Consider the following 57,117-nt stretch of genomic DNA (forward strand, 5'->3'; position numbering starts at 1 on the left):
CTCGTCGGGGAGGGAGGGAAGGGGAGGGGGTGGGGGGGGAGGCACTTCACCGGGCCCGGACGGAGACCGTGGCTGGGCCCTCGTTCGCCGCGTTTCATATAGCGCAACTATCTTCGCTATGAGCAACGACGACCAAACTGTCTCCTCGGGGACACCCACTGTCAAGAGGTTGGTCGCGGCGACTTGCCCGCCCCCCCTCGCCGCCTCCCCCTTCCCTGACCGGGACGGTCCGTGCGAGCATGCGGGCGACTGGTTCCAGCCAAGGTCACGGCACTCGTCCCACCCCTCGGAACCGCCGGGGCGACTGCGTATAGTTGCACCATGAGCAACTACGCGGCAGAGGGCGCAACAACGGCTCCCGCGGTGAACGGCGTGCAGTCCGTCGACCGTGCCGTCAGCGTCCTGGAGATCCTCGCCCAGCGCGGCGAGGCCGGGGTCAGCGAGGTCGCCGCCGAGATCGACGTCCACAAGTCGACCGCGTTCCGTCTCCTCGGGGCGCTGGAGGCACGCGGACTGGTCGAGCAGACGGCCGAGCGGGGCAAGTACCGGCTCGGCTTCGGCATCGTGCGGCTCGCCGGCGCCGTCACGGGCCGGCTCGACATCACCCAGCAGGGAAGGCAGGTCTGCGAGCGGCTCAGCGAGGAGATCGGCGAGACCGTCAACATCGCCGTGCTCCAGGAGCACTACGCGGTCAACCTCCACCAGGTACGCGGCCCCGGGGCGGTCGGCACCCACAACTGGGTCGGCCAGCTCACCCCCGTGCACGCCACGTCCAGCGGCAAGATCCTGCTGGCCCACCTCCCGGAGCGGGAGCGGTCCGAGGTGCTGGAGGCGTCCGGACTGCGCAAGCTGACCCCGCACACGCTGACGGCCAGGGCGAAGCTGGAGAAGGCGCTCAGCGAGGCGCGCGAGCGCGGGTACGCGGTGACGCTGGAGGAACTGGAGATCGGGCTGCACGCCATGGCGGCCCCGATCCGCTCCCGCGAGGGCGAGGTCGTCGCCGCGCTCAGCGCCTCCGGCCCCGCCTACCGCTTCACCGAGGAACGCATACGGGAACTCGTGCCCGTCCTGACCCGGGGCGCGGCGGAGATCAGCCGCAGGATGGGCTATCTGGGCTGACCGCCCACGAGGGACGGCGCCCCCAGCGGAGCACGCGCCGTCTCGGCGCCCCAACGGGCCGTCACCCGTACCGCGTCCAGCGTCGAGGCGACGTCGTGCACCCGCAGGCACCAGGCGCCCTGCGCGGCGGCGAGCACGGACACGGCGGTGGTCGCCGCGTCACGCCCCCGTGCCGGGCGCGGTTCCCCCGTCGCCCGGTCCGCCAGCAGCCGCCCCAGGAACGCCTTGCGGGACGCCCCGACCAGAACGGGACGGCCCAGGGCGCGCACCTCCCCGAACCGCCCCAGCAACTCCCAGTTGTGCTCGGCCTGCTTGGCGAAGCCCAGCCCGGGGTCGACGATCAGCGAACCGGCCGGCACGCCCGCCTCCAGAGCCGCGTCGATCCTCAGCCGCAGTTCGTGGAGCACCTCCTCGACCACATCGCCGTAGACGGCGTTCGCCTGCATCCCGGCGGAGTGTCCCCGCCAGTGCATCAGCACGTACGGCACACCCGCCTGGGCCATCAGGGGCAGCATCGCGGGATCGGCGAGACCCCCCGACACGTCGTTGACCAGCCGTGCGCCCGCGTCCAGCGCGCGGGCGGCGACCTCGGCCCGCATGGTGTCGACACTGACGACGGCGCCCGCCGCCGCGAGACCCCGGACGACGGGCAGCACCCGTCGCAACTCCTCCTCGACCGGTGGACGCACCGCACCGGGCCGGGTCGACTCCCCTCCCACGTCCACGATGTCCGCGCCCTGCTCCAGCAGGGCGCGGCCGTGGGCCAGGGCCGCCTCGGCGGTGAAAGCGAGCCCGCCGTCGGAGAACGAGTCGGGCGTGACGTTCACGACGCCCATGACCAGCGTCCGTCCGGGCCTCGGCAGCCCGTACGGGTGCAGGTCGGGCGTGCCCGGGTGCGCGGGCGGGCCCGGGGCGCGGGCCGCGACGGTCACCGGCCGCCGGCCTTCGACGGTCCGGCTCTCGACGCGCTGACAGGGACTCGCATGGCTCAGACGTACTCCGTCGCCGCGTCGAGCAGCCAGTCCACCAGATAGCCGGCGAACGACGAACGGACCAGGACCCAGAAACCGTCGCCGGGCTCCTCCCGCGCGACCAGGACGACCTGGGCGCGGGCCAGGGTGGTCTGGGCGCAGCGGCCGGGCCCGAAGGCCCTCGGGTGCAGGTCCAGCGCGCAGCCGTGGGCCAGCAGGTCGCGGGCGGCGGCGCCCGCGACGAGGACCGTGGTGCGCTGCGCGGAGACGTCGGTGACGGAGACCGGTTCCTCTCCGGCGGCCTCCCGGATCCGGCTCTCCAGCTCGCGCGCGCCGCCCGGCGGCCCCACGAGCAGCCACTCGTCGGGGCCGAGCCACAGCGCGGTCAGCTCCCCCGCGCGGGCGACGGTGTCGGGCTCCAGCGGCAGCGGGAGGCCCAGCGCGAGGCCGACGGCGTCCGCCGCGGCCCCCTTGGCGTCGAGACGTACGTCGAGCTGGGTCAGGAAGGGCAGTTCGGCGAGCCTGAGCCTGCCCCCCGAGGTGCGGGTGGCGGCGGCCAGCCTGTCGGCGGCCCCCGACAGGGGGCTGCGGGGCCGGGGGGTCGGGGCGGTGTCAGCCATCGCGGCGGGCTCCCTCGGGGTCGTAGAGGACGGGGCTGGCGACGGTCACGGGGACCAGCCGGTCGCCCACGGGGGCGTACAGCCGCTCGCCGATGCGGTCCCGGCCGCCCTTGACCAGGGCGAGTGCGAAGGTCCGGCCGAGGGCGGCGCTGCGGTAGCTGGAGGTGACGTGGCCGAGCATCGGGACGGGCGGGGCCGGCAGCACGCTGTCGGCGACCAGGTGGGTGCCCTCGGGCAGGAAGTCGCCCGGGTCCTCGGGGAGGAGGCCGACCAGGTGCTTGCGGTCGGGCCGGACGGTGTCGGGGCGGGCGTAGGACCGCTTGCCGATGAAGTCCGACTTCTTCTTCGAGACCACCCAGCTCATCCCGAGGTCCTGCGGGGTGACGGTGCCGTCGGTGTCCTGGCCGATGATGGGGTAGCCCTTCTCGGCCCGCAGGACGTGCATGGTCTCGGTGCCGTACGGGGTGATGCCGTACGGGGCGCCCGCCTCGTACAGCGCCTCCCAGAGGGTGAGTGCCTCCCACGGCGAGACGTTGATCTCGTAGGCGAGTTCACCGGAGAAGCTGATCCGGCAGACCCGGGCCTCGATGCCGGCGACGGTGGTCTCGCGCCAGGCCATGAAGGGGAAGTCCTCGTTGGCGACGGCGAGTCCGGGTGCGAGGGAGCCGATCACCTCGCGGGACTTCGGGCCGACGAGGGCGACCGTGGCCCACTGCTCGGTCACGGAGGTGCAGTGGACCTTCAGTTCGGGCCACTCCGTCTGGAGCCACTCCTCCATCCAGTCGAGGACGGTGGCGGCGTTGCCGGTGGTCGTGGTGACCAGGAAGCGGTCCTGGGCCACGCGGATGACCGTGCCGTCGTCGAAGACCATGCCGTCCGGGCGGCACATGACGCCGTAGCGGATCATGCCGACCTTCAGGGTGCTCATCATGTTGGTGTAGAGCAGGTCGAGGAAGACACCGGCGTCCGGTCCCTGCACATCGATCTTGCCGAGGGTGGAGGCGTCCATGAAGCCCACGCCCTCACGGGTCGCGGCGCACTCGCGGAGCACGGCGGTCTCCATGTCCTCGCCGTCCTGCGGGTAGTACCAGGGGCGCTTCCACTGGCCGACGTTCTCGAACAGCGCGCCGTGCCCGACGTGCCATTCGTGAATGGCGGTTGTGCGGACCGGGTCGCTGAGCACACCCCGGTCGCGGCCCGCGAGGGCGGCGAAGGAGACCGGTGTGTACGGCGGGCGGAAGGTGGTGGTGCCCAGAGCCGAGACGTCCACGCCGAGGAGTTGGGCGACGGCACCGCTCGCCAGCACGCCGGAGGTCTTGCCCTGGTCGTTGGCGGTGCCGGCCGTGGTGTACCGCTTGGTGTGCTCCACCGAGCGCAGGCCTGCGCCGGTCGCGCGGGCCAGGTCGGCCACCGTGACGTCGCGCTGGAGGTCGACGAACTTGGGGGCGTCCGAATCGCCCGGGACGACGTACACGTGCATCGACGGCGTCGGGGCGGGCCGCGCGGCCACCGACGGGAGGCGGGGCGCCTCGGCCGTGTACCCCTCGGCCTCGATCGCACGGGCACCGGCGGCGGCGCCCTGGGCGAGGACATCGGCCGGGTCGAGGAGACCGCTCGCGCTGCCGACGACCTCGACCGCCTGACGGCCGGTGTCGGGCACGAAGGAGCCCAGCACCTCGTCGTGGCGCAGTTTGCCGCCGGACTGGCTGAACAGGTGCGCCACCGGGTTCCAGCCGCCGGAGACCAGCAGCAGGTCTGCGGCGAACTCCCGCTGCCCGGCGGACTCGCCGTACGGGGCGACGGTCACGGAGGTGAGGCGGGGCTCGCCCTCGGTGGCGGTGACGGCGTGCCCGGCCAGGACCTCGATGCCGGCGGCCGTGGCGCGCTCGGCCCACTCCCCCGGTTCGGGGCGGGTGTCGACGATCGCCGTGACGGCCAGACCTGCCGAGGCGAGGTCCAGGGCCGCCTCGTAGGCGCTGTCGTTGGTGGTGAGGACGACCGCGTGACGGCCGGGCAGGGCGCCGTGGCGGTTGACGTGGGTGCGGGCCGAGGAGGCCAGCATCACGCCGGGGCGGTCGTTGTCCGCGAAGGCCAGGGAGCGTTCGTGGGCGCCGGTCGCGAGGACGACGCGGCGGGCGCGGATGCGCCAGACGCGTTCCCGGGAGACGTCCGCGGGCGCCGCGCCGCCGAGGTGGTTGGTGCGGCGTTCGACGGCGAGGAGGTGGTTGTCGTCGTAGTAGCCGAAGACGGTGGTGCGGCGCAGGACGCGGACCTCGGGGGCGGCGTCGAGCAGTGCGGCGGTCTCGCCCACCCAGTCGAGGTGTTCGGCGGTGCCGAGGAGGCTGCCGCCGAGTTCGGGCTGGTCGTCGGCGAGGATGACGCGGGCGCCGCTGTTCGCCGCCGCGGCGGCCGCCGCGAGACCGGCCGGGCCCGCGCCGACGACCAGCAGGTCGCAGTGCGCGTGGACGGCGTCGTAGCGGGCCGGGTCGGGTTCGGTGGCGAGACGGCCCTGGCCGGGGAGACTGGTGGCGACCAGGCCGTCGTAGAGCTCGACGGTGGTCGCGGGCAGCATCGGCTCGGGGAAGGGTTCCTCGATCTGGATGACCGCGTTGGGCTCTTCGACACCGGCGGAGAAGATGCCGCGGGGACGGCCGAGCTTGATGCTGGTGCCCGCCTGGATGACGCCGTTGGCGAGGAGGGCGGAGGCGAGGGTGTCGCCCCGGTGGCCCCGGTACTCGACGCCGTCGAAGGTGAAGCTGAGGGTCGTGTCGCGGTCGACGCGGCCTCGGGTGGGGTGGCGGAACGGTTGAGTTGTCTCGCCCCCGCCGCCCCTACCCGTCCCGTCCCCGGGGGCTGCGCCCCCGGACCCCGCGTCGGCCTGAACGGCCTCGTTCTCAGACGCCGGACGGGCTGGGGGTACCGAGCCGGGCCGGGATGTGAGCCCCTCGGGAGTCGCCGGGCGTTCCTCGCCCGAGCGGTACACCGACAGGATCTCGTTCGACGAGGTGTCGCGGACCGCGTTGAACCAGCGGCGGCAGCCCGCCGCGTGGCTCCAGCGCTCGGCGAACGGACCCTTGGTGTTGTCGCGGAAGAAGAGGTAGCGGGCCCACTCCTCGTCGGTGAGGGCCGAGGGGGTCTCGGGGTAGGCCACGTGGGCCTGACCGCCGTAGTGGAACTCGGCCTCGTCGCGGGGCCCGCACCACGGGCAGGTGATGAGCAGCATGGTTGGGCTCCCTAGTGGGCCACCGCGGCCGCGCCGTGCTCGTCGACGAGCGCGCCGGTGGTGAAACGGTCGAGCGAGAAGGGGGCGTTGAGGGCATGCGGGGTGTCGTGGGCGATGGTGTGGGCGTAGACCCAGCCGACGCCCGGGGTGGCCTTGAAACCACCCGTTCCCCAGCCGCAGTTGAGATAGAGGTTGTCGACGGGGCTCAGCCCGATGATCGGCGAGGCGTCGGGGCTGACGTCGACGATGCCGCCCCAGGTGCGCAGCACGTGGGCGCGGGCGAAGACCGGGAAGAGCTCCAGGGCCGCGGCCATCTGCTCCTCGATGATGTGGAACGCGCCGCGCTGGGTGTACGAGTTGTACGCGTCGATGCCGGCGCCCATCACCAGCTCGCCCTTGTGCGCCTGGCTGACGTACACATGGACGGCGTTGGACATCACGACCGTGGGGTGCACCGGCTCCAGCAGCTCGGAGACCAGGGCCTGCAACGGGTGGCTCTGGACCGGGAGTTGGATGCCGGCCATGGCGGCGAGGACCGAGGTGTGGCCCGCCGAGCAGAGCGCGACCTTGCCGGCCGCGATACGGCCCCGGGTCGTCTGCACGCCGACGACGCGGTTGTCGACCACGTCCAGGCCGGTGACCTCGCAGTTCTGGATGATGTCGATACCGGCCGCGTCGGCGGAGCGGGCCAGCCCCCAGGCCACGTGGTCGTGCTTGGCGATGCCCGCGCGCGGCTGGTAGGTGGCGCCGAGAACCGGGTAGCGCACGTCCTGCGAGATGTTGACGATCGGGCAGACGTCCTTGACGCCGTCGGCGTCGAGCCACTCCGCGTCGACGCCGTTGAGGCGGTTGGCCTCCACGCGGCGCACGCTGTCGCGGACGTCCTGGAGGCTGTGCGCGAGGTTCAGCACACCGCGCTGGGAGAAGAGGATCGGGTAGTCCAGCTCCTCCTCCAGTCCCTCCCAGAGCTTGAGGGCGTGCTCGTAGATGCCGGCGCTCTCGTCCCACAGGTAGTTGGAGCGGATGATCGTGGTGTTGCGGGCCATGTTGCCGCCGCCGAGCCAGCCCTTCTCCAGCACCGCGACATCGGTGATGCCGTGGTTCTTCGCCAGATAGTGGGCGGTGGCCAGGCCGTGGCCGCCGCCGCCGACGATCACCACGTCGTACGACTTCTTCGGCTCGGGGTCACGCCACAGCCAGTCGGGGTGCTCCGGGAGGTCTGCGCCTGGGGTACGGGGGCTCATCGGACGTCTCCGTCTTCCGAAAGGTGCGGATGCTGCGGGTACGGGGGGACGTGGGCGTTCATACGGCGGTGGCGTTCCTCTCGGCGGCCTCGACGACGTTGGCCAGCAACATCGCGCGGGTCATGGGGCCCACTCCGCCGGGCATCGGCGCGATCCAGCCGGCGACCTGGGCGGCGTCCGGGTGGATGTCGCCGACCAGGCCCTGGTCGGTGCGGGTGATGCCGACGTCCAGGACGGCCGCGCCGGGGCGCAGCATGTCCTTGGTGATCAGCCCGGGTGAACCGGCCGCCGCGATGACGATGTCGGCCTCGCGGGTGTGCCAGGCGAGGCCCTTGGTGCCGGTGTGGCACAGGGTGACGGTGGCGTTCTCGGAGCGGCGGGTGAGCAGCAGGCCGATGGGGCGGCCGACCGTGATGCCCCGGCCGACCACACAGACCCGGGCGCCGGCGAGCGGCACCTCGTGGCGGCGCAGGAGTTCGACGATGCCGCGCGGGGTGCAGGGCAGCGGGGCGTCGACGCCGAGGGTGAGCCGGCCGAGGTTGACCGGGTGCAGTCCGTCGGCGTCCTTGGCCGGGTCCATGCGTTCCAGCACGGCGTTGGCGTCGAGGTGGCGCGGCAGCGGGAGCTGCACGATGTAGCCGGTGCAGGCCGGGTCGGCGTTCAGCTCGTCGATGACGTCCTCGACCTGTTGCTGGGAGGCGTCGGCGGGCAGGTCGCGGCGGATGGAGGCGATGCCGACCCGGGCGCAGTCGCGGTGCTTGCCGGCGACGTAGGCGTGGCTGCCGGGGTCCTCGCCGACCAGGACGGTGCCGAGGCCCGGCGGGCGGCCGCCGCCGGCGGTCAACTTGGCCACGCGCTCCGTGAGTTCGCGGCGGATGTCGGCGGCGGTCGCCTTGCCGTCCAGCAGCTGTGCGTTCACCGGCGGTGTTCCTTCCCTCTGCGGTCGTGGCCGGGTGTCAGCCACGGAGGCGGGACATGGTGGGGTCGAACAGGGGCTCCTCGGTGACGACGGCCTCGACGCGCTGGTCGAAGTAGCCGATGTGCAGCACGGTCCCGGGTTCGTCGAGTTCCGTGGGGAGCCAGGCGTAGGCGATGCCCTTGCCGATGGTGTAGCCGTAGGCGGCGCTGGTGACGTAGCCGACGGGGCGGTCACCGTCGAAGACGGGTTCCTTGCCGAGGACGACCGACCGGGGGTCGTCGATGACGAGGCAGGTCAGCTTGCGCCGGACGTTCTCCTTGCGGCGCAGCAGCGCGTCCTTGCCGATGAAGTCGTCCTTGTCGAGCTTGACGGCGAAGCCGACGCCGGCCTCGTAGGGGTCGTGCTCGTAGGTCATGTCGGTGCCGAAGGAGCGGTAGCCCTTCTCCAGGCGGAGGCTGTTGAAGGCGCCGCGCCCGGCGATGACGCCACCGAGCGGCCTGGCCGCCTCCCAGAGGGTGTCCCAGAGCTTCTGGCCCTGGTCGGCGGTGGTGTAGATCTCCCAGCCGAGTTCGCCGACGTAGCTCAGGCGCATCGCGGTGACGGGCACCGAGCCGATGTACGCCTGCTTGGCGCGGAAGTACTTCAGGCCGTCGTTGCTGAAGTCGGCGTCGGTGAGGGGCTGGAGGACCTTGCGGGCCAGCGGGCCCCACAGGCCGACGCAGCAGGTGCCGGGGGTGATGTCACGGACCTGGACCGTGCCGTCGGCGGGGAGGTGGCGGGTGATCCAGTCCAGGTCGAGGTTGCCGTTGGCGCCGATCTGGAAGGTGTCGCGGGCGAGCCGGGCGACGGTGACGTCGCTGCGGATGCCGCCGTCGTGGTCGAGGAAGAGGGTGTAGGTGACCGAGCCGACGGACTTGGCGACCTTGCCGGTGCACAGGCGCTCCAGGAGGTCGGCGGCGCCGGGACCGCTCACCTCCAGGCGCTTGAGGGCCGTCATGTCGTACATCGCGACGGTCTCGCGGGTGGCCTGGGCCTCGGCGCCGACGATCGGGGACCAGTACTGCGCGGCCCAGTCGCCCGGGGTGGGGATGGAACGGCCCTCGACGAGGGCGGCGTTGGCCTCGTACCAGTGCGGGCGCTCCCAGCCGCCCGCCTCCAGGAAGAAGGCGCCGTGCTCCTTCTGCCGGGCGTGGAAGGGGCTGGTGCGGATCGGGCGCGGATCCCCGGAGGGCTGGAGGGGGTGGAGGATGTCGTAGACCTCGACGAAGTTCTGGCAGTCGCGGGCGAGGACGTACTCCGGGGAGAGCTGGTGCGGCTCGAACCGGTTGACGTCGCACTCGTGCAGGTCGAAGGAGGAGCAGTAGCCGTCGACCAGCCATTCGGCCATGGCCCGGCCGACTCCGGCGGAGTGGGTGACCCAGACCGCCTCGGCGACCCAGAAGCCCTTGACGTCCTGGGACTCGCCGAGCAGCGGGAAGTTGTCGGTGGTGAAGGAGAACAGGCCGTTGATGCCCTCCTCGATGTCCGCCTCCTTGGTGGAGGGGAGCAGCGACTGGGTCTCGGTCCAGGCGTCGGCGAAGTCGTCCTCGGTGAACTTCAGGACCGACGGCATGCCGGCGGCCTCGTCCACGGAGAGGATGTCGTCGGCGGTGATGGGCATCGGGCGGTGGCCGTAGTAGCCGATGCCGATGCCGTCGAAGCGGTCGCGGTAGTAGAGGTCGGCGTCCTGGTGGCGCAGGATCGGCCGGATCGCCTCCTCGGTCTGACCGGCGAGGGCCGGGATCGGGCCGGTCCAGGCGAGCTGGTGGGCCAGCGGGGTCAGCGGGAGGTTCATCCCGACCATGCGGGCGATCTTCGGGCCCCAGATGCCGGCGCAGCACACGACGATGTCGGCGGGGATCTCGCCCTGGTCGGTGAGGACCCCGGTGACCTCGCCGTCGGCCTTCAGGACGTCGAGGACCTCGTGGCGGGCCAGGAAGGTCACGCCGCGCTCGGTGGCCCGGCGGATCTGCGCCTCGACGGCGAGGACCGCCTTGGCGAGGCCGTCGGTGGGGACCAGGAGGCCGCCGAGGACCTTGTCGCGGTCGACCAGCGGGTGGCGCTCGACGCACTCGTCCGCGGTGAGCAGACGGGACTCGATGCCCCAGGCGGTGATCCAGCCGTGGCGGCGCCGCAGTTCGGTCAGGCGCTCGGGGGTGGTGGCCACTTCGAGGCCGCCGACCTGGAGGAAGCAGGGCTTGCCGTCCACGTCGAGGGAGCAGAACTTCTCGACGGTGTACCGGGCGAGCTCGGTCATCGTCTTGGAGGAGTTGGTCTGGAAGACCAGGCCCGGGGCGTGTGAGGTGGAGCCCCCGGTGGCGGGCAGCGGGCCCTGGTCGACCACGGTCACCTCGGTCCAGCCTCGCGCGGAGATCTCGTCCGCGAGAGCCGCTCCCACGACCCCCGCTCCGATGATGACCACTCGGGGTCCCGCCATCGCCGCACCTCCGCCTTGTTGACCGGTCGAGCCGATCGAGTTGCTGTTTACGCAACGCGATTCAGGTTGCGCAACTCAATGTGCCTTCCGCGCAGGTGGGTGTCAAGGGTCCCGGGACCTCGGAAAACGGGCCGGAGAAGAAGCCGTGGAAGAGGCCGGCGAAGAGGCCGGAACACGACGATGCCCGGTGGGCGGCGCGCAACCCGCGCGCACCGCCCACCGGGCATTTCTCCGACCGGATTCCCGCGTCCGGCCCCGGCCGCTACTTGAGCCAGGCGTCCACCTTGACGCGGTTGTCCTCGACCCACTTCTTCGCCGCGGCCTCGGGGGTCATCTTGTCCACCGCGATGTACTTGGCCACGATGTTCTGGTCGTCGTTGGTCCAGCTGAAGTTCTTCACCAGGTCATAGGCCGGGCTGCCGGACTCGGCGAACTTCTTGCTGACGATCTTGTCCAGCGTGTAGACGGGGTAGTCGCAGTCGACCTTCTCCGCGTCGGCGTCGCAACCCGCCTTGTAGTCGGGCAGCTTGACCTTCACCAGCGGCACCTCGGACATGAACCACTGGGGCTCGTAGAAGTAGCCGATCACCCATTCCTTGTTCTTCTCCGCCTTGCGGAAGGTCTGGATGAGGGCGGTCTCGCTGCCCGCGTACACCACCTTGTAGTCCAGGTTCAGGTTCTTGACCAGGGCCTCGTCGTTGGTGACGAACGACGGGTCGCCGTCGAGGAGCTGGCCCTTGCCGCCGGACTCGGACGTCTTGAACTTCGCCGCGTACTTGTTCAGGTTCTTCCAGTCGGTGATGTCCGGGTGCGCCTTGGCCAGCCACGGCGGCACGTACCAGCCGATCAGGCCTTCGTTGCCGGTCGCGCCGGCGTCCACGGCGGTCTTCTGGTCGGTGATGTACTTCTTCTTCAGGTCGTCGTGGCCCCAGTTCTCGACGACCGCGTCCACCTCACCGGTCCCGAAGCCCTGCCAGGCGATCTCCTCCTTCAGGTCCTTCTTGGTGACCTTGCAGCCGAGGTCGGTCTCCGCCACGTAGCCGATGACCGCCGCGTTGGCCTCGTAGCCCACCCACGGGTTGACCGCGAGGTTGAAGGTGCCGCACTTGGCGGAGCCGCCGGAGTCGCCCGCCTGCGCGGAGTCGTCACCGACCTTCGCACCGCCGCACGCGGTGAGGGTGAGACCGAGGACCGCGATACCGGCCGCGCCGGCTCTCCATCGTCTTGCTTGCCTTGCCATGGTCTGTGCTCCTTATGCGCTGGTTCGCCGCGCCGCGGCCTGAGTGATGCGGTCGAACATGACTCCGAGAAGGACGATGGCCAGCCCTGCGGCGAGCCCCTTCCCGAACAGTTGGCCCTGCGAGAAACCGGCCACGACGTCGTAGCCGAGGGCGCCGGCACCTACCAGGCCGCCCACCACAACCATCGACAGCACGTAGATCAGACCCTGGTTCGTGGCGAGAGTCAGGGCGCCGCGTGCCATCGGCAGCTGGACCTTGGTGATGATCTGCCAGGTGTTGCACCCGGCGGAGGTGGCCGCCTCCACGGTCGTCGCCGGCACGTTCCGCACCCCGTCCGCGATGATCTTCATCGCGACGGGGGCCGCGTAGACGATCGCGGCGACGATGGCCGTGAAACGGGTCGCGCCGAAGAGCGCGAGGAACGGCACCAGATAGACGAACGGCGGCATGACCTGTGCCGCGTCCAGGCTCGGCCGCAGCATGCGGTCCACCAGCCGGCTGCGGCCCATCCACACGCCGAAGCCGACACCGAGCAGCATCACGAGGACGGTGGCGACCACGGTCGACGCCAGCGTCGTCATGCTGTCGGACCACACCCCGGTGGCGACCAGCAGCCCCACGCACACGGCCGTGGTGACACCGGCCCGCACGCCGCCGAGGACGACACCGAGCGCGATCAGCACGGCGCCGACGAGCCACCACGGGGAGTCGGTGAGCAGCGACTGGAACGGGTTGAGCAACCCGTTGGTGATGAGGTCGCGGACGGTGTTGGTGACGCCCGAGAGGTTGTCCTGCACCCAGGTCGTCGCGGTGTCGGCCGCGCTCGCGATGGAGCTGCCGACACCGCCCTCGCCGGGGAACTCCGCCGCCCACACATAGGTGTGCGACATGAAGACCAGGACGGCCGTGACCGCCGCGCCCGCGCCGAGCAGCGGCCGCCGCCAGGCGAGGAACCGGTTCTTCGAACGCCGGGCCTCCTCCTCGCGGGTGCTGGCCGCGGTCGTGACCCGGTCGAGGACGATCGCCATGACGACGATGGACAGGCCCGCGTTGAAGGCCGTGCCCACGTCGAGCGACTGCAGCGCCTGGACGACGGTCTTGCCGAGGCCGGGAGCGTCGATCAGGGCCGCGATGGTCACCATGGCCAGGGCGGCCATGATGGTCTGGTTGACGCCCATCACCACGGTCCGCTTGGACATGGGCAGCAGCACCTTCAGCAGGGCCTGCCCGCGCGTCGCCCCGAGGGAGTCGGCGGCCTCCACGGTCGTCTCCGGCACGGTCCGGATGGCGTGCGCGGTGATGCGGATCGCGGGCGGCGCCGCGTAGATCACGGTCGCGATCGTCGCGGAGGCTCCGCCGATGAGGAAGAACAGGGTCAGCGGGGCCAGGTAGACGAAGGTCGGCATCGTCTGCATGAAGTCCAGCAGGGGCGTGATGATCCGGTTGACCCGGTCCGACAGCCCCGCCCACACGCCCAGCGGGATCGCGAACAGCAGCGCGACGAACACCGCGGAGACGGTGAGCGCCAGGGTGTCCATGCTCTCCTGCCACAGCCCCTGGAGGCCGAGGAAGGTGAAGCCGGCCACCGCCAGCAGCGCGACCCGCCAGTTGCCGAACGCCCAGGAGACGTAGCCCGCGATGCCGACGACGCCGAGCCAGCCGATCTGCGGCAGGGGGCGGTCGGCGGAGGGCTGGGAGATCAGCTCCTGCACGAAGGTCACCAGGGTGTCGATGACCAGGCGGATCTCGTTGAAGAAGTACAGGAACAGGGGGTTGGAGTTGCGGTTCGCGCCGATGGAGTCGTTGACGTCGTTGAACCACCGGTGCAGATCGGTCAGGTCCGCAGCTCCGAGGGCGAGGGTCTGCTTGCCGCGCAGGACGACGAAGAGCACCAGCCAGCCGAGCAGGATCGCACCGATCACCATGGACCGGCTGACGCGGCGGGGTTCCGGGGCCGGGGCGGGCTCCTCGGCGGGCCGGATCTTCTCCGGTCTGCCGGGCGGCTCGGTCTTCTCCACGACGACGGTCATCGCGCGCCGCCTTCCTGTCCGGCGACCACGGCGAGGATCTCCTCGTCGCCGACGATGCCGAGCAGCTTGCCGTTCTCGACGACCTTGACCGGCTTGTCGGCGGCGAGCACCGCCCGGGTGGCCTCCTTGACCACGACGTCCGGTCCGAGCTCGGGGCCGTCCAGGGCGTCGCCGTCCTCCAGCGGCCGCATGATCCAGCGCAGGGTGAGCACGTCGCCGCGCGGTACGTCCTTGACGAACTCGCGCACGTAGTCGTCGGCCGGGGCGCCGACCAGCTCGTCGCCGGTGCCGCACTGGACCATCTTGCCGTCGCGCATGATCAGGATGCGGTCGCCCAGCTTGAGGGCCTCGGAGAGGTCGTGGGTGATGAAGACCATCGTCTTGCCGACCTCGTGGTGCAGCCGGATGACCTCGTTCTGCATGTCGCGGCGGATCAGCGGGTCGAGCGCCGAGAACGGCTCGTCGAAGAAGAGCACGTCCGGGTCGCCGGCCAGCGCGCGGGCCAGTCCGACCCGCTGCTGCATACCGCCGGAGAGCTGGTCGGGGTAGGACTTCTCGTAGCCGGCGAGGCCGACCAGTTCGACGACCTCCTGGGCCCGCTTGACGCGCTCGGACCTGCCCATGCCGCGGATCTCCAGCCCGAAGGCCACGTTGTCGACGACCCGGCGGTGGGGCAGCAGCCCGAAGTGCTGGAAGACCATGGAGAACTTGCGGCGGCGCAGCTCACGCAGGCGCCTGTCGTCGGCCTGGCGGATGTCCTCGCCCTCGAAGACGACCTCGCCCGCGGTGGGTTCGATCAGCCGGGTCAGACAGCGCACCAGGGTGGACTTGCCGGAGCCGGACAGGCCCATGACGACGAAGACCTCGCCGGGCGAGACGTCGAAGTTCACGTCGCGCACGGCGGCGGTGCAGCCGGTGCGGTCCATCAGTTCGCGGCGGGAGAGCCCGCACAGTTCCTCGGACTCCGGCACCCGGTCGGCCTTCGGCCCGAACACCTTCCACAGCCTGCGCACGGAGATGACCGGGGTGGGACCCGAGTCCTGGGGCGTGCCGCGCCGCTGCGGCACCTCGGTCTGGGTGGTCATGTTCGACCTTCTTTCGGCGTTCAGCCGCTGAACCAGCGCTGCGGCCGGGGTTGGATGTTCTGCCAGATGTGCTTGGGCTCTCGGTACTCGTTCAGGCCGGTCGGTCCCAGCTCCCGGCCCACACCCGAATGCCCGAAACCGCCCCATTCCGCTTGCGGCACATAGGGGTGGTAGTCGTTGATCCACACCGTGCCGTGGCGCAGCCGCCGGGCCACCCGCTGGGCCTTGCCCGCGTCCTGCGTCCAGACGGCCCCGGCCAACCCGTACTCGGTGTCGTTGGCGATGCGTACGGCGTCGTCCTCGTCGGTGAAGCGTTCCACGGTGAGCACGGGTCCGAAAGACTCCTCGTGCACCACGCGCATGTCCTGTCGGCACTCGTCGAGGACGGTGGGCAGGTAGTAGTGGCCGTCCGCCAGCGCGGGGTCCTCGGGCCGGGCGCCGCCGCAGCGCAGCACGGCTCCCTCGGCGAGGCCGGAGGCGACGTAGGCCTCGACCTTCTCCCGGTGCTGCGCGGAGATCAGCGCCCCGGTCTCGGCCTCGGCGTCGTAGGGGCCGCCGAGCCGGATGAGCCGGGCGCGGCGGACCACCTCGTCGACGAAGCGGTCGTGCAGGGAGTCCTCGACGATCAGCCGGGCACCGGCCGAGCACACCTGGCCGGAGTGCAGGAAGACGGCCGTGAGGGCGAAGTCCACGGCCGTCTCGAAGTCGGCGTCGGCGAAGACGACATTGGGGTTCTTGCCGCCCAGTTCCAGCGCGACCTTCTTCACGGTCGCGGCGGCGGTGGCCATGATCCGTCTGCCGGTGTCCAGGCCGCCGGTGAAGGAGACCAGGTCGACGCGGGGGTCCTCGGAGAGCGGGGCGCCCACCTCGGGTCCGGCGCCCAGCACCAGGTTGGCGGTGCCGGCCGGCAGCCCGGCCTCCTCCAGCGCCCTCATCAGCAGGATGGAGGTGGAGGGGGTGAGTTCGCTGGGCTTGAGGACGATCGTGTTGCCGGCCAGGAGCGCCGGGGCGACCTTCCAACTGGCTTGCAGGAGCGGGTAGTTCCAAGGGGTGATCAGTGCGCACACCCCGACCGGCTCGTAGACGACCCGGCTGACGGCGTCGTCGCGGCCGGTGTCGATCACCCGGCCGGCGTCGGTGCCGGCGAGTCCGCCGTAGTAGCGGAAGCAGGAGACGACATCGGCGATGTCGTACTCGCTCTCCACCACCCGCTTGCCGGTGTCGAGCGACTCGGCGCGGGCGAAGCTCTTGGTGTCGCGCTCGATGATGTCGGCGGTGCGCAGCAGCAGTGCGCCGCGCTCCCGCTCGGGGGTGCCCGGCCAGGGGCCGGTGTCGAAGGCCTCCCGGGCCGCGGCGATCGCCGCCTCGGTGTCGGGGCGCGTTCCTTCCGAGACGGTCGCCGCGAGCGTGCCGTCAGCGGGACATCGGATCTCCCGGTGACCGCCGGCCACCGGAGCCCGCCATTCGCCATTCACATACAGGTCTGCCACGCGCCGAGCCTTCCGACTGAAATTCGTTGCGCATCGTGCACCCGATTGCTTGTGATGGAACACCCTGGCTGCTGGTCAGACGGACGTCAAGATGTTCGCCGATGACGATTTGGCCATGTGACCACTTACCCGCCCACCCTTGACCGCAAGCCACGGCGACCCGACCATGTTGCGTATCGCTCACCTTGTTGTGCAATACGCACCGACGGAGGCCGCCGTGTCCATGAGGTTCCCCCGACCGCAACCTGGCCGTGAGTTCGTTCTGACCCTTTCCTGCCCCGACAGTGCCGGGCTGGTCCACGCCGTGAGCGGCTATCTCGTCAGGAACTCCGGAAACATCCTGGAAAGCCAGCAGTTCGACGACCGACTTCAGGGCCGCTTCTTCATGCGGGTCCACTTCGACGTCTCCGACCCGAACGTGGACCTGGAGGGCCTGCGGTACCGCTTCGGCCCCGTCGCCCAGGCCTACGGCATCTCGTGGTCCCTCAGCGACGCCTCCACGCCGACCCGGACCCTGATCATGGTGTCCAAGTTCGGGCACTGCCTGAACGACCTGCTCTTCCGCCAACGGGCGGGTGCGCTCAACATCGAGATTCCCGCGATCGTCTCCAACCACCGGGAGTTCGAGAAGCTCGCGGAGACGTACGACATCCCCTTCCACCACGTGCCGGTGACCCGGGAGACCAAGCCCGAGGCCGAGGCACGGCTCCTCGAACTCGTCCGCGACCTGGACATCGACCTGGTCGTCCTGGCCCGCTACATGCAGATCCTCTCCGACGACCTGTGCAAGGAGCTGGAGGGCCGGGCCATCAACATCCACCACTCCTTCCTCCCCAGCTTCAAGGGTGCGCGCCCCTACGACCAGGCCTACGACCGCGGTGTGAAGCTCGTCGGCGCGACGGCGCACTATGTGACGTCGGACCTGGACGAGGGCCAGATCATCGAGCAGGACGTGGTCCGGGTGGACCACTCGCTGGACCCCGGGGCGCTGGTCACGGTCGGCCGGGACGTGGAGGCCCAGGTGCTCGCGCACGCGGTGAAGTGGCACAGCGAGAGCCGGGTGATGGTGGAGGGCAACCGCACGGTCGTCTTCCGCTGAGCGGTACCGCCTCCGTATACGAACGCCGGACGGGCTGAGCCCGTCCGGCGTTCGGCGTTCGGTCCTCGGTGGTGCGCTCAGCCCTCCAGCCGGTCCAGCAGGGACTGACGCCACCTCTCCGTCTCCGCGATCTGGTTGAAGGTGAACAGGTGCAGCCCCGCCACCCCGGAGGCGGGGTCGGTGAGGGCGTTCTCCGCACGCGTGAGCAGCTTCTCGGGCGAGTAGCCGCCGGGCGCGGCGAAGCGCACGAACCACGACGCGTGCTTGGTGAGGAAGCGGGTGGACTCCCCCACGCCGATCTTCGTCGCCATCGCCAGCAGTTTCGCGCGCTGCACGGGCCCGGCGACGCCCACATGGACCGGCAGGGCCACCTCCCGGCGCCGTACGCGGACGAGCCAGTCGCCGAGGACCCGCGGGTCGAAGCAGAGGTTGCTCACGATGTACGTGGCGTGCTCGCGCTTGTCCCACATCGCCTGGACGGTGATGTCGTCGTGGATGAGCGGATGGCTCTCGGGATATCCGGTGACGCCGACATGACTGAACGGCCCGCCCTGTTCGCTCAGCCGGCGCAGCACCGGCAGCGCCCCGTCGTAGGGCCCGGCCGGCGGGTCGGCGTCGCCCGCGGGCACGAACACGTCGTCCACGCCGGCCTCGCGCAGCCGGCCCGCGACCTCCTTCAGGTGCAGGTCGTCCCGCAGGAGCCGGGCCGGGACGTGCGGGACGACCCGGTAGCCGTGCGCGGCGAGCCGGCCCGCGAGGTCGAGGGTGGGTTCCAGGCCCTTGACCGGCGACGCCGTCACGGTGACGACGACGTCGCGCGGGACATGGGCGAGGACCTTCTCCTCGGTGGCCTTCGCGGGCAGCACCTCGTAGCGCACCGTCTTCAGCAGTGCACGCAGCCCCGTGACGCCCAATGTCTACTCCGCCTGCTTCTGGACGTCGCGGTGGCGGTAGTACGCGGCCTTGGACGCCGGCAGCGGCTCCTTGCCGAGGATCAGGTCGGCGGCCTTCTCGGCGATCATCATCACCGGTGCGTAGATGTTGCCGTTGGTGACGTAGGGCATGACAGAGGCGTCGACCACGCGCAGACCCTCCACGCCGTGCACGCGCATGCTGGTGGGGTCCACGACGGACATCTCGTCGGTGCCCATCTTGCAGGTGCAGGAGGGATGCAGGGCGGTCTCGCCGTCCTTGGCGACCCAGGCGAGGATCTCCTCGTCCGTCTCGACGGACGGTCCGGGCGAGATCTCCCCGCCGTTGTAGGGAGCGAGCGCGGGCTGGTTGAGGAGCTTGCGGGCCACCCGGATCGCCTCGACCCACTCCCGGCGGTCCTGCTCGGTGGAGAGATAGTTGAAGCGCAGGGCGGGGTGCTGTCGCGGATCCTTGCTCTTGATCTTCACCGAGCCGATGGCGTCCGAGTACATGGGCCCGACGTGCACCTGGTAGCCGTGGCCGCCGGCCGGCACCGAGCCGTCGTAGCGGACCGCGATCGGCAGGAAGTGGAACATCAGGTTGGGGTAGTCGACGTCCTCGTTGCTGCGGGCGAACCCGCCGGCCTCGAAGTGGTTGGTGGCGGCCGGGCCCTTGCGGAAGAGCCACTGGAGCCCGATGAAGGGCGCGCGCCACTTCGCCAGGTACGGCTGCATGGAGACGGGCTGCTTGCAGGCGTACTGGATGTAGACCTCCAGGTGGTCCTGCATGTTCTCGCCGACGCCCGGGAGATCATGAACGACGTCGATGCCCAGCGCCCGCAGTTCATCGGCGTTGCCCACGCCGGAGAGCTGGAGCAGCTGCGGGGAGTTGATCGCGCCGCCGCAGAGGATGACCTCCTTGGCGCGGACCTGCTTCGGGGCGCCCTTGCCGCGCTGGTACTCCACGCCGACGGCCGTCTTGCCCTCGAAGAGGACACGGGTGACGAGGGCGCGGGTGGTGACGGTGAGGTTGGGACGTCTGCGGACGGGCTTCAGGTACGCCTTGGAGGCCGAGAGCCGGCGGCCGCGGTGGACATTCCGGTCGAACTTGGCGAAACCTTCCTGTCGGTAGCCGTTGACGTCGTCGGTGGGGGCGTAGCCCGCCTCCTCGGTGGCCTTGAGGAAGGCGCCGAAGAGCGGGTTGTCCGCCGGGCCGCGTTCCAGGACGAGGGGGCCGTCGTGACCGCGGAACTCGTCGTCCGGGTCGGCCGCGAGACAGTTCTCCATGCGCCGGAAGTACGGCAGACAGTGCGCGTAGTCCCAGGTCTCCATGCCCGGGTCGGCTGCCCAGCGCTCGTAGTCCATGGGGTTGCCGCGCTGGAAGATCATGCCGTTGATGCTGCTGGAGCCGCCCAGCACCTTGCCGCGCGCGTGGTAGACGCGCCGGCCGCCCATGTGGGGCTCGGGCTCGGACTCGTACTTCCAGTCGTAGAAGCGGCTGCCGATCGGGTAGGTCAGCGCCGCGGGCATGTGGATGAAGACGTCCCACGGGTAGTCCGTCCGGCCCGCTTCCAGGACCAGGACTCGGTTCGCCGGGTCGGCGGACAGCCTGTTTGCCAGTGCACTGCCCGCGGAACCACCACCGACGATGACGAAGTCGTACTGCACAGGAGCCATGGTGCCTCGTCTCGCTCGCGCCGTAGATATGCGAGGCATGCTAGACCGGTAGCGTGATACGCACCAGGTTGCGAACCACGCAACTTCGGGAACTTCGTTTCGCGGCGGTTACTTGCAGATGTGTTGTTTACTGCGCGTATAGTTTCACTGTGAGCAACTACAGCCTTGACACGGAAACGTCGAATTCACACGCCGGAGCGGGCGGTGTGCAGTCGGTGGACCGCGCCATCAGCGTCCTGGAGATCCTCGCTCAGCGCGGCGAAGCAGGCGTCAGCGAGGTGGCGGCGGAGATCGAGGTGCACAAGTCCACGGCCTTCCGCCTCCTGGGCGCCCTGGAGGCACGCGGTCTGGTGGAACAGGCGGGCGAACGCGGCAAGTACCGGCTCGGCTTCGGCATCGTGCGGCTGGCCGGCGCGGTCACGGGGCGCATCGACATCACCCAGCAGGGCCGCCCCGTCTGCGAGCGGCTGGCCGAGGAGATCGGCGAGACGGTCAACATCGCCGTGATGCAGGAGCATTACGCGATCAACCTGTACCAGGTGCGTGGACCGGGGGCCATCACCGCGCACAACTGGGTGGGCCAGCTGACCCCCCTGCACGCCACGTCGAGCGGCAAGATCCTGCTGGCCCACCTTCCGGCGAAGGAACGCGCCGCGGTGCTCTCGGACTCGGGCATGAAGAAGGTCACCCCGCACACGATCACCGCGAAGACGAAGCTGGAGAAGAACCTCGCCGCGGCACGGGAGCGGGGTTACGCCTTCACCCTGGAGGAGTTGGAGATCGGTCTGCACGCGATGGCCGCACCGGTTCGCAACCGGGACGGCGAGGTCATCGCGGCCCTCAGCGCCTCCGGACCCTCCTACCGATTCACCGAGGAGCGTCTGCACGAGATGTCCCCGGTGCTGGTCAAGGGCGCTGCCGAGATCAGCCACCGGATGGGGTTCCTGGGCTGATTCACCCCTGAGAAGTCCCGAGGCGCTCGTTCACCCAGTCGTGGAACGCGCCGATGTGGTGCTCGCTGGGCACCAGCACACCGCCCTTGGCGTACATCCGGGAGCTCATGCCGGGCTGGGTCCGCTCGCAGGCCTCGAAGTCCTGGAGGTTGACCCGGTCGAAGAGTTCCACGGACCGGCTGACGTCCTTGCCGCTCTCGACGACGTGCGGCAGGTAGAGCCAGTCGCACTCGACGATCGTGCGGTCCACGGAGACCGGGTACATCCGGTGGAAGATCACGTGGTCGGGCACGAGGTTGATGAACACCTGGGGCTTGACGGTGATCGCGTAGTAGCGGCGGTCCTGGTCCTCGGCCACGCCCGGGATGCGGTCCAGCCCCTCGGAGCCGTCGACGGTGAACCCCTGCACCTCCTCACCGAACTCCGCGCCGTGGCCCACGTAGTACTGAGCGGCGTACCCGTCCGCGAACTCCGGCAGCACCTCGGTCAGTTCGGGGTGGATCGTGGCGCAGTGGTAGCACTCCATGAAGTTCTCGATGATGAGCTTCCAGTTCGCCTTCACGTCGTACGTGATCCGGCGCCCCACGGACAGGTTGTCGATGTCGTACCGCTCGATCGACTCGACGTCGCCGAGGCGGGCGACGACCTCACCGATGACGTCCTCCTCGAAGGACGGCGGGTTCTCCGCGAGACAGACCCAGACATAACCGAGCCATTCGCGCACGGCGACGCTCACCAGGCCGTACTCGGTACGGCCCACGTCGGGCATCTTGGTGAGGTTGGGCGCCGCGACGAGCTTGCCGTCCAGGCCGTAGGTCCAGGCGTGGTACGGACACTGGAAGGCCCGCTTGACCTCGCCGGCCTCCTCGGTGCAGAGCTTGGCCCCGCGGTGCCGGCAGACGTTGAAGTACGCGCGGATCGAGTTGTCCCTGGCCCGGGTGACGAGGATGCCCTCACGGCCCACGTCGACGGTGCGGAAGGCGCCGGGCTTCGCCAGCTCGGAGGCGCGCGCCACACAGAACCACATGGTCTCGAATATGTGCTCCTGCTCCTGGGCGAAGACCACCGGATCGGTGTAGGAGGAGCCGGGGAGAGTGGCGATCAGGCTGTCGGGCAGACCGGTCGAGGTCACGGGGCACTCCTCGGGGAACGTCGCGGAGGGGTGAGGCGGACGCCGGGAGGAACGCCTCCGGACGGCGTTGTGCATGGAGCAACGCTGCGCGCTGTGGGCAACCGCAGCATGGGGTGACGCCGGGGCGGTGTCAAGACGTGGTGGCGGCCAGCTCCTTGCGCACCCGCATGAACAGCCGAGGCTGGTTCATTCCGAGCACGGCGACCGGGCGGCCGGCGCGCCGGTAGACGGCGAGCACGTCACGGTCGTCGACCGCGCCCGCCTCGACGGTGACGCTGTCCGCTTCGGCCGCGTGGCCGGCGAACTGGATACGGACGCCGTACTGGTCCGACCAGAAGTACGGCGGCCTGGGTACGCCGGGCTCGACGGCGCCCCCCGCCAGCAGGGTGGCGACGGCGGCCTCCGGCCGCTCACGTGCGCCGGTCCAGTGCTCCACGCGGCGGTGGTGACCCGCGCGGGGGTCGTACCAGTTGGCGCAGTCGCCGACCGCGACCACTCCGGCGAGGCTGGTCCGGCCGTCGGCGCCGCACTTCACGCCGTTGTCCAGCGCGATACCGGAACCGGCCAGCCACTCCACGCACGGCCGGGCCCCGACGCCGACGACGACGATGTCGGCGGGGATGCTGCGGCCGTCCTCCAGCAGGACTGCGTCGACCCGGTGCTCGCCGCTCAGGCCCTTGACCCCCACGCCGCACAACAGGCGTACCCCGTGGTCGGCGTGGAGACCGGAGACGACGGCGCCCATGGTGTCGCCGAGCGGGCCGGCCAGCGGGGTCGAGGCCGCCTCGACGACGGTCACCTCCAGGCCGAGGGTGTACGCGGTGGAGGCGACCTCGGCGCCGATGAAACCACCGCCGATCACCACCAGGCGTCCGCCGCGGGCCAGTTCGTCCCGCAGGGCACGGGCGTCGTCCAGGGTGCGCAGGGTGTGCACTCCGGCGAGGCCCTCCGAGCCGGGCAGGGCCCGCGCGACGGCACCGGTGGCGATGACGAAGCCGTCGGCGCGCACCTCATGTCCGTCGGCGAGGCGGACGGTGCGCGCGGCGTGGTCGAGTCCGGTGGCGCGGGCGCCGAGCAGCCACTCGGCCGCCAGGTCCTCGCCGTCCGTCTCCAGGGCGAGTTCGACCTCGCCCAGGGTGCCGGCCAGGAACTCCTTGGAGAGCGGGGGCCGGTCGTAGGGGCGGTGCAGCTCGTCGCCGATGACCACCAGGCGCCCGTCGTAGCCCTGCTTGCGCAGGGAGCGCGCCGCCGACAGGCCGGCGAGGGAGGCGCCGACCACGGCGACGGTCCTCACGCGGGCCCCCCGGCGAGCCTGGCGGAGATGCAGGGCGGCAGGTTCGGGGCGTCCGTGGAGAGCCGGACGTAGATCATGCCGTCCTCGACGACGACCTCGTGCGTCCGCACCGGCAGCTTGGCAGGCGGGGAGTCGACCGCGCCGGTGCGCAGGTCGAACTTGGAGGCATGCAGCGGGCATTCCACCTCGCAGCCCTCCAGCCAGCCGTCGGCGAGCGAGGCGTCCTGGTGGGTGCAGGTGTCGTCGATGGCGAAGACCTCGCCGTCGTCGGTGTGGAACACCGAGACCGGCGGGTCGGTGTCGAGCCGGAAGGCCTCACCTCGCGGGAGATCCGCGAGACGGCACGCGGGAATCATCATGACACCTCGGGTGCATATAGCGAAACGGATTGCGGTAAGCGCAACATCAGTCTGGGGTCGCCCCGAACCCTTGTCAAGGCATCCAGAGGGCCCCTGTGGGCCACTTCTTGCGTTGCGACATCCACAACTCGCCTCACATAGAACAACGCAAGCCCGGCGGGGTCGTGGCCGCGCGAAGCGGTGCCACGACCCCGCCGGGCGGCGGGTGCGCAGGACTCAGACGGTGGAGGCGGTGGACTGCGCGGAGTCCTCCTCGGCCGGCCGGGGCGGCACGGACTCGGTGCCGTCCGCGGACGCGGCGGGGCCGATACGGAGTTCGAAGTCGCCGTCGTACTTCTCGTGGCCGGCGATGACGGCCGTCTCGATGGCCTCCTTGCCCATGCGTCCGCGGATGATGAGCGGATCGTGGCGCAGATCCCGGTTGAGCGCGATGCACAACCCGATCATCACGAGGGTGAAGGGTGCCGCGGCGAGGATGGTGAGGTTCTGCAGTCCGGTGAGCGCGTCGCCCTTGCCGCCGCCGATGAGCAGCATGACGGCGGCGACCGCTCCGGTCAGCACGCCCCAGAACACCACGACGCCCCGGGACGGTTCGAGGCAGCCCCGCTGCGAGAGCGTCCCCATCACGATGGAGGCGGCGTCGGCGCCGGAGACGAAGAAGATACCGACGAGGATCATGACGACGATGCTCGTCACCGTGGCGATCGGGTACTGCTGGAGCACGTCGAAGAGCTGCCCCTGGGCGGTCGCGGCGTCGTTGAGACGACCGGAGTCCTGCAGGTGCATCGCCGAGCCGCCGAAGACCGCGAACCAGAGCAGGCTGACGCTGCTGGGGACCAGGATGACGCCGCCGACGAACTGACGGATGGTGCGGCCGCGGCTGATGCGGGCGATGAACATGCCGACGAAGGGCGTCCAGGAGATCCACCACGCCCAGTAGAAGACCGTCCAGCCGGCCAGCCAGTCGGCGACACCCTCGCCGCTGGAGGCCTCGGTACGGCCCGCCATCTGGGCCAGGTCGCCGAAGAAGGCACCGATGGAGGTGGGCAGCAGGTCGAGGATGAAGATGGTCGGGCCGACCAGGAAGACGAAGAGGGCGAGCCCCACCGCCAGCACCATGTTGGTGTTGGACAGCCACTGGATGCCCTTCTCGATCCCGGAGACCGCCGAGGCGACGAACGCCACGGTCAGCACCGCGATCACGACGACCAGCAGTCCGGTGCCGACCGAGCCCAGCCAGCCCAGCCCGGTGAAGCCGCTGCCGATCTGGAGGGCGCCGAGCCCCAGGGACGCCGCCGAGCCGAAGAGGGTGGCGAAGATGGCGAGGATGTCGATGGCCCGGCCGGGCCAGCCGTTCACTCGCTTCTCACCGAGCAACGGGGTGAACACCGCGCTGATCAGCTGGCGACGACCGCGCCGGAAGGTGCTGTAGGCGATGGCGAGACCCACGACCGCGTACATCGCCCACGGGTGGAGCGTCCAGTGGAAGAGGGTGGTGGCCATGGCGGTCTCCATGGCCTGGTTGGCATCGGCCGGGTCGGTGCCCGGCGGCGGCGTGATGAAGTGGGAGAGCGGCTCGCTCACTCCGTAGAACATCAGGCCGATGCCCATGCCCGCGCTGAACATCATGGCGATCCACGACACCGTGCGGAACTCCGGTTCCTCCCCCTCCTTCCCGAGGGTGATCCGCCCGTAGCGGCTCATCGCCAGCCAGAGGGCGAAGACCACGAAGCCCGAGGCGGCAAGGACGAAGGCCCATCCGCCGTTGCGGATCGTTCCGTCCAACAGCTTCCCCGACACGCTCTCCAGCGTGTCGGTCGCCGTGGCTCCCCACACGACGAAGGCCAGGGTGAGGGCCGCGGCGACGCCGAAGACGACGAGGTCGGTCCGGGGGCGGGCGGTGGCCGCACCGCCTCCCGGGAGGTCCTCCCCGACGGGGAGACCTGGGCTCCCGTTCCGTTCGCGGGTTGTGCTCATCAGCTCGTCCTTTCCACAGACGGCAGGGGACGTTCTCTGTCGCGGACGACGGCTGCGCGACCGAGCAAGCAGGGAAACGTGGGGGGCTCGTCAAAGAAGAGTCGAGGTGGAGACCGGCTCCAGACGGACGACGATCGACTTCGACGTGGGGGTGTTGCTGATCGCCGCCGTGGAGTCCAGGGGGACCAGGACGTTGGTCTCGGGGAAATAGGCGGCGCAGCAGTCGCGGGGCGTCGGGTAGGGCACCACGCGGAAGGCGGGCGCCCTGCGTTCCACGCCGTCGTCGTACTCGCTGACGATGTCGACGAGGTCCCCGTCGGCCAGGCCGCGGTCGGCCAGGTCGTCGGCGTTGACGAACAGGACCCGGCGGCCCTGACGGATGCCGCGATAGCGGTCGTCCAGGCCGTAGACGGTGGTGTTGTACTGGTCGTGGGAGCGGAGCGTCTGCAGCAGCAGCCGGCCCGGCGGCACGTGGGGACGCTCCAGCGCGTTGGCGGTGAAGTTGGCCAGGCCCGTGGCGGTGGTGAACCGGCGTTCGTCGCGGGGCGGGTGGGGCAGTGCGAAGCCGCCCGGCCGTCGCACCCGGTGGTTGAAGTCCTGGAAGCCGGGGATCACGCGGGCGATGCGGTCGCGGACGGTGTCGTAGTCCGCCTCGAACTCCTCCCAGGGCACGTGGGAGCCCGCTTCCCCGAGCGCGGCCCGTGCCATCCGGCAGATGATCGCGACCTCGCTGAGCAGGTGTTCGGAGGCGGGTGCGAGTCGCCCTCGGGAGAGGTGCACCATCCCCATGGAGTCCTCGACCGTGACGAGCTGCGGCCCGCCGGGCCGCAGGTCGGCCTCCGTCCGGCCGAGGCACGGGAGGATGAGCGCCTGTTCGCCGGCGATGACGTGCGAGCGGTTGAGCTTGGTGGAGATCTGCACGGTGAGGCGGCAGTTGCGCAGGGCCCGCTCGGTCCGGTCGGTGTCGGGGGCGGCGGCGACGAAGTTCCCGCCGAGGGCGACGAAGACGCGTACGTCGCCGTCGCGCATGGCGCGGATGCTCTCGACGGCGTCGTGGCCGTGGTGCCTCGGGGGCGTGAACGCGAACTCGGCGCCGAGCGCGTCGAGGAACGCGCCGTCCGGTTTCTCGTAGATGCCCATGGTGCGGTCGCCCTGCACGTTGGAGTGGCCGCGCACCGGGCAGAGACCGGCGCCGGGGCGGCCGATGTTGCCGCGCAGCAGGAGGAAATTGACCACGTCCCGGATGGTGGGGACCGAGTGCTTGTGCTGGGTGAGACCCATCGCCCAGCAGACGACGATCTTCTCGGCGGCCAGCACCTCGCGGAAGGCGGCCCTGATCTCCTCCTCGGGCAGACCGGTGGCGGAGAGGATCTCGTCCCACGACGCCTTGCGGGCGTGCTCGGCGAACTCCTGGAAACCATGCGTGTGGCGTTCGATGAAGGAGGTGTCGAGGCAGGTACCGGGGGCCTCGTCCTCCGTTTCCAGCAGCATGCGGTTGAAGGCCTGGAAGAGCGCCTGGTCCCCGCCGAGCCTGATCTGCAGGAATCGGTCGGCCAGGCGGGTGCCGCCGCCGAGGACGCCGGAGGGCTTCTGGGGGTTCTTGAACCGCAGCAGTCCCGCCTCGGGCAGGGGGTTGACCGCGATGATCCGGGCGCCCCGGCGCTTGGCTGTCTCCAGCGAGGAGAGCATCCGGGGGTGGTTGGTGCCGGGGTTCTGGCCGACCACGAGGATGAGGTCGGCGTCGTGGAGATCCTCCAGGGTGACGCTGCCCTTGCCGATCCCGATGGTCTCCGTCAGGGCCGAACCACTGGATTCGTGGCACATGTTGGAGCAGTCGGGCAGATTGTTGGTGCCGAGCATCCGGACGAAGAGCTGGTACAGGAACGCGGCCTCGTTGCTCGCCCGGCCGGAGGTGTAGAAGGCGGCCTGGTCGGGCCGGTCGAGCGCGGCGAGTTCACGGGCGATCACGGCGAACGCGTCGTCCCAGGAGATCGGCCGGTAGCGGTCGTCGCCGGCCGCGCGGTACATGGGGTGGGTCAGCCGGCCCTGCTGCCCGAGCCAGTAGTCGCTGCCGGGGAGCAGGTCCTCCAGCGTGTGCTCGGCGAAGAAGTCCGGGGTGACCCGGCGGACGGTGGCCTCCTCGGCCACGGCCTTGGCCCCGTTCTCGCAGAACTCCGCCCGGTGGCGGTGCTCCGGCTCGGGCCAGGCGCATCCCGGGCAGTCGAAGCCCTCCTTCTGGTTGACCCGGAGGAGGGTGAGCAGGCCCCGGCGGGCACCCATCTGCTCGCCGGCGTGCCGGAGGGAGGAGGTGACCGCGGGGATGCCGGCGGCGTACTCCTTCGGGGGGCCGACCCGCAGCCGGGCGTCGCCGGGGTCCTCGACAGGTGCGTTGCGAGTCATCTGAAGCGCCACACTCCGGGATGTAGGGGAATCGGAGCCACGTTCCGTGCCGCCGGGCCTCTCGGCCCGGCGGGGCGGGCCGCCGACAGACATCAGGGGGTTGCGAACTGCACAACAGTGCCGCGATGCGCAACGAGAACAAGAAAGCGTGACGCGCGATCCCCTGTCAAGACCGGCGCACCACCCGATCGGCACGGGGTGCGGGATCGCCAGGACGCGACGGACGAGCCGTGGTCGAGGCGCCCCCCACCACGGCTCGTCTGTCGCGCGCCGCGCGGCTACGCCGACGCGGCCGCGGTCCGCTCCGTCACCCGCCCGTCAGAGGACCACCACCGAGCGCAGGACGTCGCCGCCGTGCATCCGCTCGAAGGCCTTCTCGACCTCGTCGAGTCCGATGGTCTCCGTGACGAAGGTGTCCAGGTCCAGGCGCTTCTGGAGGTAGAGGTCGATGAGCATGGGGAAGTCGCGGTCGGGCAGGCAGTCGCCGTACCAGGAGGACTTCAGGGCGCCGCCGCGGCCGAAGACGTCCAGCAGGGGCAGCTCCAGCTTCATCTCCGGAGTCGGCACGCCGACGAGGACGACCGTGCCGGCCAGGTCACGGGCGTAGAAGGCCTGCCGGTAGGTCTCGGGGCGGCCGACCGCCTCGATGACGACGTCCGCGCCGAAACCACCGGTGAGCTCACGGATCGCCTCGACGGCGTCGGTCTCGCGGGAGTTGACGGCATGGGTGGCGCCCAGCTTCCTGGCGGTCTCCAGCTTGTGGTCGTCGATGTCCACCGCGATGATCCTGGCGGCACCCGCCAGGTCGGATCCGAGGACCGCTGCGGCCCCGACGCCGCCGCAGCCGATGACGGCGACCGTGTCGCCACGGCCGACGTTCCCGGTGTTGATGGCGGCACCGATGCCGGCCATCACCCCGCAGCCCAGCAGTCCGGCGACCGCCGGCGACGCGGCCCGGTCGACCTTGGTGCACTGGCCCGCGGCGACCAGCGTCTTCTCCGCGAAGGCGCCGATGCCCAGCGCCGGGGAGAGCTCGGTGCCGTCGAGCAGGGTCATCTTCTGCTTCGCGTTGTGGGTGGCGAAGCAGTACCAGGGCCGACCGCGTCGGCAGGCCCGGCAACTGCCGCACACCGCACGCCAGTTGAGGATGACGAAATCACCGGGCGCGACATCCGTGACCCCCTCCCCCACCGACTCCACCACACCGGCCGCCTCATGACCGAGCAGGAAGGGGAAGTCGTCGTTGATCCCGCCCTCGCGGTAGTGCAGATCGGTGTGGCAGACCCCGCAGGCCTCGACCTTCACCAGCGCCTCACCCGGCCCGGGGTCCGGCACGACGATCGTTTCCAGGCTGACGGGGGCACCCTTGCCCCGCGCGACGACAGCACGGACCTGGTGAGCCATGGCCACTCCTCGGCTGGTACGAGACCTGCGTCTGATGTTTCTCATTGCGATACACATAGCGTGTACCGCAACACAGCATCGTGGAGTGCCGACCGGGGGTCAAGGAGTCGCACGGCCGTCGTCGCCGTGTGGGCGGGCCCTAGACCGCCTGCTCCTCGTCGGGGAGTGCCTGCTCGGCCCAGATGGTCTTGCCCGTGCGGGTGTGGCGGCTGCCCCAGCGCTGGGTGAGCTGAGCGACGAGCAGGAGGCCCCGGCCGCCCTCGTCGAAGGCACGGGCCCGGCGCATGTGCGGAGCGGTGGCGCTGGAGTCGGAGACCTCGCAGACAAGGGTGGCCTCACGGATCAGCCGCAGCTGGATCGGGGACCCGCCGTAGCGGATGGCGTTGGTGACCAGTTCGCTGACGACGAGTTCGGTGACGAAGGTGAGTTCCTCCAGACGCCAGGCGGAGAGCTGGTCGCAGGCCAGTTTGCGGGCCCGTCCCACGGACGCGGGGTCGGCGGGCACGTCCCAGACGGCGACCCGGTCGGCGTCCAGGGCCCGGGTCCGGGCCAGCAGCAGGGCCACGTCGTCGACGGGGCGGTCCGTCAGCAGGCTGCCCAGGACTCCGTCGCAGGTCTCCTCCAGCGGGCGGCCCGTGCCACGGAGTGCCTGGCGCAGCCGGTCGAGCCCGTGGTCCAGATCGCGGCCGGCCGCCTGGACGAGACCGTCGGTGTACAGGGCGAACACGCTGCCCTCTGGGACGTCGAACTCCGCGGTCTCGAAGGGCAGACCGCCCACGCCCAGCGGCGGCCCGATGGGCAGATCGAGGAAGACCGCCTCGCCGTCCGGGGCGATCAGGGCCGGCGGCGGGTGGCCGGCCCGGGCCATGGAGCAGCGGCGCGCCACGGGGTCGTACACGGCGTACAGACAGGTGGCCCCGATCTCGCCCGGGCTCTCCGCGTCCTCTGCCTCGTCCGCCGTCCGCTCCGAGTCCAGCCGCAGCACGATGTCGTCGAGCTGGGTGAGCAGCTCGTCGGGGGCGAGGTCGACATCGGCCAGGGTGCGTACGGCCGTCCGGAGCCGGCCCATGGTGGCCGACGCCTGGACGCCGTGGCCGACGACGTCGCCCACGACCAGCCCCACCCGGGCACCGGACAGCGGGATGACGTCGAACCAGTCGCCCCCGATGCCTGCGCGGGTGCTGGCCGGCTGGTAACGGGAGGCGACCTCGACGGCGGACTGCCGGGGCGCGCGGTGGGGCAGGAGGCTGCGTTGCAGTTCGAGGGCGATGGCGCGCTCGCGGGTGTAGCGGCGCGCGTTGTCGACACAGACGGCGGCGTGGGCGGCGAGTTCCTCGGCCAGCAGCAGGTCGTCCTCTCCGAAGGGCTCGGCCGTGCGGTGCCGGGAGAGGATCGACAGGCCGAGGGTGAGGCCGCGGGCGCGCAGGGGCACCGCCATCATCGAGTGGATGCCGTGGACCTCGATGCTGCGGGCCCGCTCCGGCGAGCCCCCCGCCCAGCGCAGCCTGGTGACGTCGTCGGCCTCGTACAGCAGGGCGCGCCCGGTGGCCAGCGCGCGGCCCGACGGCGACCCCTCGTCGTAGGTGTGGCGGCTGCCGACCGGGACGACGGCCTCGGGGCAGCCCTCCAGTACGGACCGGTGGGCGGCGCGGCGGAAGACCAGGCGGTCGGCGTCGGGCGAGGGGGTGGCCTCCTCACCGGCGAGCACGGAGTCCAGCAGGTCCACGATGACGAAGTCGGCCAGATGGTCGGTGCACACCTCGGCGAGTTCCTCGGCGGTGCGGGACACGTCGAGGGTGGAGCCGATCCGGTTGCTGGACTCGTTGAGCATGCTCAGGCGCCGGCGGGCGAGGAACTGCTCCGTGCTGTCGATCGCGGCCAGACACATGCCCCGTACGTCGCCGGAGGCGTCCTTCAACGGGCTGAGCGAGACCAGCCACGCGTGTTCGCGCGCCTCGCCCGGCGCGCGCAGCCATGCCTCGTACGGCATGGGCTCACCCGTTCGCAGTACGCGCCGCACCACGTCGTCGAGGCCCTCGAAGCCCGGCAGCCGGCGCTGCCCGTCGACGGACACCCCCACCCGCCGGCCGAGCAGGTCCTGCTGCGGCCTGCCCATCACCCGCTCCATGGCCGAGTTCGCGGACACCGCGAGCCCGTCCTGGTCGAAGAGCGCGATCGGGACGGGGAGCTGGTCCAGGGCCCACCGGCGCAGCCGGGCGGCGGGCTCCGGCACCGTGGCCGTCAGGAACCACTGCGTGCGGCCCGCGGAGTCCAGCAGGGGATACGCCTCCAGCTCCAGCTCCACGTCATGACCGTCCCGGTGCCGTGCGTGCACGGGGCCGCGCCAGTCGGCCGGTTCGGTGAGACGGCTGCGCGCCGACGCGGGAAGCGCCCGGGCCAGCAGGTCGGCCGCGCGGCGGCCCAGGACCTCGCCGCGCTCGTAGCCGAGCACCTGTCGCGCGACGGCGCTCCACGCGATCACCAGTCCCCTGGCGTCGACCGCGGCCGTGGCGACACCGTGCTCGCCCATCGTTCCTTCTCTCCGTACGACCGGAGCCGTGGTCCCTGGGCTCACAGATCGACTGCGGGGAACTCTTCCAAGCTTCATTGTGCGCCGGGCGCGCCAGGCATGGCGCGCGACCGCCCGGAGCACCGGGGCTCCCACCCTGCCATGTCCCGTGCCTCCCGGATGCCCGCTCACGACGTCGTCCGGCGGCCCCGGTCGCCGGACCGCCCGTGTCCTCCTCGCAGCTGGCGTTCAGCCCCGACGGCCGCGCCCTGGCCGACGGCAGCGAGGACTGGACCGCCCTGCTGTGGGACCCCGACGTGGAACACGTCGCCGCCCGTATCTGCGGTTCGGCCTTCCCGACCGTCTCCCGGGCCGAATGGCGGCAGTACTTCCCGCACTGGGCGTACCGTCCACCCTGCGGGGATCGAGGGGATCGAGGGGATCGAGGGGATCGAGGGGATCGAGGGGATCGAGGCGACCGGAGCCCGAGTGCTCGTCGGCCCGGCGGGCTCGGGCGGCCCGGCAGAGAGCGGAGACAGGAGAGTGGGGACACCTTGGTGGAGTCGGAGGGCGGCGTGGCGGAGGCTCGGGCGCGGCGCCGGGGCTTGTTCGTCGGGTTGTGCACCCTGGACGTCGTACAGCTCGTCGACCGGGTGCCGGGGGCGAACGAGAAACTGACGGCACGCGAGCAGCTGGTGGCAGCGGGCGGCCCCGCGGCGAACGCGGCGGTCGCGTTCGCCCATCTGGGCGGTTCGGCCACCCTGCTCACGGCGATCGGCCGCCATCCGCTGGGGGCCGCCGTCACCGCGGACCTGGCCCGGCTGGGCGTGACCGTGGTGGACCTGGCGGCCGACTCGGTCGAGCCGCCTGCCGTGTCGTCCGTGCTGGTGACCGCGTCGAGCGGCGACCGGGCCGTCGCCTCGACGAACGCGACGGGCCACCGGCTCGCCCCGCCGGACGACCTCGCCGCGCTGGTGGCGGCCTGCGACATCGTGGAGTTCGACGGCCATCACATGGAACTGGCCGTGGCCACCGCCCGGGAGGCGCGGGCCGCCGGCCGTCGGACCGTGCTGGACGGCGGCAGCTGGAAGGTGGGGACGGAGCGGCTGTTGCCGTCGATCGACGTGGCCGTCTGCTCGGAGGACTTCCGCCCGCCCGGTTCGGACACGTCGAGGAGCGCGCCCGCCGACGTCCTGCGGTTCCTGCGGGACCACGGGGTCTCCCGGTCGGCGGTCAGCCGGGGCGGGCGGTCCCTGGTGTGGGCGGGCCCCGACGGCGGGGGCACCGTGGCCGTCCCCGCCGTACGGGTGGCGGACACGCTGGGCGCGGGTGACGTCCTGCACGGGGCCCTCGCCCACGGCCTCGCGGGGCACGCCGCGTTGACGTCGGACGCTTTCGTCGAGGCCCTGCGGGAAGCGACGGCGGTGGCCTCGCGGGCGTGCGCGTCGTTCGGGACACGGGCGTGGCTGCGCGAGGGGTGAGCCGCGGGCGCGAGGCGTACACCCCGGGAGACACGAGACCGGTCAGGAGGCCACGGTGGTCGGAAGGGGGTGGACACCCTGGGGGGTGGGGGTCGTCTCGCGGACGGCGGGGAGAGCGGGGGGCGTCTCGCGGACGGCGGTGGGAGCGGGGGTCGTCTGGCGGGCCGCCAGGCAGTCTTCGAGGAAGGCGAGCGCGCGCAGGTGGTAGGCGCGGGCGGCCCGTCCGAGGCTGATGTTGTGTCCGGCCCCCGGCTGACGCTCGACGCTCACTCTCGGGGCGGCCGTGAAGTGGGCGGCCAGATCGGTGAGGGCCTCGTCGTCGTGGCGCCACCAGCTCTCGTGCTCGGCGAAGGTCAGCCGTACCGGCACGCGGACGCGGGGGGCCGTGGAGCGGAACAGCAGCGGCCAGCGGGCCAGTTCGGCCCGCTCCCGTGGGGGCACGGGCTCGACGATCGAGCCGCTCTCCCGGAAGGTGCCCGAGGGGTAGAGCCGCAGCGGCCCCCAACTCCTGCGCAGTTGGCCTCCGTTGTGTGCGGTGGGCAGTTCGTGCGGCTCGACGGCGTACAGATGGCCGCAGCCGGAGATGTCGATCCCGAGCAGGTGCGGTAGGCCGGGGCCGGCGGCCGCGGTGAGGGCCACCTTCCCGCCGTAGGAGTGGGCGAGCAGGAACAGGCCGGCGCCCGCGTCGTGGCGGGAGGTGAAGTCGCGCAGTGCCTCGCGCAGCGAGACGGCCTGTTCCGCCAGGCCCTGCCCTTCGGGCAGCCGGGCGGCGGAGTGCCGGTAGCCCGGCCGGTCCACGGCCAGGACGGTGTGGCCGAGGCTCGCCCCCAGCGTGAGCAGCGACTGCTCGGGATGGGCCCGGCAGTCGAAGTAGCCCGCGTTCATGCCGCCGCCGTGCACCGCGATCACGACGGCGCGCGGGGAGCCCCCGGGCGGCTCGCTGAGCAGCGCGGAGAGCGGCAACCCGGCCGCGTCCAGGGTGATGCGGCGTACCCCGTGCGGGGACTCGTGGGCCGGTCCGGTCATGGGCGCTCTCCTCCGTGGCTCGGCGCCGGCGGGTACCTGCGGGCCACCGGCCGAGGTCAGGGTCCCCCGTCCGGCCGGTGCCCGCACCCGGGCCACCGCGGGCGGGTGAACGAGCGTCACGCAGCGGGCGCCGCCCATTCCACGAACTGGACGACCACACCGTTGGGGTCGGTGACCTGGAAGAGGCGCTCGCCCCACGGCTCTTCCCGCAGCGGCAGGGTGATCTCGACGCCCGCGGCCCGGAGTCGGTCCTCTTCGCGGGCGATGCCCGAGTCCAGGGTGAACGCGAGGATGAGCCCGCCGGCGCGCTGATCGCGCTGATCGGCCGGCAGGACCTTCGTGCCGCGGCCCAGCAGGACGATGTCGGCGGCGGCGTCGGTGCGGCCCAGCGAGGAGAAGCCGTCCGCCGCCATGCGCTCCTCGTAGCCGAGGTGGGTGGTGAAGAAGGACCGGGACGCGGCCACGTCGTCGACGGTGAGGGAGACGGTGGAGGCGGTGATCTGCACGCGGTTCCTTTCGAGAGGGCGGCAATACTTGCTACCGGTGTAAGATTACGTCGGTAGCATCAGCGCCGTCAATATATTTTTACTACGAGGGTAAGATTTTCCCATGAGCATCGAGACCCCAGGTCTGCGCGAGTCCAAGAAGCGCGAGACACGGCAGCTGATCTCCGACCACGCCACCCGGCTCTTCATGGCGCAGGGCTTCGAGGCGACCACCATCGCGGAGATCGCCGCCGCCGCCCGCGTCGCCAAGAAGACCGTGACCAACTACTTCCCGCGCAAGGAGGACATGGCCCTCGACCATCAGGACGTGTTCGTCGCGGGCCTGGCCGAGGCCGTACGCGCCCGCCACACCGGGGAGTCCGCCCTCGGGGCGCTGCGCCGCGCCTGCGAGGCCGGGGTCGCCGCCCAGGACCCGCTCATCGGTTTCGCCGGCCCGGACTTCTCCCGGATGGTCCAGGAGAGTCCGACCCTTTCGGCCTGTCTGCGCACCCTGCACGACCGGCGTGAGGACGCGCTGGCCACCGCACTCGCCGAGGCCACCGGCTCCTCCCCCGACGACATCACCGCGCGCACCGCCGCGGCCCTCCTCTCCGCGGTGCACCGCGTCCTGTTCCACCGCATCCAGGAGCTGACCCTCGCCGGCCGCTCGAACGACGAGATCGCCGCAGTCGTCGCGAGGGAGACCGCCGATGCGTTCGGCCTACTGGAACCTGCGCTCCGGGACTACGCGGTGGCCTGAGCGCCACCGCCCGAGCCAGGACGGCGACGGCGCGGGCGCCCACGTCGGCGGCGAGGCTCCGGCGCGCACAGCAGCCAGGCGGTGAGGGCCGTGATGAGAACGGCCGCCCACAGCACATGGGCGTCGTCCCAGCGGGGATCGAGCGGGGACACGAACAGGGCGAAGCGGGGCGGCAGGAGGACGTCCGCCGTGATCGGAAGCGCCACTGCGACGCCGGCGACGGCCGGCCCCGGGACGCGTACCAGGCTGAACCGCACGACTGCGGCGGCGACGGCGAGCGCCGCCGCGCACAGGGCGGCGGCCTCGACGGTCACCGCACCCGGCGGCAGCGCGGCCCGGTGCGCGGGACCGGCGCCGGCCCGTGCGACGGCCAGGACCGCCGTCCACCACAACACGACCGCCGGGAGCATGACTGCCGCACGCAGGACTTGACGCAGTGGACGCGGCACGGGCGGGACGCCGGTGGTGTGCCGGGCCGGATCGTCCAGGACGAAGGCCGTCCCCACCGCCCCGCACAGTGCCGCCGCCCGCACCACGTCGACCAGTACCTCCGCGGGGAGGTCCACAGAGAGCAGGGCCGGTACGGCGACGATGGCGAGCCCCAGGGCCCAGCCGGTGGCCGTCGTCCTCCACGGCAGCGACCGCGCCGTGGGCCGCAGCAGCGCCACGACCACCGGAAGCCGCCGTCCCCCGCGCACCGGCGGCTCCGTCGTAGGCACGGACTCTCGCGTCATGCGCACTGGTACTCCCGGTCGTCGGCGGTCTCGGCCGGAGCGGTGACACCGAGCAGAGCCGCGGCACGGTCGGTGGTCGTACCGGGAGCGGACAGCTCCGCCCAGGACGCCTTCACCACGCGCTCCACCTCTCCCCGCGGCCGCGTGAACAACGCCTGGACGACGGCGAGTTCGCGGCCGCGCAGGGCGATGGCGGTCGCCGGTGCCTGGATCACTCCGGGACTGTTGTGGTCAACGCCGGTCCTCTCGAACGCGGCCTCGCCGTCCCGAGTGGCACGGACCGCCAGCCACACCATCAGGACGCCCCGCGCGTCGCAGTACGCGCCCCCGTAGCGCTCGTGCCCGACGACGAGCCCCCGGGCGACGCCCGCCGCGAACTCCAGTTCCCGTTCGCCGCCCCACGCGGTGATGGCCGTCACCTCACCGGGCGCGGCGGTGGTCGCGAGCTCTGTGCCGCCCGACGGCCCGTCGAGCGCGGCGACCCGCTGCCGTACGGTAAGCGCCCGCTCCGCGTCCGGTGCACCGGCCAGTGCCCGCACCCGGTCGGTGACCCGGGCCCACTCGTCGATCCAGGGGGTGAACTCGGGGAATGCGCAGTAGGTCGTGGTCCCGTGCCGCTCGCAGTCCTGCACCTTCGCCGGGTCACGGGTCGCCACCTCCCGGGCCGCGCGCACCGCGTCCGAGGGCGCCGTCCCCTGGAGGACGACGGCCAGCACGGTCACGCCGAGCGCGCCCAGGGCGGTGGCCCGAACCGCACGCGTACGGCCCCCGCTCAGCAGCACCGCACCCGCCGTCACCAGGACCGCGAGGGCCAGCAGATACAGCGCGTGACCCGCCGCCGGCCTGCCCAGCAGGTCGGACGGCAGCGGCCAGGCGCCCTCGTCGAACACCACGGGGGCCAGTCCGCGCAGCCAGGCCGGGCTGGTGGAGTCGGCGACGAACACCATGGCGAACGCGAGCAAGGCGACCACCGCCAGCGGGGCGACGAACGCCGACCGGGCGACCCGGGCGAGCAGCACCCCCACGGCACCGGGCAGGAGGATCAGCAGCGGACCTGTCACCAGCTCGGACACCGAACCGCGACCGACCGCGCCGGGTTTCAGCGCAGCCGCCGTGAACTGGCCGGCGACGATCAGCGCCCCCACCAGGACGGTCGGCAGCACGGACAGCACATGCGCGACCGTGCGCCGCCACGGCGGCAGGACCAGCACCGAGAAGGACGCCTCCGTGCCCCGCCGGTGGGAGCGGAGCACCGCCAGATTCACGGCGACCAACACCGCCAGTCCCAGCAGCAGTTGCCCCGTCTGGGTCTCGCGGTCGATGTCCTGGAGGACCGGATAGGCGTCCTCCGGCTCGGCGCCGGGCCACAGGACGAGGGTCAGATACGCCAACAGGGCGATCAGTACGAGGGGGTGGAGCAGCAGACGCCGTGCTTCGACCCGGGCGAGCGCGAGCATGGCCCGTCGTCGGCCCCGGGCCCGTACCGCGTCTGGCTTCGGTCGCGGCGTCGGCCTCGGTGCGGTCGCGCGGCTCCCGGTGACGGCCGTCATGCCGTCACCTCCGCCACCGGGTCGCCGCCGAGCGCCAGCAGATAGCCGTCCTCCAGCGTCGGTTCGACCAGCCGGGCGCCCGCGGGCGGGTCCCCCACGTTGCGGAACTCGCCCGTCCCGGTGCGCCATCCGGCTCTGGCGCCCGGCTGCCGTTCCCCGCTGTGCCACACCCGGCCGTCCGCCACCGCCGTCAACTCGGCGGCCGTACCGTCGAAGCGCACGCGCCCCTTGTCCATCACCACCACCCGGTTGCACAGCATCGCCACGTCCTCGGTCTGGTGGGTGGACAGCAGCACCGTCCGGCCCTCGCCGGCCTCCGCGATCAACTCCCGGAACCGCATGCGCTGTTCGGGGTCCAGGCCCACCGTGGGCTCGTCCAGGACCAGGAAGCCGGGGTCGCCGACCAGGGCCGCGGCGAGGGCGACGCGCTGGCGCATGCCGCCGGAGAGCCGCCGTATCCGCTTTCCGCGCTCGCTCGCGAGGCCGACCGCGTCGAGGACCCGGCGGGCCTCGGCGTGGCGGGCGCGCCGGTCGGTCAGTTCCTTGAGGATCGCCACGTAGTCGATGAACTCGAAAGCGGTGAAGTCCGGGTGGAATCCGGGGTTCTGCGGCAGATAGCCCAGGTTCCTGCGCGCGTTCTGCCGTCCGTGGGCCGTGCTCGGATCGTGCCCGAGGACGGTGAACCCGCCGTGGTCGGGGGGCGTCGCCGTCGCCAGGATCCGCAGCAGCGTCGTCTTGCCCGCGCCGTTCGGGCCGAGGAGTCCCGTCACCCCTTCGGTGAACCGCAGCGTGACGTCGTCCACCGCTCTCGTACCGCGATAGCTCAGGGTCAGCCCGGCGGCCGAGACCGTGGGTCGTGTCATGACAGCCTCCAGGCTGTGGATCAGAGGGATCGAGAACGTCGGGGGGAGCGGAAGGAAGGGCCCTGGGCGCGGCCCATGTCGAAGCGGTCCCGTGCCGCCACCAGCAGCACCGACGCCAACGCCGTGACGCCCGCCGCCACGCCCTGGCCCTGCGCGGTGAAGGGCAGCGGCGTCCCGGACGCCAGCAGTCGGCTCAGCACCACCAGGACGGCCCAGCCGGCCCCGACCAGCACGGGCGCGAGGACGGGGCCGAGCCGGGCGGTCAGCGCGACGCCCGTCGCGGTCAGCGCGAGAGCCGGCAGCAGCCAGCCGAGCGCCGCCAGGCCGTACGACGGCAGGGCCAGACTCGCCAGGGCGCTGAGCGCCGTGGTCGTCGCCAGCACCGCGACCGCCCGCACCATCAGCAGACGGAAGGTGTGCATCGGCGCGACCACGGCCGTCTCGTACGTCGGGTCGAGCCCCGGCCCGAAGGAGACCGCGACCCCCGCGAGCGGCAGCAGCGGCGCCGTGGCCAGGAGCATCAGCGGTGACCCGGCCAGGCCCACGCCGACCGCGAGCAGCAGCGTGAGCACCACGGCGCCGAGCCAGGAGCGGCGCAGCACCGGGGTGGCGGCGAGCAGTCGCGCGGTGTGGTCGGCCACTCCCAGCCGGATCAGCGACGACTCGAGGGGGCCGGGCCTCGGGATGTCCAGCGCGGCGTCCAGCCGGGCCCAGCCCGCGCTGATCTCGGCGGCCGGGACGTGGGCGGAGAGGGCGGCCCGGCAGTCGGCGCAGGCCGCGAGGTGCGTCTCGACGGACCACAGCCGGGGGGCCGCGAGCCTTCCGCGGGCGTAGTCGCGCAGGTCCTCGTCGTCGGCGTGCCAGCTCATGTGAGGCCCTCCCGCAGTTGCTTCCGGGCGCGCATGGCCCGGGTCTTGACCGTGCCCGGGGGAATGCCGAGCAGGACCGCCGCCTCACGTGTCGTCAGGCCGTCGATCACCGTGGCCTGGAGGACCGCCCGCAGTTCCGGGGAGAGTCCGGCGAGCGAGCCGGCGAGGTCGCCGTGCTGGACCCGGGCCAGCACCTGTTCCTCGGCCGACACCTCGTCACGCTGCCGCAGCCGGGCGAGCATCTGGCGCAGTCGGCCCCGGGCCCCGTCGCCCCGTAGCGCGTCCACCAGCCGTCGCGATCCGATGCGCCACAACCAGCCGGCCACGTCGCCCTCCCGGTGGTAGCGGGCGGCGCCCCGCCAGACGTCGAGGAACGTCTCCTGGACGACGTCGTCGACCAGCAGCGGATCGGCGCACCGTCCGCGCAGCCTCAGCACGAGCCAGGGCGCGTACCGGCGGTACAGCTCCTCGAAGGCACGACGGTCCCCGTCCGCGACCGCCCGCAACAGCTCGGCGTCGCCCGGACTCCCCCGTTTCAATTTGCTCACACCCCCTCATCGGACGAGGTGCCCCGAACGGTTCACACCGCCCCGAACGAGGTTCCCCGGAACGGGAGTCGACCACGGCGAAGGGCTCCCGTACGAGGAGTACGGCTCGTTCCGCGTGACGACGCCGCTCCAGCCCCGATGAGGTGATCCTGCCGTTCCTCGACGCCCTCACCGGCGGCATCAGCGCCGGCAGGGCGGCCGATCCGGTGGTCCTCGACCCCGACCCGTCCAGGCGCCCGGCCGAGGAGATCGCGGGCAGGTTACAGCCGCAGCCTCCAGTACGTGGAGGACACCGGCCGGGTCGTGATCCTCAACAACCGGGGCACGTCGACGATCGCGTTCGCCGAGGTCGATCTCGGTGGGTCGGCCGGGCGGCGGCGATCTGGACCGGCAACGCGACGGCCGGGCAGCGGATCGGGCAGTGGGTGGACGACAGCGCCACGGGCGCCTGGGAGGTCGTCAGGACCGGCGACGGTCGTATCAGGCTGGGCGGTCCGCGAAGAACAAGGGCCTCTGCCTGACCGCCGGTTAGCCCGGGGCTCCGCTCACCCAGCAGAAGGGGTCCACGGACGGCTCGCAGGACTGGAGGCTCGTCCGGTAGGGGGTCGCCGGGGCGGGGCCCGGTGCCTACGGGGGCTCGGCGGAGGCTGTCAGGATGAACGGATGACTGACGGACTCCGCTGGGTGTGCGAGGCGTACCCGTTCGGCCACACCCTCGTCTTCTGCGAGGGCCTCGACCCGGAGCAGGTGCTCCTGCGCCTAGGCGCGCGACGGGAGTCACTCTTCCCGCTGACGCGCTTCGAGGCCCAGGAGATCGAGGTCCGCAACGCCGCCGACGAGCCCTACGACCTCGACCATCTCGACGACCTGGACGTGGAGGCGGTGGAGGAACGGGGGTTCCTGCGGCCGGAGGTCGACGCCGTGCTCCGGGCGGGAGCGATCGAGGGGTGGGCCTTCGCGGTCCAGGCCTCCACCTCGTACGTCTCCGCCCGCGACTACCTGCCCGCGCTCTCCCGCGGCACCCGTGTCGTCACCGCCTGCCGGGACGTGAACGCCACGCAACGGGTGGAGTACGCCGTCGGCGGGCGGGTCCTGTCCTCCTTCGACCCAGGGCTCCCCGCGTACGACGACGGGGCCGAACCGGAGGTCCTCGGCCGGCCGCCGGGAGCATGACCTCCACCCAGGTCATGGAGTGGCTGGAGGAGCGCTTCGGGCTGTGGCTGCCCGAGGCCTGCGAGCACCGTCGGCTGCCGGCGGCACCCTTCGTCACCGGCCTTCCAGCCACCCCTGGACCACGGTGAAGTCCGCGGCGGTCATGCCCACTTCGGGTTCGACGCGGTGCAGGAGGGCCCGCCCCGGATGGTGACGCGCCACCCAGGCACGGTCGAGGCCGGTGATCTCGTCGTCGACCCAGACGAACGGGCGTCCGGCGGCCTGGCGGACGAGGACCCGGGTCTTCCAGTGCAGCAGGTCCGCACGGTCCTCCTCCGGCGCCTCCGGCAGGTCGACGACGGGCCACCGGGGCAGGCCGAGCAGCGGGGCTATCACCTCGTTGGCGTCGTCCATCCACGCGGTGGCCCACATCGGCTCGCAGATCAGTCCCAGCAGGCGCGGCCCGTGCGCGCGGTCGATCCGCGCCAGCTGCGGGTTCGACGTGTGCTGCCAGGCGACCCAGTCGCCGGCGGCCGAGGGGAGCCGTGCCCCGCCGTAGGGCAGGAGGGTGCCGTCGACATCCAGGAAGAGCAGCGGGCGGTGCGTGTCCGTGGTCATGACCGCGCCCCGGCCGTGGAGCCGTCGTTCTCCGTGTGGTCGTCCGTGGCCCTCGGACCCTCGGTGTCGGCGAGCTCGCCGGTGGCCGCGGGATGGTCGCTCTCCCAGCGGAGCAGGTCTCCCGGCTGGCATTCGAGTACCTCGCAGAGCGCGGCGAGAGTGGTGAAGCGGACGGCCTTGGCGCGGCCGTTCTTGAGCACCGCCAGGTTGGCGGGGGTGATGCCGACGCGTTCCGCGAGTTCGCCCACGGACATCTTCCGCCTGGCCAGCATCACGTCGATGTCGACGGCGATCGGCATCAGATCACCTCGGCCAGCTCGGCCCGCATCCGGGTCGCCTCGATGTCGCGGTTGACGGCCTGCGCGAGCAGCATGCGCAGGACGAGGACGATGAGCGCCATCCCCAGTACCGCCAGGCCGACACCGCCGACCAACAGGACGACGCCGGGGGCCACCGCCTCGCCCGGGGCCAGGACCACACCGAGCGCGAACACCAGGAGCGCCGCGGCCACCATCGCGCCGATCACTCCGTGCACGTACCGGAAGGCCGCGTGGGAGAAGACCGTGTCGCGCCGGACCATCGTCACGAGCCGCCACACACAGACGAGAACGACCTGGACGGTCACCACGCCGAGGACCACGATCACCAGCGTCGGCGTGCGGATGTGCGCCACGTCCGCGTCGAGCCCTCGCAGATCGGCGGACAGCAACGGCACCATCACCGCCTGCACGAACACCGAACCGACGAACAACCCCACGATCACGACACGCAACGCCAGCACCGTCAGCTTCCCCATGACAGCCTCCTTCATCCCTTCACTCGACCTGCGATAGAAATCTATCGAGATTCGATAGATCAGGCAAGGCCGTGTTCGCCGAGGCGGTGTCGGCCGAAATGACGCAGATTCGGGGCGACGCGAGCGCCGAGAAAGGGCCCCGCAGGCCACTGGAGGGCCTCGACCGCCTCCCGGAAGGGGTCGCCGGGCACGTCGGCCGACGCCCTCCGTGCAGCCCCTCACCGACCCGCTCAGACGCTCACCACACCCGCTCTGACCTGATGTTTTATTGAAAATCACCTAGGCTGACGGCTTCTGCTCGACTTCTTCGGAGGGGGATTTCGTGAGTGAGGAAGCCGTGTCGTACGACGCCGCCCGTATCGAGGTGTTGGAGTGGCCGGAAGCCATGCGCAGACGCGCCGGCATGTACGTCGGCTCGACCGGTGAACGCGGTGTGCACCAGCTGGTGTTCGAGATCGCCGAGCGGGCGGTGCGCGAGGTCGTGGCCGGCCGGGCCCGTTCCGTCGCGATCGCCCTGACGGCCGACGGGGGTGTACGGGTCGCCGACGGCCCGGGAGTGCCCGTCGAGGCCGCCGGTCACACCGACGGGCCCGGTCTCGAAACGCTGCTGACCTCCTCGGCCGGGGGGACGGAGCCCCTCTCCCGCCGTGCCGTGCATCTGGGCCAGTACGGCGTCGGTCCCTGCGTCACCAACGCCCTCTCCCGCCGTCTGACCGCCGAGGTGCGACGCGACGGGCTCCGGTGGGTCCAGGAGTACGCCCGGGGCCGAGCGATCACCGAACCCACGTCAGGGTCCGGCGGCCGACAGCCGGCCCACCGCGGAGGGCGGCACTCACCTGGTGGGCTTCCGCGAGGGCGTGGCCGCCGCGATCAGCGCGTACGCACGCGAGGGCCGCATGCTCGCCGCGTCGGACCCCGATCTCGACGCCGACCGGATCACCGAGGGCCTGACGGCGGTGGTGTCGGTGAAGCTGGACCGGCCCGAGTTCCTCGGTTCCACTCTTGGAGTGCTCGGCGGGGCGGACGTACGGTCCGGCGTCGCGCGAGCGGTCCGTGAGCACCTGGGCACCTGGCTGAAGAACCATCCGGAGCAGGGCGCAGCCGTCGTCGACCGTGTCCTGCGGCGGGCCGGTACGTAGGGCCGGTCGGATGCGAAAATCTCCGGGGGTCAGGACATCAGGGCGAGGAGCCCGATCTCCGGGGCCAGGGCTCCGGGCTGTCCGAGGGAGCGGAAGTCGTCCTCGACGGCGGCCGGATCGAGCACGCCGGCGCGCACTGCGGCGTACCGGACGACCGACCACAGGAAGACGTCCAGGTTGTCGTACTGCGTGTCGGCCTCGATGACCTGCTCCTCGTGGAACCACACCGCGACACGACCACTGGTGAGGACGACGTAGTAGTTGCCTCCGCCGTCGCAGCCGATGGACCACACGTCGTCGTCGGAGAGTTCCGTCTCGTAGTCGGTGTCCAGGATCACGGCGTCGTTCTCCGCGAACTCGAAGGCGTACGACCAGTCTGCGATGTCGAGGAACCGCGCCATGGCTCCCGAGCGGACCCTGCGGTCGAAGGCGGCCAGCGCGGTCGCGGCGGCGGGCGGGAGCCTGGTGAGGAAGGGGGCTACCGGGCGGGTCGACGCGGGAACGTCGACGCGCTCCTCGTCGGGGAACCAGCGCGCCAGATCGGCGTCCAGCCCGTTCTCCACATATCCGGTCAACTGATCGACGGTCAAAGGCATACGGGGAGGCTAACCGAGGCGTACGGAGCCGAGAGTGCCTGCTCAGCGAGTTACGTATACCTCTACGTACTTCCACCGACCTGCCCCGCGCCACGCGTCAGCCGGCAGTGACCGGTGTGGGGCCGGGGGGCGTCGGCGTCACGCCGTCCCCTGGGTATCAGCACCCGCGAAGTTGAGTACGCGCACTCAAGATCCGGTGCCGCGGCCGCCCCGACGATGGGGGTCTTCCTCATCGAGATCGGGAGAGACCTCATGTTCAGCCGCCTCGCCGACGTCCTGGTGCCCGTCGTCGGACGTCTCACGGTGACCACCGATGCCGGATCCGTCTGCGCACCGGGCAGCATCGTCGTCGCGAACCACACCTCTCTCGCCGATCCCGCGATCGTGCTCGCCGCGCTGCACCGCCTCGGTGTCGAGCCCGTTGCCATGGGTGCCGCAGGTCTGTGGCGGATCCCGCTGCTGGGTCGCGCGCTCACCCGCGAGGGGTACATCCCGGTGTACCGGAGGGACCCGCGCGCCGCCGACGCGCTCGACCTCGCCGCCGAAGCGCTGGCTCGGGGCCGGACGGTGCTCATCTACGCCGAGGGCGGGATCCCGGTCCGCAGGGACGCCGCCGAGGCCGCGCCCGGGGAGTTCCGCAGCGGTCTGACCCGGCTCGCTGCACGCACCGGGGCGCCCGTCGTCCCGGTCGGGCAGGCCGGAGCACGCCGGGTCACCTCCGGCGGTACGGCCAAGCAGCTGGCGGGGCTGTTCACCGCGCCCCTGCGCCGCCCCGCACTGCACGTCCACGTCGGGGCGCCGCTCTCCCTCACCCACACCGCGAACACCCGCCAGGCGCACGCGGCGGTGACCGCCGCCTGGCGCACGGCCGCGGCCCGCCTCGGCGAACCGGCCGCGCTCGCCGCGTGAGAGCCCACCCCAGCCGCCCAAGAGGTCGTCCGGACAGACCGCGTCGGCCGACCCTCGCGGTGCAGTCGGGCGACCCGCTCGCCTACAGCTCGCCTTTCAATGGGCAGGGGTCGAACGAAACGAGCACCTGTGGCGTCTGAGGTACATGAAGGTATCGCGCCATGTCGCCGTCTTGCTTCTGGGTGCCGGCTTGCTGCTCTCAGGGTGCTGGTCACCGTCCGACAACCGGGATGACGACTCCACCGGCCCAACCCTGCCTGCCCGTACGGTCGTCGAGGGCAAGTGGCAGGATGGTCCGGCAGATCCCAAGCAGCACAAGCCGTACCCGTACGACATCTATACCCATTGCGGGATCAAATGGGTTAAGTTCGGCGGCCGTTGGTGGGCTTTGGACTCCGTGTCCCTCGGTGCTGAGCAGGTCAAGGGGGAGCCACGCTCACAGCGCGGCCAGTGGCTCGCCGGCTACATGACTCTGATCGGTCCGGATTCTGCCGTTTTCGATGCCGCCGGGATGCCCACGATGCACTTCGTACCGACCGAGGATGAACCGGGGGGCTGTGCCTGAGGCTGTCCCGCCTTCTGGGTCTCGGGCGGGAGGGTCCCTTCGTAGGTGGTCCCGCCGGGTGTGTACCAACCCGCTTGCTTCCGCACTGCGGGGCTCGGGTCGTCGGTGTGAGGCGCGAGGGCGCAGATCCGGTGCGCAAGGGCCGGCCGTGGAGCCTGCCGCTGGAGGACGGGCAGACGGGTGTCGCAGAGGAGCAGCGGGCGCACCCGGCCGGCGTGTCACTCGACGCCGTACCGTCCCTCCCCACCCCGGTCGGCCGTGACGGCGAGCGGGCGCGGCTTGTGCGTAGCGAGACGGGTCTGATCAAGTTCCCGGAGGGGCGGGCCCGGGCCAGGGCCGGAGCCAGGGCCGCAGGGGGAGGCGTGATGGTTTCGCAGGGCGTCGGGGACGCGTTGGGGGGCGGAGGTCAGGAGGGCGGGGATCCGTGGCAGGGCGTGGACCGGGCCGAGCTGGCGCGGGCCGTGTGCGAGCAGGCCGGGCGGGCGGTGGCCGGGGTGGACGACATGGCGGCGTACCTGGCCGCTCAGGTGGCGGACGTGTCGCATCGCGAGGTGGTGGGGCCGCTCCTCGACGGCGGCGGTGCCAGTGGGGCCGTGGTGCGGCGGGGCGTGGTCCTCGCCACGTGGGGCGATCCGACGCGGACGGAAATGGCGTACAGCGCGACCAAGAGCGTGCTGTCGCTGGTGGCGGGCCTCGCCTTCGACGACGGGCTGTTGCGGCTGGACGATCCGGTCGCCGACTCGGTCCCACTGCCGCAGTTCGCCGACTCCCACGGCCGCGCGATCACTTGGCGGCATCTGCTCGAACAGACCAGCCAGTGGGAGGGCGAGCTGTGGGGCAAGCCGACGCGGGTCGACGCCCAGAGCACGCGTGAGGGCACGGAGTCGGCGGGCGGACCGCCCGGCGAGGGCTGGGCCTACAACGACGTCCGTGTGAACCTCACCGCGCTCGCGCTCACCGTGCTGACGGGCCGCTCGCTGCCGGATCTCCTGCGCGACCGGATCATGACGCCGATCGGCGCGTCCGACGGCTGGTCGTGGCACGGCTACGCCACCGCCGAGGCTCACATCGACGGCGTACGGGTGCCCGTGGTGTCCGGTGGCGCGCACTGGGGCGGCGGTCTGTGGATCAGCGCCCTCGATCTGGCCCGCCTGGGTCAACTCTGCCTGCGGGGCGGGATGTGGGGCGAGCGGCGGGTCGTCTCGCGGCGGTGGATCGAGGAGTTGTGGACGCCCTGTCGGGTCAAGCCGAACTACGGCCTGTCCTGGTGGCTGAACGACGACCGCACGGTCTGGCCCTCGGCACCCGCCACCGGGCGCTGCGCCCGGGGCAACGGCGGCAACCACCTGCTGTGGGTCGACCCGGCACGCGATCTGGTGATCAGCTCCCGCTGGGGCACGGAGGTCGAGACGCTCCTGGCCGGGGTGTCGCGGGCGGTTGCGCCCGGTGGCTGAGCTGCGGGGGCGCCGAGAAATTCACTGGGCCCGGGGCCTGTCCCCACGTGACAATCAGGGGCCATCAAGGGGAGGAACACATGAGCCGGGCCCACCTGACTCTTCGTGAGCTGCTGCCGCCGGACGAGCTCGCGGCGGCGCTCGAAGCGGGGCACGTCACGCGCAAGTCGCACCCGGAACTGCCGCTGTCCATCTACACGTACACGAGGACATGTCAGTACGAGCGGGTGTGGAACCGTGTGACCACGCGCTGCCGGGGCCTCGTGGCCGACGACGGCACCGGGGAGATCGTCGCGCTGCCGCTGCCGAAGTTCTTCAACGTCGGTGAGCACGAGGCCGGTCAGCCCTACGCCCCGAGCCTCCCGGACGAGCCGTTCGAGGTGTACGACAAGGTCGACGGCAGCCTCGCGGTGGTGTTCCACTACGCCGGCCGGTGGCGGGTCGCGTCCAAGGGATCGTTCGTGAGCGTGCAGGCCACCTGGGCACAGCGGCTGCTGGACGCGAAGGACACCTCCGGTCTCGTGCCCGGGGTGACCTACCTCGCCGAGATCCTGTACCCGGAGAACCGGATCGTCGTCGACTACGGCGACCGCCGGGACGTGGTGCTGCTGGCCGCGTTCGCCAAGGACGGCACCGAAGTCGCCCTGGCGGAGGCCGCCGTGGGGTGGCAGGGCATCGGCTCGGTCGTCACCGTGCGGCCCGCCGTGCCGCTCACCGAGCTGCTGGCGATGACGGAGGGGAACCGTCTGCCGGGCGGCCTCACGGCCACCGGCACCGACGCGGAGGGCTTCGTCCTGCGCTTCGCCTCGGGTGTACGGGCCAAGGCCAAGTTCGCGGAGTACGTACGGCTGCACAAGGTGCTGACCGGGGTGACCGAGCGGGACATCTGGCGCGGTCACGGCATCCAGCGGTTCGCCGGCCTGCCCGCCAAGCAGGTGGCGCAGGCGCTGAACTGCTCCCCCGAGGACGTCGCCGCGTCCGGCGGCCGGCCCCTGGACGCCCTGCTGGAGCAGGTGCCCGACGAGTTCGACGCCTGGGTGCGCGGGGTCGTCGCGGGCATCGAGAAGCAGGTCGAGGACCGCGAGCGGGCGATCGACGAGGCGTTCCGGTCGCTCGCGCATCTCGCGGGCGACCGGGGCGCGTTCGCCCGCGCGGTGCGGGAACTGCCCGACGCGGCCGTGCGCCCCGCCATGTTCCAGCGCCTGGACGGGCGATCGACCGTCCTCGTGACGTACCGGTCCACCCGGCCGGAGGCGTCCGACCCCTTCCGACACGACGAGGAGAACTGACCGTGCCCGTGGTACACGTCATGACGGGGCTGCCCGCCTCGGGGAAGACGACGGCCGCGCGCGAGCTGCAGGCGGAGTCCGGGGGCCGGATGCGCCGTGTCAACCTCGACGATCTGCGGCAGATGCTCGACATCCCGCAGCCCGAGGGCGCCGAGCGCCGGTCGTACGCGCACGAGCAGACCGTGCTGGCGATCCAGGACGCGGCGGTACGGGCGGCCGTCGACGGCGGTTTCGACGTCGTCGTGGACAACACGCACATGACGCCGCACATCCCCAAGCGGCTGAAGGCGGCCGTGGCGGGGCTGGCCACGTTCGTCGTGCACGACTTCACCGACGTGCCGGTGGAGGAGTGCCTGCGGCGTGACGCCGCGCGGGAGCGTCCGGTCGGTGAGGAGATCATCCGGATCCTCGCCGACAAGCACGAGAAGTCCCGCAGGGGCGGCTGGCGGCTGACGGCGGAGTGGCTGAACGACGAGCCCGCCGTCGAGCCGTACACCGCCGACCCGGCGCTGCCCTCGGCGGTCATGTGCGACATCGACGGCACGCTCGCGATCCGGGGCGACCGGGGCGCGTACGACTTCACTCGCTGCGAGGAGGACCTGCTCAACGTGTCGGTGCGCGGTGCGCTCCGCTCGTTCCGCCACGCCGACGGCGATGTGATCGTCCTGCTCTCCGGGCGCGGGGAGGAGCACCGGGACCGGACCGAGGCGTGGCTGCGCGCACACGAGGTGCCGTACGACGAGCTGTGGATGCGGACGGCCGGCGACCAGCGTCGCGACGACGTGGTGAAGGCGGAGCTCTTCGACCGGCACGTGCGGCACCGCTTCGCCGTACGGGTCTCGCTCGACGACCGGGACCGGGTCGTGGCCGTGTGGCGGCGAATGGGGCTGCCGACCTGGCAGGTCAACTACGGCAACTTCTAGGCCGCGCCATCGGCCGCCGGGGCGGGGGTGACCGGGCCGGCCGGCCTGGGGTTGCCCGCTGGTAAAATGGGGGCACGCTTCGACACCGCCGGGGCCCGTACCGAGGGGTACGGGCCCCGGCGCGTTCCGGGCGACACACCAGGAAAGGTTCCCCTTTTGAACGCGAAGCCGTCGTCCTCGGCCCCCGGGCCCTCCCCCGCCGACGCGCCCCGGCAGGCCGGCGAACCGCGCGGCGAGTCCCCGACGCCGAAGGCGGTGTCCGGGCAGCTGCCGCCGGCCGAGTCCTTCGACGCGCTCGGGTTGCCGCCGCAGCTGCTGCGGACCATGACCGAGCTCGGGGTGACGGAGCCGTTCCCGATCCAGGCGGTGACGCTGCCGAACGCGCTGGCCGGCCGTGACGTCCTCGGCCGGGCCCGGACCGGCTCGGGCAAGACGCTGGCGTTCGGGCTCGCGCTCCTGGTCCGGACGGCGGGGCAGCGGGCGGAGTCGAAGCGGCCCCTCGCGCTGGTCCTGGTGCCGACCCGGGAACTCGCGCAGCAGGTGGACGACGCGCTGACGCCGTACGCGCGGACCCTGGGGGTGCGGCTGGCGACGGTGGTCGGCGGGCTGTCGATCAACAAGCAGCAGGCGATGCTGCGGGCCGGTGCCGAAGTGGTCGTGGCGACACCGGGGCGGCTGGCCGACCTGGTGTCCCGTCGGGACTGCCACCTCGACCGGGTCCGGATCACGGTGCTGGACGAGGCGGACCAGATGTGCGACCTGGGGTTCCTGCCCCAGGTGTCGGAGATCCTGGACCAGGTCCGGCCCGACGGGCAGCGGCTGCTGTTCTCCGCCACCCTCGACCGCGACGTCGACCAGTTGGTGCGCGGCCATCTGCACGATCCGGTGCTCGCCTCGGTCGACCGGGTCGCCGGCTCGGTCACCACGATGGAACACCATGTGCTGAACATCCACCCCGCCGACAAGTACGCGACGGCGACCGAGATCGCCGCCCGGGACGGCCGGGTGCTGATGTTCCTCGACACCAAGGCCGGGGTGGACCAGTTCACCCGCCATCTGCGGGCCAGTGGCGTACGGGCCGCCGCCCTGCACAGCGGCAAGTCGCAGCCCCAACGCACGCACACGCTCGGGCAGTTCAAGGACGGCGCGGTCACCGTGCTGGTGGCCACCAACGTCGCGGCCCGGGGCATCCACATCGACGCGCTCGACCTCGTCGTCAACATGGACCCGCCCGCCGACGCCAAGGACTATCTGCACCGCGGCGGGCGCACCGCGCGCGCCGGGGAGTCCGGGAAGGTGGTCACCCTGGTCACCCCCAACCAGCGGCGCGACGTCAACCGGATGATGTCCGAGGCCGGGATCCGGCCGACCGTCACCCAAGTGCGGTCCGGCGAGGCGCGGTTGACCGCCATCACGGGGGCGAAGCAGCCGCCGGCCGGGACGAGGTCCAGCGGCGGCAACGCGCCCTTCCGGGGCCTCGGCACCCGGCCGGGGCGCCCCGCGAAGGAGTCCCGCAAGGCGGCCGAGGCCCGGAAGACCGCGGAGGCCCGCGCGGCCGCCCGGGTGCGCAAGGGGCGCTGACACCCGCGCACCGGTCGGCCGAGGTGGGCGGGCCGCGGACGGACCGGCTCGCTCAGGAGCCGGGGGCGAGGCCGAGGGCGGTGAGGGCGTCCCTGCCGGTGGCGGTGTGGTCGCCTCCGGCAAGGAGGAGGGTGCGGGCCGACTGATAGGGGCAGCCCGCCGCGTCGAACGCCTGCGTGACGGCGAGCCGGCCGGGCAGGTCGCCGTCCAGGAGCGCCTGCGCCCGGTCCAGTTGGGCGGTGACGACAGGGTTGCCGGCGACCGCTCGCCGGGCGGCGGCAACTCGTGCGCGGGCCTCCCGGTGGCCGGCGAGGACCGAGGCCTCGGCGCGCAGCCCCACGTACCAGTGGTGCCAGATCCATGAGACCCACTTCCAGACCTCGTCCGGTTCCGGCGCCACCCGGGCCAGGGCCGCGTCCGGGTCGCCGTGGTGGAGGAGGACCATGGCGTCGAAGACCGCGCCGTAGCCGTGGTGGTGCTCCGCCGCCGTGCCTGCCTCCTCGACGGTCGTCAGCCAGGTCGACCGGGCGTCGTGGTCGCCGCGCAATCCGTGGATCATCGCGACGGCCGCGGCGGCGGGGCCGAGCGAGAACGACCGCTGACGGCCGCTCCTGCGCCAGGAGTCGAGGAACCGTTCGCTCCCCCTGAGCACGTCCCTGCCGTGGCCCGCGAACGCGTCCGCGACCATCAGCCAGGACGTGGCGTGGTGGGCCACCTCGGCGAAGAGCGGGTGGTCGGCGAGTTGCCCGCCCCACCGGCGGGCCTGCGCCAGCTCGCCCACGCCGAGGGCGGTGCCGGCGGCCATGGCGAGGGCGTCCATCCGTTCCTGGGTGGCGGCCGGGGTGGGTGGCGCGGGGGCCAGCACGTCGATCCGGCGCCGGGCGGCCTCCGCCGCGCCGAACGGGTCTCCGGCCCAGGTCCGGGCCCCGGACAGCGCGTCGAGGGCGGCGGACTCGGCGACCGGGTCCCCCGCCCACCGGGCCAGCCGGACGGCCCGCTCGGCATGACGGACGGTCTCCCGCGCGCTGTTGTGCATGTCCCCCTGAACGGCCCCGAAGGCGTCCACGACCACGGCGGCTTCGGCGAGAGCGACGGCGGCGGCCGTGCCTGTGGCCTGCGGCTCGGCGAACGGGCCGAGGGGAGGGAGGGCCGACGGATCGTCCGCCGCATGGGGCACGGGGTGCGGGGCGCCGGGCTGCGGATGGGCGGCGACGGACGGCCCGGTGGCGCCGCTGGACGGCACGCCGCCGAGGCTCGACCGCAGGCCGGTGGCGCCAGGAGGAACCTCGGTGGTGCCAGGCGTGGGGCCCGAGACGCCGGGTGCCGACCGGCCGGTGGCATGAGGTCGCGTGCTCTTGCCGCCGGAGGGCAGACCCACGACGCCGGGCAGCAGGGCGGACGGGGACGTCGGCAGATCGCCGGTGCGGGGCGGTAGGGCGGTGGCGGGGGACGGCAGGCCGGTGTCGCCGAAGGGCGGATCGGCGGCGGGCGGCAGGTCCATGGCGCCGGAGAGTTCGCGAGCCGCCGTGAGCAGGGCGGTCGCCTCGTCCGGTGTGGGGAGCCGGGCGAACTCGCTGGAGAAGCGGTACGCGACGGTGGCGGCGGCTGCCAGGTCGCGGGCCGCGCCCAGGGAGTCGCCCGCCCGGAGGGCCGCCTCGGCGGCCGCGCGGTGCAGGCGGTACATGTCGTCTCCGAGCCGCCGGCAGCCGGCGACCCCGGCGGCCTCCCGCAGGGCTTCGGCAGCGGCGGCGGCACCGGCCGCGCCCGCCGCCGCGCCCGCAGTGTCCGCGACGCCGTGCTCCGCGGCGCCACCGCCGTCACCACCCCCTCCACCCCCTCCACCCCCTCCAGCCGCCCCAGCCGCCCCAGCCGCCCCAGCCGCCCCAGCCGCCCCAGCCAGCGTCGCCGCCTGTTCGTATCGTTGTTGGCTTTCGCCGAGCAGGTTGCGGGTGAAGGTCAGGCCCGCCAGGGCGAGGGCGAGGTGGTGGGCGGGTGTGCGGTGGTCCGGGCGGGCCGCCGCCCAGGACAGGGCCGCCCGGAGGTCGTCGGCGACGGCGTCGAAGCGTGCGCGCCAGTCGGGGGCCTCGGCTCCGGCGAGTGCGGCCGCCCCGGCCAGGCACCAGGCGACGTGGCGCGACCGCACCCCCGTCAGCTCGTCGGCGTCGGCGAGCCGCTCGGTCCCGTACTGGCGGATGGTCTCCAGCGCCTGGTAGCGGGTGCCGGTCGCGGTCGGTGTCGCGGTGAGCAGGCTCTGTTCGGCGAGTCGGCCGAGCCCGTCGGCCACCGCCGCCGGGTCCAGCGGCGCGAACCCGGCGACGTCCCCGGCCGCCTCGGCGGTGAACGGCATGGCGAACACCGAGATCCGCCGCAGCAGCGCCCGGTCCGGCGGTTCCAGCAGATCATGGCTCCAGTCGAGCGCGGCCCGCACCGACCGGTGCCGGTCGTCCGCGCGGGGGCCGCCCGCGAGGATCCGCAGCTGGTCGGAGAGGCCGGCCGTCAGACCGTCCGGTCCGAGCGTGGGCCAGCGTGCCGCCGCCAGCTCGATCGCGAGCGCCATGCCGTCGAGGCGTTCGCAGATGGCCGCGACCCGGTCGAGCAGGGCCGGTTCGGGTGGCCGGCCGACCGCCGCCATCCGGTCCAGGAACAGCGTCACGGCCTCCGAGTCGCCGCCGCCGTCCGAGGACAGCGGCGGCACCGGGAAGACCCACTCGAACGGCACCATCATCCGGGCCCGGCTCGTCGCGAGCACCCGTAGCCCCGGGCAGCCGACCAACAGCCGTTCCAGGAAGGGCGCGACCCCGTCGCGTATCTGCTCGCAGTTGTCCAGGACCAGCAGCGCCTCGCGGTCCGCCAGGGCGGCGAGCACCGACTCCTCGACACCGCGCCCGGGCTGTTCGCCCACCCCGAGGGCCTCCGCGACCGCCGCGCCGACCCGCACCGGATCGGTGACCGGGGCCAGGTCGACGAACCACACCCCGTCGGCGAATTCACCGGCCGTGTCCGCCGCCACCGCCAGCGCGAGCCGGGTCTTGCCCACCCCGCCCGGACCGACCGCCGTGACCTGCCGTCGTGTCTTCACCGCCTCGGCCAGTTCGGCGCGTTCGCGCACCCGGCCGACGAACGCCGTCAGCGGTACGGGGAGGACGAGCACCGGGCGGGGCCGGTCCGTCCGGTCCGTCCGGGCCGACTCGGCCGCGCGCCGCGAGAGTGCCCGCCGGTCCGGTTCGTCGAGCTTGCGCAGCAGGGCGGAGACATGGGACTCGACCGTGCGCACGGAGATGAACAGGCGCGCGGAGATCTCCGCGTTGCTGAGGTGTTCCCCGAGCAGCGCGAGCACTTCGGTTTCCCGGGCGGAGATCACTGGAGTGGACACCGGGTCATTATCCGCTGCTCCGTGGCCTCTCCGTGGTGGATTCCGTGCTCACCACGGAGGCGGGCCGTGGCCCCCTCGGGGGAGGCTGTGACCACGGCGATCGCACCCCCGGCGGACACCTCGGGCCGGTCGCGGCCACCGCCCCGCAAGCCTCAGCGACACAGGAGTGACCATGACCGGTTCGCCCGCAGCCCCGACCGCCGGCCCCCGCCCCCGCGCGGTGCGTCGCGGCGACACGGAGCACCGGCTCGCCCACGACGCCGACGTCTGGGTGGCCAGCGCCTCCGCGGACGGCGTGCCGTATCTGGTTCCGCTGTCCTTCGACTGGGACGGCGAGACGCTGTTGATGGCGACGCCGGGCGACAGTCCGACCGGCAGGAACCTGGCCGCTACCCGAACCACCCGGCTCGGACTGGGCCCCACCCGCGACGTGTCCATGATCGAGGGCGTGGTGGAGGTGCTCCCGGTCGACGCGCTGCCGACGGAGCAGGCCGACCGGTTCGCCGCGCGCGCCGGCTTCGACCCCCGGGTCTCCGCCACGTCCTACCTCTGGTTCCGCGTCACCCCGGTCCGGATCCAGGCCTGGCGCGAGGCGGACGAGTTGACGGGGCGTGAGCTGATGCGCGACGGCCGCTGGCTGGGCTGAACCGCCCCACGCCCCCGGTCCCCACCCACCCACCCGAGAACGACACAAGCACCTGACGGTACGAGGAAGGAAGACCGCCATGACGAACACCCGGCAGTCCACCCCGAGCAGCGGCACGGCCGAGAAGAAGTTCGACGGGTTCACCGCCGAGGAGCGCGAGGCGATGCGGGAGCACGCGCGGGACCTGAAGACGACCGCCCGTCGCGGAGCACGTGCCACCCGGGCGGACGGGGAGAGCGACGTGCTCGCCAAGATCGCCACGATGGACGACGCGGACCGCGCTCTCGCCGAGGGGATCCACCGGATCGTCGCCGTGGCCGCGCCCGACCTCGCGCCGAAGCTCTGGTACGGCATGCCCGCGTACGCCAGGAACGGCAAGGTCGTCTGCTTCTTCCAGAGTGCACAGAAGTTCAAGAGCCGGTACGCCACCATCGGCTTCAGCGACCAGGCGCACCTCGACGAGGGCACCCTGTGGCCGACCACGTACGCCCTGAGGGAGCTGACGGACGAGACGGAGGCACGCGTCGTCGAGCTCGTCCGCAGAGCGGCGGGCTGAGCCCGAGGAGCGCCTTGTCCGCCCCGTCCGAGCAGTCGCCCCTACGATGGCAGCATGGCCGTCGTCCTCTTCGCAGGTATCCCGGTGAACGACTACACAGCGGCGCTCTCCTGGTACGAGCGGCTGCTGGGCTCCCCGCCGACGTTCTTCCCGAACGACGCGGAGGCCGTGTGGGAGCTGGCGGAGCACCGCTACGTGTACATCGAGCACCGGCCCGGACGGGGCGGCCACGCGCTGCACACCGTCTTCGTGGACGACCTCGACGCCCGGGTCGCCGGGATCACCGGGCGGGGGCTGGAGCCCAGCAGCCGCGAGACCTACGCCAACGGCGTCCGCAAGTTCACGTACCACGACCCGGACGGGAACGAGATCGGGCTCGGCGGCGGTCCGGCCCTGCGGCAGTGAGGCGTCGGGTCATCCGATCGGTGCGGTGATCTCCCGCTTGAGGATCTTGCCGCTCGGGCCGGTCGGCAGGGTGTCCATGAGCCACACCTCGCGCGGGTACTTGTACGCGGCGACCCGGTCCTTGACGAACTCCCTCAGCTCGTCGGGGGTGGCGTGGGCGCCGGGCCGCAGGACGACCGCGGCCGCGATCTCCTCGCCCAGGTGGTCGTGCGGCACCCCGACGACAGCGGCCAGGGCGACGGCCGGGTGCTCGTGCAGGGCTTCCTCGATCTCACGCGGGTAGACGTTGTAACCCCCGCGGATGATCATGTCCTTCTTGCGGTCGACGACGTACAGATAGCCGTCCTCGTCCTGCCGCGCGAGGTCGCCGCTGCGCAGCCAGCCGTCCGGGATCGCCGCCGCCGTCTCCTCGGGCCGGTTCCAGTACCCCTTCATCACGTTCGGCCCTCGTACGGCCAGTTCACCGACCTCGCCGGGCTCGACGTCCTGGCCCTTGTCGTCCAGCAGTCGCACCTCCACGTCCTCGATCGGGGTGCCGATGGAGCCGGCCTTGCGGGGGCGGTCGGGGTGGTTGAACGTGACCACCGGACTGGTCTCGGACATGCCGAAGCCCTCCAGCACCGCGCAGCCGAAGCGCCGTTCGAAGCCGTGCAGGATCTCCACCGG

Annotated in this window: 48 protein-coding genes and 2 pseudogenes (1 of these 50 only partly in view); 18 read left to right on the forward strand and 32 right to left on the reverse strand. The window is 72.0% G+C overall.

Annotation, left to right across the window (positions count from 1 at the left end; translation table 11 throughout):
- Positions 1-321: 321 nt before the first annotated feature.
- Positions 322-1,119 (forward strand): IclR family transcriptional regulator, encoded by a 798-nt coding sequence (locus GWK25_RS25630; protein ID WP_215453405.1) that lies wholly within the window; start codon positions 322-324, stop codon positions 1,117-1,119.
- Here the strand turns inward: GWK25_RS25630 and folP are convergent.
- The 10 genes from folP to GWK25_RS25680 all read right to left on the reverse strand — a co-directional run bounded on the left by folP (position 1,107) and on the right by GWK25_RS25680 (position 16,418).
- Positions 1,107-1,955 carry a dihydropteroate synthase gene (gene folP, locus GWK25_RS25635; RefSeq protein ID WP_215457567.1) on the reverse strand — a complete coding sequence of 283 codons (849 nt, stop codon included), beginning with the start codon at positions 1,953-1,955 and terminating at the stop codon, positions 1,107-1,109. The two genes, GWK25_RS25630 and folP, sit on opposite strands and share 13 nt — an antisense overlap.
- 152 nt (positions 1,956-2,107) lie before the next feature.
- Positions 2,108-2,710 (reverse strand): sarcosine oxidase subunit gamma, encoded by a 603-nt coding sequence (locus GWK25_RS25640; RefSeq protein WP_215453407.1) that lies wholly within the window; start codon positions 2,708-2,710, stop codon positions 2,108-2,110.
- Positions 2,703-5,933 carry a sarcosine oxidase subunit delta family protein gene (locus tag GWK25_RS25645; RefSeq protein WP_215453410.1) on the reverse strand — a complete coding sequence of 1,077 codons (3,231 nt, stop codon included), beginning with the start codon at positions 5,931-5,933 and terminating at the stop codon, positions 2,703-2,705. Before GWK25_RS25645 ends, GWK25_RS25640 begins: the two co-directional genes overlap by 8 nt.
- Positions 5,934-5,944: 11 nt before the next feature.
- A complete protein-coding gene (locus GWK25_RS25650) occupies positions 5,945-7,177 on the reverse strand; it encodes a sarcosine oxidase subunit beta family protein (protein WP_215453413.1) in 1,233 nt (410 codons plus the stop codon).
- A 58-nt stretch (positions 7,178-7,235) separates the two neighbouring features.
- A complete protein-coding gene (locus tag GWK25_RS25655) occupies positions 7,236-8,096 on the reverse strand; it encodes a bifunctional methylenetetrahydrofolate dehydrogenase/methenyltetrahydrofolate cyclohydrolase (RefSeq protein WP_215453416.1) in 861 nt (286 codons plus the stop codon).
- 37 nt (positions 8,097-8,133) lie between these two features.
- On the reverse strand, positions 8,134-10,572 hold the full coding sequence (locus tag GWK25_RS25660) for an FAD-dependent oxidoreductase (RefSeq protein ID WP_215453419.1): 2,439 nt from the start codon (positions 10,570-10,572) through the stop codon (positions 8,134-8,136).
- Positions 10,573-10,834: 262 nt separating this feature from the next.
- Positions 10,835-11,812 (reverse strand): ABC transporter substrate-binding protein, encoded by a 978-nt coding sequence (locus GWK25_RS25665; RefSeq protein WP_215453422.1) that lies wholly within the window; start codon positions 11,810-11,812, stop codon positions 10,835-10,837.
- Positions 11,813-11,824: 12 nt separating this feature from the next.
- Complete coding sequence (locus GWK25_RS25670; protein WP_215453426.1) at positions 11,825-13,843, reverse strand: proline/glycine betaine ABC transporter permease; 2,019 nt, start codon at positions 13,841-13,843, stop codon at positions 11,825-11,827.
- Complete coding sequence (locus GWK25_RS25675; RefSeq protein WP_215453429.1) at positions 13,840-14,928, reverse strand: glycine betaine/L-proline ABC transporter ATP-binding protein; 1,089 nt, start codon at positions 14,926-14,928, stop codon at positions 13,840-13,842. Before GWK25_RS25675 ends, GWK25_RS25670 begins: the two co-directional genes overlap by 4 nt.
- A gap of 20 nt (positions 14,929-14,948) precedes the next feature.
- Complete coding sequence (locus tag GWK25_RS25680) at positions 14,949-16,418, reverse strand: aldehyde dehydrogenase family protein (RefSeq protein ID WP_215453432.1); 1,470 nt, start codon at positions 16,416-16,418, stop codon at positions 14,949-14,951.
- A gap of 223 nt (positions 16,419-16,641) precedes the next feature.
- Here GWK25_RS25680 and purU point away from each other — a divergent pair, with 223 nt between their 5' ends.
- Positions 16,642-17,517, forward strand: a complete 876-nt coding sequence (gene purU / locus GWK25_RS25685) for a formyltetrahydrofolate deformylase (RefSeq protein WP_215453435.1) — start codon at positions 16,642-16,644, stop codon at positions 17,515-17,517.
- A gap of 77 nt (positions 17,518-17,594) precedes the next feature.
- Here the strand turns inward: purU and GWK25_RS25690 are convergent, their stop codons facing one another.
- Positions 17,595-18,431, reverse strand: a complete 837-nt coding sequence (locus tag GWK25_RS25690; protein WP_215453437.1) for a 5,10-methylenetetrahydrofolate reductase — start codon at positions 18,429-18,431, stop codon at positions 17,595-17,597.
- Positions 18,432-18,434: 3 nt separating this feature from the next.
- Positions 18,435-20,105: a choline dehydrogenase gene (betA, locus tag GWK25_RS25695; RefSeq protein ID WP_215453441.1), complete on the reverse strand. Its 1,671-nt coding sequence runs from the start codon at positions 20,103-20,105 to the stop codon at positions 18,435-18,437.
- A 206-nt stretch (positions 20,106-20,311) separates the two neighbouring features.
- Here betA and GWK25_RS25700 point away from each other — a divergent pair, with 206 nt between their 5' ends.
- Positions 20,312-21,058 (forward strand): IclR family transcriptional regulator, encoded by a 747-nt coding sequence (locus tag GWK25_RS25700; RefSeq protein ID WP_215457568.1) that lies wholly within the window; start codon positions 20,312-20,314, stop codon positions 21,056-21,058.
- A gap of 1 nt (position 21,059) precedes the next feature.
- On the opposite strand, the gene GWK25_RS25705 is transcribed toward GWK25_RS25700, so the two are convergent.
- The 7 genes from GWK25_RS25705 to GWK25_RS25735 all read right to left on the reverse strand — a co-directional run bounded on the left by GWK25_RS25705 (position 21,060) and on the right by GWK25_RS25735 (position 32,154).
- On the reverse strand, positions 21,060-22,190 hold the full coding sequence (locus tag GWK25_RS25705; RefSeq protein WP_215453443.1) for an aromatic ring-hydroxylating dioxygenase subunit alpha: 1,131 nt from the start codon (positions 22,188-22,190) through the stop codon (positions 21,060-21,062).
- A gap of 130 nt (positions 22,191-22,320) precedes the next feature.
- The gene (locus tag GWK25_RS25710) at positions 22,321-23,484 is read right to left on the reverse strand and encodes an FAD-dependent oxidoreductase (RefSeq protein ID WP_215453445.1); all 1,164 of its coding nucleotides are present in this window, start codon (positions 23,482-23,484) and stop codon (positions 22,321-22,323) included.
- Positions 23,481-23,843 (reverse strand): bifunctional 3-phenylpropionate/cinnamic acid dioxygenase ferredoxin subunit, encoded by a 363-nt coding sequence (locus GWK25_RS25715; protein WP_086753106.1) that lies wholly within the window; start codon positions 23,841-23,843, stop codon positions 23,481-23,483. Before GWK25_RS25715 ends, GWK25_RS25710 begins: the two co-directional genes overlap by 4 nt.
- Before the next feature lie 216 nt (positions 23,844-24,059).
- Positions 24,060-25,820 (reverse strand): BCCT family transporter, encoded by a 1,761-nt coding sequence (locus GWK25_RS25720; RefSeq protein WP_215453447.1) that lies wholly within the window; start codon positions 25,818-25,820, stop codon positions 24,060-24,062.
- A 90-nt stretch (positions 25,821-25,910) separates the two neighbouring features.
- Positions 25,911-28,220, reverse strand: a complete 2,310-nt coding sequence (locus tag GWK25_RS25725) for an FdhF/YdeP family oxidoreductase (protein WP_215453450.1) — start codon at positions 28,218-28,220, stop codon at positions 25,911-25,913.
- Between the two features lie 318 nt (positions 28,221-28,538).
- Positions 28,539-29,624, reverse strand: coding sequence for an S-(hydroxymethyl)mycothiol dehydrogenase (locus GWK25_RS25730; protein ID WP_215453452.1), 1,086 nt, complete (start codon positions 29,622-29,624; stop codon positions 28,539-28,541).
- 139 nt (positions 29,625-29,763) lie between these two features.
- Positions 29,764-32,154: a SpoIIE family protein phosphatase gene (locus GWK25_RS25735; protein WP_215453454.1), complete on the reverse strand. Its 2,391-nt coding sequence runs from the start codon at positions 32,152-32,154 to the stop codon at positions 29,764-29,766.
- Positions 32,155-32,687: 533 nt separating this feature from the next.
- Here GWK25_RS25735 and GWK25_RS25740 point away from each other — a divergent pair.
- Positions 32,688-33,614: a PfkB family carbohydrate kinase gene (locus GWK25_RS25740; protein WP_215453458.1), complete on the forward strand. Its 927-nt coding sequence runs from the start codon at positions 32,688-32,690 to the stop codon at positions 33,612-33,614.
- Between the two features lie 42 nt (positions 33,615-33,656).
- Here the strand turns inward: GWK25_RS25740 and GWK25_RS25745 are convergent, their stop codons facing one another.
- Positions 33,657-34,640, reverse strand: a complete 984-nt coding sequence (locus tag GWK25_RS25745) for an alpha/beta hydrolase (protein WP_251829033.1) — start codon at positions 34,638-34,640, stop codon at positions 33,657-33,659.
- Between the two features lie 116 nt (positions 34,641-34,756).
- The gene (locus GWK25_RS25750; RefSeq protein WP_215453461.1) at positions 34,757-35,146 is read right to left on the reverse strand and encodes a VOC family protein; all 390 of its coding nucleotides are present in this window, start codon (positions 35,144-35,146) and stop codon (positions 34,757-34,759) included.
- 103 nt (positions 35,147-35,249) lie between these two features.
- Here GWK25_RS25750 and GWK25_RS25755 point away from each other — a divergent pair, with 103 nt between their 5' ends.
- Entirely contained in the window at positions 35,250-35,885 is a 636-nt protein-coding gene (locus GWK25_RS25755; protein WP_215453464.1) for a TetR/AcrR family transcriptional regulator, read from the forward strand.
- On the opposite strand, the gene GWK25_RS25760 is transcribed toward GWK25_RS25755, so the two are convergent.
- Genes GWK25_RS25760 through GWK25_RS25780 form a run of 5 tightly spaced genes read right to left on the reverse strand, consistent with a single transcriptional unit; the run spans position 35,870 to position 40,449 of the window.
- Positions 35,870-36,619 (reverse strand): ABC transporter, encoded by a 750-nt coding sequence (locus GWK25_RS25760; protein ID WP_251829034.1) that lies wholly within the window; start codon positions 36,617-36,619, stop codon positions 35,870-35,872. The two genes, GWK25_RS25755 and GWK25_RS25760, sit on opposite strands and share 16 nt — an antisense overlap.
- Positions 36,616-38,169 carry an ABC transporter permease gene (locus GWK25_RS25765; RefSeq protein WP_215453467.1) on the reverse strand — a complete coding sequence of 518 codons (1,554 nt, stop codon included), beginning with the start codon at positions 38,167-38,169 and terminating at the stop codon, positions 36,616-36,618. Before GWK25_RS25765 ends, GWK25_RS25760 begins: the two co-directional genes overlap by 4 nt.
- The gene (locus GWK25_RS25770) at positions 38,166-39,032 is read right to left on the reverse strand and encodes an ABC transporter ATP-binding protein (RefSeq protein WP_215453469.1); all 867 of its coding nucleotides are present in this window, start codon (positions 39,030-39,032) and stop codon (positions 38,166-38,168) included. The genes GWK25_RS25765 and GWK25_RS25770 overlap by 4 nt, the downstream gene beginning before the upstream one ends.
- Before the next feature lie 20 nt (positions 39,033-39,052).
- Positions 39,053-39,901: an anti-sigma factor gene (locus tag GWK25_RS25775; RefSeq protein WP_215453471.1), complete on the reverse strand. Its 849-nt coding sequence runs from the start codon at positions 39,899-39,901 to the stop codon at positions 39,053-39,055.
- Positions 39,898-40,449, reverse strand: a complete 552-nt coding sequence (locus GWK25_RS25780; RefSeq protein WP_215453473.1) for an RNA polymerase sigma factor — start codon at positions 40,447-40,449, stop codon at positions 39,898-39,900. The genes GWK25_RS25775 and GWK25_RS25780 overlap by 4 nt, the downstream gene beginning before the upstream one ends.
- A gap of 249 nt (positions 40,450-40,698) precedes the next feature.
- On the opposite strand from GWK25_RS25780, the pseudogene GWK25_RS43780 reads away from it, so the two are divergent.
- Positions 40,699-41,050, forward strand: a pseudogene (locus GWK25_RS43780) (RICIN domain-containing protein); the annotation flags it as partial.
- 62 nt (positions 41,051-41,112) lie between these two features.
- Complete coding sequence (locus GWK25_RS25785) at positions 41,113-41,622, forward strand: DUF6461 domain-containing protein (protein WP_215453476.1); 510 nt, start codon at positions 41,113-41,115, stop codon at positions 41,620-41,622.
- 93 nt (positions 41,623-41,715) lie between these two features.
- On the opposite strand, the gene GWK25_RS25790 is transcribed toward GWK25_RS25785, so the two are convergent.
- The 3 genes from GWK25_RS25790 to GWK25_RS25800 are packed head-to-tail and all read right to left on the reverse strand — an operon-like array spanning position 41,716 to position 43,015.
- A complete protein-coding gene (locus tag GWK25_RS25790) occupies positions 41,716-42,219 on the reverse strand; it encodes a hypothetical protein (protein WP_215453478.1) in 504 nt (167 codons plus the stop codon).
- The gene (locus tag GWK25_RS25795; protein ID WP_251829035.1) at positions 42,216-42,518 is read right to left on the reverse strand and encodes a helix-turn-helix transcriptional regulator; all 303 of its coding nucleotides are present in this window, start codon (positions 42,516-42,518) and stop codon (positions 42,216-42,218) included. Before GWK25_RS25795 ends, GWK25_RS25790 begins: the two co-directional genes overlap by 4 nt.
- Complete coding sequence (locus GWK25_RS25800; protein WP_215453482.1) at positions 42,518-43,015, reverse strand: DUF2975 domain-containing protein; 498 nt, start codon at positions 43,013-43,015, stop codon at positions 42,518-42,520. The genes GWK25_RS25795 and GWK25_RS25800 overlap by 1 nt, the downstream gene beginning before the upstream one ends.
- 839 nt (positions 43,016-43,854) lie before the next feature.
- On the opposite strand from GWK25_RS25800, the gene GWK25_RS43785 reads away from it, so the two are divergent.
- Positions 43,855-44,154: a hypothetical protein gene (locus GWK25_RS43785; RefSeq protein ID WP_308010745.1), complete on the forward strand. Its 300-nt coding sequence runs from the start codon at positions 43,855-43,857 to the stop codon at positions 44,152-44,154.
- 29 nt (positions 44,155-44,183) lie between these two features.
- Here the strand turns inward: GWK25_RS43785 and GWK25_RS25810 are convergent, their stop codons facing one another.
- Entirely contained in the window at positions 44,184-44,750 is a 567-nt protein-coding gene (locus tag GWK25_RS25810; RefSeq protein WP_215453490.1) for a hypothetical protein, read from the reverse strand.
- Positions 44,751-45,002: 252 nt separating this feature from the next.
- Here GWK25_RS25810 and GWK25_RS25815 point away from each other — a divergent pair, with 252 nt between their 5' ends.
- The 7 genes and pseudogenes from GWK25_RS25815 to GWK25_RS25840 all read left to right on the forward strand — a co-directional run bounded on the left by GWK25_RS25815 (position 45,003) and on the right by GWK25_RS25840 (position 51,471).
- Positions 45,003-45,659, forward strand: a complete 657-nt coding sequence (locus GWK25_RS25815; protein WP_215453492.1) for a lysophospholipid acyltransferase family protein — start codon at positions 45,003-45,005, stop codon at positions 45,657-45,659.
- Positions 45,660-45,804: 145 nt separating this feature from the next.
- Positions 45,805-46,224: a hypothetical protein gene (locus tag GWK25_RS25820; RefSeq protein WP_215453495.1), complete on the forward strand. Its 420-nt coding sequence runs from the start codon at positions 45,805-45,807 to the stop codon at positions 46,222-46,224.
- A gap of 74 nt (positions 46,225-46,298) precedes the next feature.
- Positions 46,299-46,394, forward strand: a pseudogene (locus GWK25_RS44840) (IS5/IS1182 family transposase); the annotation flags it as partial.
- 195 nt (positions 46,395-46,589) lie between these two features.
- Positions 46,590-47,678 carry a serine hydrolase gene (locus GWK25_RS25825; protein ID WP_215457570.1) on the forward strand — a complete coding sequence of 363 codons (1,089 nt, stop codon included), beginning with the start codon at positions 46,590-46,592 and terminating at the stop codon, positions 47,676-47,678.
- A gap of 80 nt (positions 47,679-47,758) precedes the next feature.
- Positions 47,759-48,967, forward strand: a complete 1,209-nt coding sequence (locus GWK25_RS25830; RefSeq protein WP_215453497.1) for a T4 RnlA family RNA ligase — start codon at positions 47,759-47,761, stop codon at positions 48,965-48,967.
- A gap of 2 nt (positions 48,968-48,969) precedes the next feature.
- Positions 48,970-49,890 (forward strand): AAA family ATPase, encoded by a 921-nt coding sequence (locus GWK25_RS25835; protein ID WP_308404324.1) that lies wholly within the window; start codon positions 48,970-48,972, stop codon positions 49,888-49,890.
- Between the two features lie 156 nt (positions 49,891-50,046).
- The gene (locus GWK25_RS25840) at positions 50,047-51,471 is read left to right on the forward strand and encodes a DEAD/DEAH box helicase (RefSeq protein WP_215453499.1); all 1,425 of its coding nucleotides are present in this window, start codon (positions 50,047-50,049) and stop codon (positions 51,469-51,471) included.
- A gap of 52 nt (positions 51,472-51,523) precedes the next feature.
- Here GWK25_RS25840 and GWK25_RS43790 read toward each other — a convergent pair whose 3' ends face one another.
- On the reverse strand, positions 51,524-54,844 hold the full coding sequence (locus GWK25_RS43790) for a LuxR C-terminal-related transcriptional regulator (RefSeq protein ID WP_308404325.1): 3,321 nt from the start codon (positions 54,842-54,844) through the stop codon (positions 51,524-51,526).
- 172 nt (positions 54,845-55,016) lie between these two features.
- Here GWK25_RS43790 and GWK25_RS25855 point away from each other — a divergent pair, with 172 nt between their 5' ends.
- From GWK25_RS25855 to GWK25_RS25865, 3 genes are all read left to right on the forward strand, one after another.
- Complete coding sequence (locus GWK25_RS25855) at positions 55,017-55,490, forward strand: pyridoxamine 5'-phosphate oxidase family protein (protein ID WP_215453501.1); 474 nt, start codon at positions 55,017-55,019, stop codon at positions 55,488-55,490.
- A gap of 79 nt (positions 55,491-55,569) precedes the next feature.
- Positions 55,570-56,046 (forward strand): iron chaperone, encoded by a 477-nt coding sequence (locus GWK25_RS25860; protein WP_215453502.1) that lies wholly within the window; start codon positions 55,570-55,572, stop codon positions 56,044-56,046.
- A gap of 54 nt (positions 56,047-56,100) precedes the next feature.
- Positions 56,101-56,451 (forward strand): VOC family protein, encoded by a 351-nt coding sequence (locus GWK25_RS25865; protein WP_215453503.1) that lies wholly within the window; start codon positions 56,101-56,103, stop codon positions 56,449-56,451.
- A 9-nt stretch (positions 56,452-56,460) separates the two neighbouring features.
- Here the strand turns inward: GWK25_RS25865 and GWK25_RS25870 are convergent, their stop codons facing one another.
- On the reverse strand, positions 56,461-57,117 hold the final stretch of the coding sequence (locus tag GWK25_RS25870) for a long-chain fatty acid--CoA ligase (RefSeq protein WP_215453504.1). It continues 831 nt past the right edge of the window; only the last 657 of its 1,488 coding nucleotides appear in the window; the start codon falls outside the window, past its right edge — the gene reads right to left on this strand; its stop codon occupies positions 56,461-56,463.

The organism is Streptomyces sp. ATCC 21386 (genome assembly GCF_018728545.1).
In the GTDB taxonomy this organism is placed as follows: Bacteria; Actinomycetota; Actinomycetes; order Streptomycetales; family Streptomycetaceae; genus Streptomyces.

Coding starts and splice junctions, on each gene's coding strand:
- GWK25_RS25770 (WP_215453469.1), bottom strand. CDS start 39,032: ATGACACGACCCACGGTCTCGGCCGCCGGGCTGACCCTGAGCTATCGC.
- GWK25_RS25660 (WP_215453419.1), bottom strand. CDS start 10,572: ATGGCGGGACCCCGAGTGGTCATCATCGGAGCGGGGGTCGTGGGAGCG.
- purU (WP_215453435.1), top strand. CDS start 16,642: ATGAGGTTCCCCCGACCGCAACCTGGCCGTGAGTTCGTTCTGACCCTT.
- GWK25_RS25755 (WP_215453464.1), top strand. CDS start 35,250: ATGAGCATCGAGACCCCAGGTCTGCGCGAGTCCAAGAAGCGCGAGACA.
- GWK25_RS25730 (WP_215453452.1), bottom strand. CDS start 29,624: ATGGCTCACCAGGTCCGTGCTGTCGTCGCGCGGGGCAAGGGTGCCCCC.
- GWK25_RS25800 (WP_215453482.1), bottom strand. CDS start 43,015: ATGGGGAAGCTGACGGTGCTGGCGTTGCGTGTCGTGATCGTGGGGTTG.
- GWK25_RS25630 (WP_215453405.1), top strand. CDS start 322: ATGAGCAACTACGCGGCAGAGGGCGCAACAACGGCTCCCGCGGTGAAC.
- GWK25_RS25720 (WP_215453447.1), bottom strand. CDS start 25,820: ATGAGCACAACCCGCGAACGGAACGGGAGCCCAGGTCTCCCCGTCGGG.
- GWK25_RS25645 (WP_215453410.1), bottom strand. CDS start 5,933: ATGCTGCTCATCACCTGCCCGTGGTGCGGGCCCCGCGACGAGGCCGAG.
- GWK25_RS25795 (WP_251829035.1), bottom strand. CDS start 42,518: ATGCCGATCGCCGTCGACATCGACGTGATGCTGGCCAGGCGGAAGATG.
- GWK25_RS25820 (WP_215453495.1), top strand. CDS start 45,805: ATGAAGGTATCGCGCCATGTCGCCGTCTTGCTTCTGGGTGCCGGCTTG.
- GWK25_RS25715 (WP_086753106.1), bottom strand. CDS start 23,843: ATGATGATTCCCGCGTGCCGTCTCGCGGATCTCCCGCGAGGTGAGGCC.
- GWK25_RS25760 (WP_251829034.1), bottom strand. CDS start 36,619: ATGACGCGAGAGTCCGTGCCTACGACGGAGCCGCCGGTGCGCGGGGGA.
- GWK25_RS25735 (WP_215453454.1), bottom strand. CDS start 32,154: ATGGGCGAGCACGGTGTCGCCACGGCCGCGGTCGACGCCAGGGGACTG.
- GWK25_RS25745 (WP_251829033.1), bottom strand. CDS start 34,640: ATGACCGGACCGGCCCACGAGTCCCCGCACGGGGTACGCCGCATCACC.
- GWK25_RS25830 (WP_215453497.1), top strand. CDS start 47,759: ATGAGCCGGGCCCACCTGACTCTTCGTGAGCTGCTGCCGCCGGACGAG.
- GWK25_RS25675 (WP_215453429.1), bottom strand. CDS start 14,928: ATGACCACCCAGACCGAGGTGCCGCAGCGGCGCGGCACGCCCCAGGAC.
- GWK25_RS25810 (WP_215453490.1), bottom strand. CDS start 44,750: ATGCCTTTGACCGTCGATCAGTTGACCGGATATGTGGAGAACGGGCTG.
- GWK25_RS25775 (WP_215453471.1), bottom strand. CDS start 39,901: ATGAGCTGGCACGCCGACGACGAGGACCTGCGCGACTACGCCCGCGGA.
- GWK25_RS25865 (WP_215453503.1), top strand. CDS start 56,101: ATGGCCGTCGTCCTCTTCGCAGGTATCCCGGTGAACGACTACACAGCG.
- GWK25_RS25640 (WP_215453407.1), bottom strand. CDS start 2,710: ATGGCTGACACCGCCCCGACCCCCCGGCCCCGCAGCCCCCTGTCGGGG.
- GWK25_RS25790 (WP_215453478.1), bottom strand. CDS start 42,219: ATGACCACGGACACGCACCGCCCGCTGCTCTTCCTGGATGTCGACGGC.
- folP (WP_215457567.1), bottom strand. CDS start 1,955: ATGGGCGTCGTGAACGTCACGCCCGACTCGTTCTCCGACGGCGGGCTC.
- GWK25_RS25855 (WP_215453501.1), top strand. CDS start 55,017: ATGACCGGTTCGCCCGCAGCCCCGACCGCCGGCCCCCGCCCCCGCGCG.
- GWK25_RS25785 (WP_215453476.1), top strand. CDS start 41,113: ATGACTGACGGACTCCGCTGGGTGTGCGAGGCGTACCCGTTCGGCCAC.
- GWK25_RS25665 (WP_215453422.1), bottom strand. CDS start 11,812: ATGGCAAGGCAAGCAAGACGATGGAGAGCCGGCGCGGCCGGTATCGCG.
- betA (WP_215453441.1), bottom strand. CDS start 20,105: ATGGCTCCTGTGCAGTACGACTTCGTCATCGTCGGTGGTGGTTCCGCG.
- GWK25_RS25650 (WP_215453413.1), bottom strand. CDS start 7,177: ATGAGCCCCCGTACCCCAGGCGCAGACCTCCCGGAGCACCCCGACTGG.
- GWK25_RS25670 (WP_215453426.1), bottom strand. CDS start 13,843: ATGACCGTCGTCGTGGAGAAGACCGAGCCGCCCGGCAGACCGGAGAAG.
- GWK25_RS25825 (WP_215457570.1), top strand. CDS start 46,590: ATGGTTTCGCAGGGCGTCGGGGACGCGTTGGGGGGCGGAGGTCAGGAG.
- GWK25_RS25860 (WP_215453502.1), top strand. CDS start 55,570: ATGACGAACACCCGGCAGTCCACCCCGAGCAGCGGCACGGCCGAGAAG.
- GWK25_RS25765 (WP_215453467.1), bottom strand. CDS start 38,169: ATGACGGCCGTCACCGGGAGCCGCGCGACCGCACCGAGGCCGACGCCG.
- GWK25_RS25725 (WP_215453450.1), bottom strand. CDS start 28,220: ATGACTCGCAACGCACCTGTCGAGGACCCCGGCGACGCCCGGCTGCGG.
- GWK25_RS25815 (WP_215453492.1), top strand. CDS start 45,003: ATGTTCAGCCGCCTCGCCGACGTCCTGGTGCCCGTCGTCGGACGTCTC.